This window comes from Inhella crocodyli, from assembly GCF_004004565.1.
Taxonomy (GTDB): domain Bacteria; phylum Pseudomonadota; class Gammaproteobacteria; order Burkholderiales; family Burkholderiaceae_C; genus Inhella; species Inhella crocodyli.
In genome coordinates, this window is sequence record NZ_SACM01000001.1 from 1,562,524 (window position 1) to 1,618,580 (window position 56,057).

Annotated in this window: 46 protein-coding genes and 1 riboswitch (2 of these 47 only partly in view); of the genes, 23 read left to right on the forward strand and 23 right to left on the reverse strand. The window is 70.6% G+C overall.

The window, feature by feature from the left end:
- Together EOD73_RS07305 and EOD73_RS07310 are read right to left on the reverse strand one after the other, a co-directional pair.
- Nucleotides 1–997, reverse strand: the 5' portion of a protein-coding gene (locus tag EOD73_RS07305; protein ID WP_127682221.1) for a PilT/PilU family type 4a pilus ATPase. It extends 140 nt beyond the left edge of the window; only the first 997 of its 1,137 coding nucleotides appear in the window; it begins with the start codon at nt 995–997; its stop codon lies off the left edge, out of view.
- 33 nt (nt 998–1,030) lie between these two features.
- Nucleotides 1,031–2,074 carry a type IV pilus twitching motility protein PilT gene (locus EOD73_RS07310; RefSeq protein WP_127682222.1) on the reverse strand — a complete coding sequence of 348 codons (1,044 nt, stop codon included), beginning with the start codon at nt 2,072–2,074 and terminating at the stop codon, nt 1,031–1,033.
- A gap of 35 nt (nt 2,075–2,109) precedes the next feature.
- Here EOD73_RS07310 and EOD73_RS07315 point away from each other — a divergent pair, with 35 nt between their 5' ends.
- Nucleotides 2,110–2,808, forward strand: coding sequence for a YggS family pyridoxal phosphate-dependent enzyme (locus EOD73_RS07315; protein WP_127682223.1), 699 nt, complete (start codon nt 2,110–2,112; stop codon nt 2,806–2,808).
- Between the two features lie 97 nt (nt 2,809–2,905).
- Here the strand turns inward: EOD73_RS07315 and EOD73_RS07320 are convergent, their stop codons facing one another.
- On the reverse strand, nt 2,906–6,259 hold the full coding sequence (locus EOD73_RS07320) for a TonB-dependent receptor (protein ID WP_127682224.1): 3,354 nt from the start codon (nt 6,257–6,259) through the stop codon (nt 2,906–2,908).
- A 275-nt stretch (nt 6,260–6,534) separates the two neighbouring features.
- On the reverse strand, nt 6,535–7,014 hold the full coding sequence (locus EOD73_RS07325; protein ID WP_127682225.1) for a protein phosphatase CheZ: 480 nt from the start codon (nt 7,012–7,014) through the stop codon (nt 6,535–6,537).
- Between the two features lie 167 nt (nt 7,015–7,181).
- Here EOD73_RS07325 and EOD73_RS07330 point away from each other — a divergent pair, with 167 nt between their 5' ends.
- Nucleotides 7,182–10,700, forward strand: coding sequence for an indolepyruvate ferredoxin oxidoreductase family protein (locus tag EOD73_RS07330; protein WP_127682226.1), 3,519 nt, complete (start codon nt 7,182–7,184; stop codon nt 10,698–10,700).
- Between the two features lie 5 nt (nt 10,701–10,705).
- Nucleotides 10,706–11,962, forward strand: coding sequence for an endonuclease/exonuclease/phosphatase family protein (locus EOD73_RS07335; protein ID WP_127682227.1), 1,257 nt, complete (start codon nt 10,706–10,708; stop codon nt 11,960–11,962).
- A gap of 694 nt (nt 11,963–12,656) precedes the next feature.
- Here the strand turns inward: EOD73_RS07335 and EOD73_RS07340 are convergent.
- Nucleotides 12,657–13,691, reverse strand: coding sequence for an NADP-dependent oxidoreductase (locus EOD73_RS07340; protein ID WP_127682228.1), 1,035 nt, complete (start codon nt 13,689–13,691; stop codon nt 12,657–12,659).
- A gap of 83 nt (nt 13,692–13,774) precedes the next feature.
- Between EOD73_RS07340 and ylqF the strand changes: the two genes are divergently transcribed.
- Entirely contained in the window at nt 13,775–14,782 is a 1,008-nt protein-coding gene (ylqF, locus tag EOD73_RS07345) for a ribosome biogenesis GTPase YlqF (RefSeq protein ID WP_127682229.1), read from the forward strand.
- A gap of 9 nt (nt 14,783–14,791) precedes the next feature.
- On the opposite strand, the gene EOD73_RS07350 is transcribed toward ylqF, so the two are convergent.
- Together EOD73_RS07350 and EOD73_RS07355 are read right to left on the reverse strand one after the other, a co-directional pair.
- The gene (locus EOD73_RS07350; RefSeq protein WP_127682230.1) at nt 14,792–17,584 is read right to left on the reverse strand and encodes a sensor domain-containing protein; all 2,793 of its coding nucleotides are present in this window, start codon (nt 17,582–17,584) and stop codon (nt 14,792–14,794) included.
- Between the two features lie 10 nt (nt 17,585–17,594).
- Nucleotides 17,595–17,954: a MerR family transcriptional regulator gene (locus EOD73_RS07355; protein WP_127682231.1), complete on the reverse strand. Its 360-nt coding sequence runs from the start codon at nt 17,952–17,954 to the stop codon at nt 17,595–17,597.
- Nucleotides 17,955–18,026: 72 nt separating this feature from the next.
- On the opposite strand from EOD73_RS07355, the gene EOD73_RS07360 reads away from it, so the two are divergent.
- A complete protein-coding gene (locus EOD73_RS07360; RefSeq protein WP_127682232.1) occupies nt 18,027–18,431 on the forward strand; it encodes a hypothetical protein in 405 nt (134 codons plus the stop codon).
- Here the strand turns inward: EOD73_RS07360 and EOD73_RS07365 are convergent, their stop codons facing one another.
- The 3 genes from EOD73_RS07365 to EOD73_RS07375 are packed head-to-tail and all read right to left on the reverse strand — an operon-like array spanning nt 18,432 to nt 22,127.
- Complete coding sequence (locus tag EOD73_RS07365; protein WP_127682233.1) at nt 18,432–19,106, reverse strand: Fe2+-dependent dioxygenase; 675 nt, start codon at nt 19,104–19,106, stop codon at nt 18,432–18,434.
- 2 nt (nt 19,107–19,108) lie between these two features.
- Complete coding sequence (locus EOD73_RS07370) at nt 19,109–21,334, reverse strand: TonB-dependent receptor (protein WP_127682234.1); 2,226 nt, start codon at nt 21,332–21,334, stop codon at nt 19,109–19,111.
- Between the two features lie 55 nt (nt 21,335–21,389).
- On the reverse strand, nt 21,390–22,127 hold the full coding sequence (locus EOD73_RS07375; RefSeq protein ID WP_127682235.1) for an energy transducer TonB: 738 nt from the start codon (nt 22,125–22,127) through the stop codon (nt 21,390–21,392).
- A gap of 151 nt (nt 22,128–22,278) precedes the next feature.
- Here EOD73_RS07375 and EOD73_RS07380 point away from each other — a divergent pair, with 151 nt between their 5' ends.
- Nucleotides 22,279–22,848, forward strand: a complete 570-nt coding sequence (locus EOD73_RS07380; protein ID WP_127682236.1) for a thymidine kinase — start codon at nt 22,279–22,281, stop codon at nt 22,846–22,848.
- A complete protein-coding gene (locus EOD73_RS07385; protein ID WP_127682237.1) occupies nt 22,845–23,216 on the forward strand; it encodes a DUF5329 family protein in 372 nt (123 codons plus the stop codon). Before EOD73_RS07380 ends, EOD73_RS07385 begins: the two co-directional genes overlap by 4 nt.
- A gap of 11 nt (nt 23,217–23,227) precedes the next feature.
- On the opposite strand, the gene EOD73_RS07390 is transcribed toward EOD73_RS07385, so the two are convergent.
- The 5 genes from EOD73_RS07390 to EOD73_RS07410 form a co-directional block, all read right to left on the reverse strand.
- The gene (locus EOD73_RS07390) at nt 23,228–23,998 is read right to left on the reverse strand and encodes an SDR family NAD(P)-dependent oxidoreductase (protein WP_127682238.1); all 771 of its coding nucleotides are present in this window, start codon (nt 23,996–23,998) and stop codon (nt 23,228–23,230) included.
- 93 nt (nt 23,999–24,091) lie between these two features.
- Nucleotides 24,092–25,708 (reverse strand): sulfatase-like hydrolase/transferase, encoded by a 1,617-nt coding sequence (locus EOD73_RS07395; protein WP_127682239.1) that lies wholly within the window; start codon nt 25,706–25,708, stop codon nt 24,092–24,094.
- Nucleotides 25,708–26,277, reverse strand: a complete 570-nt coding sequence (locus EOD73_RS07400) for a TMEM165/GDT1 family protein (protein WP_127682240.1) — start codon at nt 26,275–26,277, stop codon at nt 25,708–25,710. The genes EOD73_RS07395 and EOD73_RS07400 overlap by 1 nt, the downstream gene beginning before the upstream one ends.
- Before the next feature lie 60 nt (nt 26,278–26,337).
- Nucleotides 26,338–26,473: riboswitch (yybP-ykoY riboswitch) on the reverse strand.
- Nucleotides 26,474–26,479: 6 nt separating this feature from the next.
- Nucleotides 26,480–26,728: a VF530 family protein gene (locus tag EOD73_RS07405; protein WP_127682241.1), complete on the reverse strand. Its 249-nt coding sequence runs from the start codon at nt 26,726–26,728 to the stop codon at nt 26,480–26,482.
- Nucleotides 26,729–26,744: 16 nt separating this feature from the next.
- Nucleotides 26,745–27,392: an HAD hydrolase-like protein gene (locus tag EOD73_RS07410; protein ID WP_205702416.1), complete on the reverse strand. Its 648-nt coding sequence runs from the start codon at nt 27,390–27,392 to the stop codon at nt 26,745–26,747.
- 46 nt (nt 27,393–27,438) lie between these two features.
- Between EOD73_RS07410 and EOD73_RS07415 the strand changes: the two genes are divergently transcribed.
- Nucleotides 27,439–28,497 carry a GGDEF domain-containing protein gene (locus EOD73_RS07415; protein WP_127682243.1) on the forward strand — a complete coding sequence of 353 codons (1,059 nt, stop codon included), beginning with the start codon at nt 27,439–27,441 and terminating at the stop codon, nt 28,495–28,497.
- Entirely contained in the window at nt 28,494–28,643 is a 150-nt protein-coding gene (locus EOD73_RS17535) for a hypothetical protein (protein WP_164845974.1), read from the forward strand. Before EOD73_RS07415 ends, EOD73_RS17535 begins: the two co-directional genes overlap by 4 nt.
- Here EOD73_RS17535 and fusA read toward each other — a convergent pair whose 3' ends face one another.
- A complete protein-coding gene (fusA, locus tag EOD73_RS07420) occupies nt 28,644–30,674 on the reverse strand; it encodes an elongation factor G (RefSeq protein ID WP_127682244.1) in 2,031 nt (676 codons plus the stop codon).
- Between the two features lie 110 nt (nt 30,675–30,784).
- Here fusA and EOD73_RS07425 point away from each other — a divergent pair, with 110 nt between their 5' ends.
- The 5 genes from EOD73_RS07425 to yghU all read left to right on the forward strand — a co-directional run bounded on the left by EOD73_RS07425 (nt 30,785) and on the right by yghU (nt 36,776).
- On the forward strand, nt 30,785–32,989 hold the full coding sequence (locus tag EOD73_RS07425; protein WP_164845975.1) for a winged helix-turn-helix domain-containing protein: 2,205 nt from the start codon (nt 30,785–30,787) through the stop codon (nt 32,987–32,989).
- A gap of 187 nt (nt 32,990–33,176) precedes the next feature.
- The gene (locus tag EOD73_RS07430) at nt 33,177–34,202 is read left to right on the forward strand and encodes a Kelch repeat-containing protein (RefSeq protein WP_127682246.1); all 1,026 of its coding nucleotides are present in this window, start codon (nt 33,177–33,179) and stop codon (nt 34,200–34,202) included.
- Nucleotides 34,199–34,549: a hypothetical protein gene (locus EOD73_RS07435; protein ID WP_127682247.1), complete on the forward strand. Its 351-nt coding sequence runs from the start codon at nt 34,199–34,201 to the stop codon at nt 34,547–34,549. The genes EOD73_RS07430 and EOD73_RS07435 overlap by 4 nt, the downstream gene beginning before the upstream one ends.
- Nucleotides 34,546–35,799 carry a hypothetical protein gene (locus tag EOD73_RS07440; RefSeq protein ID WP_127682248.1) on the forward strand — a complete coding sequence of 418 codons (1,254 nt, stop codon included), beginning with the start codon at nt 34,546–34,548 and terminating at the stop codon, nt 35,797–35,799. Before EOD73_RS07435 ends, EOD73_RS07440 begins: the two co-directional genes overlap by 4 nt.
- A gap of 95 nt (nt 35,800–35,894) precedes the next feature.
- Complete coding sequence (yghU, locus tag EOD73_RS07445; RefSeq protein WP_127682249.1) at nt 35,895–36,776, forward strand: glutathione-dependent disulfide-bond oxidoreductase; 882 nt, start codon at nt 35,895–35,897, stop codon at nt 36,774–36,776.
- Here the strand turns inward: yghU and EOD73_RS07450 are convergent.
- Entirely contained in the window at nt 36,761–38,425 is a 1,665-nt protein-coding gene (locus EOD73_RS07450; protein WP_127682250.1) for a response regulator, read from the reverse strand. The genes yghU and EOD73_RS07450 overlap by 16 nt on opposite strands.
- Before the next feature lie 67 nt (nt 38,426–38,492).
- On the opposite strand from EOD73_RS07450, the gene EOD73_RS07455 reads away from it, so the two are divergent.
- Genes EOD73_RS07455 through EOD73_RS07465 form a run of 3 tightly spaced genes read left to right on the forward strand, consistent with a single transcriptional unit; the run spans nt 38,493 to nt 42,737 of the window.
- A complete protein-coding gene (locus tag EOD73_RS07455; protein WP_127682251.1) occupies nt 38,493–39,680 on the forward strand; it encodes a PQQ-dependent sugar dehydrogenase in 1,188 nt (395 codons plus the stop codon).
- A 49-nt stretch (nt 39,681–39,729) separates the two neighbouring features.
- Nucleotides 39,730–40,605 carry a caspase family protein gene (locus tag EOD73_RS07460; RefSeq protein ID WP_127682252.1) on the forward strand — a complete coding sequence of 292 codons (876 nt, stop codon included), beginning with the start codon at nt 39,730–39,732 and terminating at the stop codon, nt 40,603–40,605.
- Nucleotides 40,602–42,737: a CHAT domain-containing protein gene (locus tag EOD73_RS07465; RefSeq protein ID WP_127682253.1), complete on the forward strand. Its 2,136-nt coding sequence runs from the start codon at nt 40,602–40,604 to the stop codon at nt 42,735–42,737. The genes EOD73_RS07460 and EOD73_RS07465 overlap by 4 nt, the downstream gene beginning before the upstream one ends.
- On the opposite strand, the gene EOD73_RS07470 is transcribed toward EOD73_RS07465, so the two are convergent.
- On the reverse strand, nt 42,649–43,425 hold the full coding sequence (locus EOD73_RS07470) for a phosphatase PAP2 family protein (RefSeq protein WP_240660623.1): 777 nt from the start codon (nt 43,423–43,425) through the stop codon (nt 42,649–42,651). The genes EOD73_RS07465 and EOD73_RS07470 overlap by 89 nt on opposite strands.
- A complete protein-coding gene (locus EOD73_RS07475; protein ID WP_127682254.1) occupies nt 43,413–45,098 on the reverse strand; it encodes a phosphoethanolamine transferase in 1,686 nt (561 codons plus the stop codon). Before EOD73_RS07475 ends, EOD73_RS07470 begins: the two co-directional genes overlap by 13 nt.
- Before the next feature lie 75 nt (nt 45,099–45,173).
- Between EOD73_RS07475 and EOD73_RS07480 the strand changes: the two genes are divergently transcribed.
- The 3 genes from EOD73_RS07480 to EOD73_RS07490 are packed head-to-tail and all read left to right on the forward strand — an operon-like array spanning nt 45,174 to nt 47,472.
- Entirely contained in the window at nt 45,174–45,830 is a 657-nt protein-coding gene (locus EOD73_RS07480) for a response regulator transcription factor (RefSeq protein WP_127682255.1), read from the forward strand.
- Complete coding sequence (locus EOD73_RS07485; RefSeq protein ID WP_127682256.1) at nt 45,827–47,092, forward strand: sensor histidine kinase; 1,266 nt, start codon at nt 45,827–45,829, stop codon at nt 47,090–47,092. The genes EOD73_RS07480 and EOD73_RS07485 overlap by 4 nt, the downstream gene beginning before the upstream one ends.
- Nucleotides 47,089–47,472 carry a diacylglycerol kinase gene (locus EOD73_RS07490; protein WP_127682257.1) on the forward strand — a complete coding sequence of 128 codons (384 nt, stop codon included), beginning with the start codon at nt 47,089–47,091 and terminating at the stop codon, nt 47,470–47,472. The genes EOD73_RS07485 and EOD73_RS07490 overlap by 4 nt, the downstream gene beginning before the upstream one ends.
- A 6-nt stretch (nt 47,473–47,478) precedes the next feature.
- Here the strand turns inward: EOD73_RS07490 and EOD73_RS07495 are convergent, their stop codons facing one another.
- Nucleotides 47,479–48,264, reverse strand: coding sequence for a type 2 periplasmic-binding domain-containing protein (locus EOD73_RS07495; protein ID WP_127682258.1), 786 nt, complete (start codon nt 48,262–48,264; stop codon nt 47,479–47,481).
- A gap of 85 nt (nt 48,265–48,349) precedes the next feature.
- The gene (locus EOD73_RS07500) at nt 48,350–50,344 is read right to left on the reverse strand and encodes an SDR family oxidoreductase (protein WP_127682259.1); all 1,995 of its coding nucleotides are present in this window, start codon (nt 50,342–50,344) and stop codon (nt 48,350–48,352) included.
- 240 nt (nt 50,345–50,584) lie between these two features.
- On the opposite strand from EOD73_RS07500, the gene EOD73_RS07505 reads away from it, so the two are divergent.
- Nucleotides 50,585–51,328, forward strand: a complete 744-nt coding sequence (locus tag EOD73_RS07505; protein ID WP_127682260.1) for a phasin family protein — start codon at nt 50,585–50,587, stop codon at nt 51,326–51,328.
- A 144-nt stretch (nt 51,329–51,472) separates the two neighbouring features.
- Nucleotides 51,473–52,729, forward strand: coding sequence for a patatin-like phospholipase family protein (locus EOD73_RS07510; RefSeq protein WP_127682261.1), 1,257 nt, complete (start codon nt 51,473–51,475; stop codon nt 52,727–52,729).
- A gap of 18 nt (nt 52,730–52,747) precedes the next feature.
- Here the strand turns inward: EOD73_RS07510 and EOD73_RS07515 are convergent, their stop codons facing one another.
- Both EOD73_RS07515 and EOD73_RS07520 read right to left on the reverse strand, forming a co-directional pair.
- A complete protein-coding gene (locus EOD73_RS07515) occupies nt 52,748–53,749 on the reverse strand; it encodes an endonuclease/exonuclease/phosphatase family protein (RefSeq protein ID WP_205702417.1) in 1,002 nt (333 codons plus the stop codon).
- A 10-nt stretch (nt 53,750–53,759) separates the two neighbouring features.
- Complete coding sequence (locus EOD73_RS07520) at nt 53,760–55,394, reverse strand: hypothetical protein (protein ID WP_127682262.1); 1,635 nt, start codon at nt 55,392–55,394, stop codon at nt 53,760–53,762.
- A 91-nt stretch (nt 55,395–55,485) separates the two neighbouring features.
- Here EOD73_RS07520 and EOD73_RS07525 point away from each other — a divergent pair, with 91 nt between their 5' ends.
- On the forward strand, nt 55,486–56,057 hold the 5' portion of the coding sequence (locus EOD73_RS07525; protein WP_164845976.1) for a GGDEF domain-containing protein. It continues 586 nt past the right edge of the window; 572 of the gene's 1,158 nt are visible here — the first part of the coding sequence; the start codon lies at nt 55,486–55,488; its stop codon lies off the right edge, out of view.

The window sequence follows — 56,057 nt, forward strand, 5'->3', positions numbered from 1 at the left end:
CGTAGAGGTCGAACAGGGCCTGGTCGAAGGTCTGCATGCCCAGCTCGCGCGAGCGCTTCATCACTTCCTTGATCTCGCCGACCTCGCCCTTGAAGATCAGCTCTTGGATCAGGGGCGTGTTGATCAGGATCTCGACGGCGGCCACGCGGCCCTTGCCCTCGCGGCGCGGCAGCAGGCGCTGCGACACCAAGGCCTTCAGGTTCAGCGAGAGGTCCATCAGCAGCTGCTGGCGGCGCTCTTCGGGGAAGAAGTTGATGATCCGGTCCAGCGCCTGGTTGGCGCTGTTGGCGTGCAGGGTGGCCATGCACAGGTGACCGGTTTCGGCGAAGGCCACGGCGTGGTCCATGGTCTCGCGGTCGCGGATCTCGCCCATCAGGATCACGTCGGGCGCCTGACGCAGGGTGTTCTTCAGCGCCATGTCCCAGCCGTCGGTGTCGATGCCGACCTCGCGCTGCGTGACGATGCAGTTCTTGTGCGGGTGCACGAACTCCACCGGGTCCTCGATGGTGATGATGTGCCCGTAGGTGTTCTCGTTGCGGTGGTCGATCATGGCCGCCAGCGTCGTGCTCTTGCCCGAGCCGGTGCCGCCCACGAGGATGATCAGGCCGCGCTTGGTCTCCGACAGCGGCCGCAAGATCTGCGGCAGGTCCAGGCTGGCCACGGTGGGCAACTGCGCCGGGATGGTCCGCAGCACCAGGCCCACGTTGCCTTGCTGGATGAAGGCGTTGACGCGGAAGCGGCCGATGCCTTGGGGCGCGATGGCGAAGTTGCACTCCTTGGTCTTTTCGAACTCGGCCGTCTGCTTGTCGTTCATGATGGCCCGGGCCAACTGAATCGTGTGCTGACCGGTGAGCGGCTGCGGCGAGACCTTGGTGATCTTGCCATCGACCTTCACCGCGGGCGGGAAGTCGGAGGTCAAGAAGAGGTCCGAGCCCTTGCGCGAGACCATCAGGCGCAGCAGGTCGTTGATGAACTTGGATGCCTGGTCGCGTTCCATGCGCGCTCCCTTCGTGTCGAGGTCGGTGCCGGATTAACCGGGGAAGTTTTCCGGCGTCTTGGCGCGGCTGCGCGCCTCGGCGGCGCTGATGACGTTGCGCTTGACCAGTTCCATCAGGTTCTGGTCCAGGGTCTGCATGCCCTGGCCCTGACCGGTCTGGATGGCCGAGTACATCTGCGCGATCTTGTTTTCGCGGATCAGGTTCCGGATGGCGGAGTTGCCGATCATGATCTCGTGCGCCGCGGCCCGGCCGCTGCCGTCCTTGAGCTTGCACAGCGTTTGCGAGATCACGGCCACCAGCGACTCCGACAGCATGGCGCGCACCATGTCTTTTTCGGCCGCGGGGAACACGTCCACGATGCGGTCCACCGTCTTGGCCGCGCTGCTGGTGTGCAAGGTGCCGAACACCAAGTGGCCGGTTTCGGCGGCGGTCAGGGCGAGGCGGATGGTTTCCAGGTCGCGCATTTCGCCCACCAGGATGGCGTCCGGGTCTTCGCGCAGCGCGCTGCGCAAGGCGTTGGCGAAGCTCAGCGTGTGCGGCCCGACCTCGCGCTGGTTGATGAGGCACTTCTTGCTCTCGTGCACGAATTCGATCGGGTCTTCCACCGTCAGGATGTGGCCGTACTCGGTCTCGTTGAGGTGGTTGACCATCGCCGCCAAGGTCGTGCTTTTGCCCGAGCCGGTCGGGCCGGTCACCAGCACCAAACCGCGCGGCCGCAGCGCCAGATCGGCAAAGACCTTCGGGGCGTTGAGCTGCTCCAGGGTCAGGATCTTGCTCGGAATCGTCCGGAACACGGCGCCCGCGCCGCGGTTCTGGTTGAAGGCGTTGACGCGGAAGCGCGCCAGGCCTTGGATCTCGAAGGAGAAGTCCACCTCCAGCGTGTCTTCGTAGACCTTGCGCTGGCTGTCGTTCATGATGTCGTACACCATGTCGTGCACGCCGCGGTGGTCCAGCGGCTCGACGTTGATGCGACGCACGTCGCCGTGCACGCGAATCATGGGCGGCAGGCCGGCCGAGAGGTGCAAGTCGGAGGCCTTGTTCTTGACCGAAAACGCGAGCAGTTGCGTGATGTCCATGGTGGCGGCGCGAAGCGGGTAGTCTGCGAACCATTATGGCCACGCTCCACGACCGAATCACCGCCGTTCACACCCGGATCAACACCGCTTGCGCCCAGGCCGGGCGCTCTCCCTCGGAGGTGGGTCTGCTCTGCGTCAGCAAGACGCAGCCGGCCGCCGTGGTGCGCGACGCGCACGCCTGCGGCGAGCGCCACTTTGGCGAGAACTACGTCCAGGAGGCCCTGGACAAGATGGCCGCCTTGGCCGACCTGCGGTCCTCCCTGAGCTGGCACTTCATCGGCCCCCTGCAAAGCAACAAGAGCCGGGCGGTGGCCGAGCACTTCGACTGGGTGCACAGCGTCGACAGCCTGAAGCTCGCGCGCCGCCTGTCCGACCAGCGCCCTGCCCACCTGCCGCCGCTGCAGATTTGCGTCCAGGTCAACGTCGACGACGAGGCCAGCAAATCGGGCGTGCACCCCAACGAAACGCTGGGCTTGGTGGACGCCATCGCCACCCTGCCGCGCCTGCGCTTGCGCGGGCTGATGAGCATCCCGGCCCCCCAGTCCGACCCGACGCACCGCGGCGCGCACGACGCCTTGGCCGCCCTGCTGCACTCCCTGAACCGGGCGCGCAACCTGCCCCTGGACACCCTGAGCATGGGCATGAGCCACGACCTGGAAGCCGCCATCGCCGCCGGTGCCACCTGGGTGCGGGTGGGCACCGCCCTGTTCGGCGAGCGCCCGCCCAAGGCCTGACACGCCGCTTCGCCTGGCAAGCGCCGTTCAACCGTTCTGAAAGTGCAAGAAAAAAGGCCCGCTTGCGCGGGCCTTTGGGCGTTCGGGAACCCCGAGGTCAGAACGAGTAGCGCACGGTGACCTGCACGGCCCACTGCGACTCGCCGCGGTTCTGGCGCGTGGTGAAGTCCGTCGGGTCGTTCACCGAGTACACCATCTTGCCCGTGGCGGGGTCGATGCCGGCGAAGTTCACGAAGTTGCGCACGTTGCCCCCGGTGCCGAAACCGACTTCGTCGATGCGGCCCCAACGGCGGTTCAGCAGGTTGCCGAAGTTCTGCACGTCCAGGGTGACCGCGCCCTTGTGGCCGTCGAACAAGCCCGGGATTTCTTGGGTCAGGCGGACGTCGAAGCTGTTGGTGAACTTCGAGAAGGCCTTGTTGCGCCCCACCACGCCGCCCTTGGCGTCGCGCAGGGCTTGGTTGGCGTCCACGACGGCCCAGAACTTGGCCTCGGCGGCGGCGCCCGAGTTGGCAACCGTGTTGGTCGAGCCCGGCAGCTTGAACAGCACCTCGCCCGAACCCACGCCCGACGGCACGTACAGCAGGTCGTTGCCGGCCACGCCGTCGCCGTTCATGTCGTTGTTGAAGGTCCAGCTGTAGGGCTTGCCCGAACGGCCTTCGTAGGTCACGCCGAAGGTGGTCTTGTACTTGCCGAAGTAGGCCTTCGTCACGTTCAAGTTGGCGTTGAAGCGGTCGCGGATCAGGTAGGCCGAGTTCGCGGCCACTTCCTCGTTCGGGTTGTAGACCGCGCGGTTCAGCCAGTTCGAGTTGGCGGTCGACGAGGTCAGCGGGCTGACTTCGGTGGCGCTGGTGCGGGTGTAGGCCGCGGTCCAGGACACGCCAGGCATCGGACGCTGCGACAGCGACAGGGTCAGCTGGTTGCCGCTGCCCAGGCTGGTGTGCTCAACCAGGGTGACGTTGTTGAAGTTGACGTTGTTCAGCGCCTTGACCAGCGAACCGCAGCCCGTGGTCGGGGTCGAGCCGCCCGCGCCCCAGCAGGTGGTGGCGTTGCGACCGGCGGCGTTCCAGAACATCTGGCGGCCGTCCGGCGCGGTGGCGGTGACGGTGCCCAGGTTCAGGTACTGGTAGAAGATGCCGTCCTTGACCTGGCTGTGCAGCCACTCGGCGCCGAAGGTCAGGCCGTGCCAGGGCAGCTCGGTGTCAAACGCCAGGTTGGCCTTGATGACCGAGGGCTGCTTGACGCGCGACGAGATCACGTCGATGTTGGCCGCCGGCGGCGTGCCGGTGATGACCGGCTGACCGTCGGGGTTCGCAACGAACACCAGGCCCGGGGGGCAGACGGTGCCGCCGGTGCCCGAGCAGCTGAAGTTGGCCGTGGCGCTGCCGTTGTTCTGGAAGGGGTTGGTCATCCAGACGTTGGCTGCATTGCCTTGGAACAGGCCCATGCCGCCGCGCAGTTGCGACTTGCGCTTGTTGACGGGGTCGAAGGCGTAGTTGAAGCCCAAGCGCGGCTGCCACAGCTTGGTGCCGTCCATGGTGCGGGTGTTGTCGAACCCGAAGCCGCCGGTTTGGCGCAGGTTGGTGGCGGCATTGCCCGCCACCACCGGGCCCGAAGCCAGGGCGTTCGCGATCGGGCGATCGCCGGTGCTGAAGCTGTCCACGCGCAGGCCGCCCGTCAGGGTCAGCTTGTCGTTGACGGTCCAGGTGTCCTGCAGGAACAGGCCCAGGTTGTTCTGGGTCCAATTGGCAGCACCGTCGTTCAAGGTCTTACCGGCCAGCGGCAACTGCACGTTGTAGCTGGTGGGACGACCGGCCAACCACAGCGCGACCGGGTCGGCGCCTTGGAAGACGTACACGCCCTTGGTGTTCTGCAAGAAGGCGTTGTAGATGTCGTTCTTCTCGAGGTCGAAGCCGGCCTTCAGTTCATGGTCGCCCATGAAGTAGTTGGCGGCGAAGAAGGTGTTCAGCGTCTTCGTGGCCAGGTTGTTGAAGTGGCGGCTGTTCTCGGTGCCAAAACGCAGCGTGCGGTTGCCCGTGGCCGTGCCGGCCGGCGCCGGGTTGGTGAACACCAGGCTGACCATCGGCAGGTTGCTGTTGTTCAGCGGCGTGCTCTCGTAGTCGCGCTGCGAGATCTTCAACTCGGTCGAGAAGTCGTCGGTCCAGTTCGAGAAGACCTGGCCCACCAGCGTTTCCAAGGTCTTTTGCTGCACGTACCAGTGCGAGCTCATGGACAGGGTGGTGTTGCTGGTCGTGCTCGGGAAGATCGGGTTGGCTTCTTCCGACTTGGTGTAGCGCAGGTTGGCCTTGTGCTTCTCGCTGATGTTCCAGTCGAGCTTGAGCAGGCTGTCCTTGGCGACCAGTTCGACGCCGCTGACCGGGTTCAGGTTGCCGATGTCGATGCCATAGGTCTTGCCAGCGGCGATCGCGGCGTCAACCTGGGCTTGGGTGATGCCCACGGCCGGCAGGGTGCCGCCGATCGGGCCCCACTGCGGGCCGTTGCGGGTGCTGCGCAGGTCTTCGTAGCTGGCAAAGAAGAAGAGCTTGTCCTTGATGATCGGACCGCCGATCGTGATGCCCTTGGTGTCTTCCTTGAACGCCGGCGGGGTGAAGTAGGTGCCGTTGTTGCGGTTGAAGCGATCGCCCGCCATGTTGGCGTCGCGGTACACGTAGTACACGCTGCCCTTGAGCTCGTTCGTGCCCGACTTGGTCACGGCGTTGATGTTGGCGCCGGTGTAGCCCGTCTGGGTGACGTCGTAGTTGCTCAGGTTGACCTGCACCGCCTGGATCGCGTCGATCGAGATCGGCTGCTTCAGCATCGGCAGGTTGTTCGACTCCAGGCCGAAGGTGTCGTTGATGCGGACGCCGTCGACGGTGATGGAGTTGAAGCGGGTGTTCTGGCCGCCGGCCGAGATCTCACCGCGCTCCTTGTCGGTTTGCGACAGGCGCGGGTCGTTGCGGGCGTAGTCCTGCAGGTTGCGCTGGATGGACGAGTAGGCGTCCAGCTCGGCGCGGCCGATTTGGGTGCCCGAGCCCATGGTCGTGCTGGCGAACTTGTTGTTCACGGCCTGGCCGGTGACGACCACGCGCTCCAGCGACTGGGCGGCGGCGGTGCCGACTTGCAGGTCGACTTGCGTGGTTTCGGCCAGCACCAGGTACACGTCGTTGGTGACCGACTTGTCGGCGCCCTTGGTCACCGTCACGGTGTAGGGGCCGCCCACGCGCAGGCCGCGGGCGCTGTAGCGGCCGTCGGCGTCGGTGGTCAGGGTGTTCGAGGCGCCCGATTCCAGGTGCAGCACGACGACCGTGGCACCGGCCACGGGCTTGCCATCGGGGGTCAGGACGCGGCCACCAATGGCGGCGGAGGTGTTCTGGGCCAGGGCGGGGGCGGCGGCCACGATGGCGACCGCGGCGGCCAGGGCATGGCGGGTGAACAAAGAACCAAGGGGGTTCATGGGCAAAAACTCCTGGAAAACGAAGGAGAAGCCCGCTTTGGCGCCCAACGCCGCCGCGTCAAGCGGCGTGACAAAGGCTCACAAAGGGGCGCGAAAGTCGAAAAGCGTCGATTCTGGGGGGGGTCGGTGACGCTTGGGTGACAGCCCCTGCCGCGGAACGGTGTTCGTTCGCCGGGTTGGCACTTTTTCGCAACAGTGTGGCGTCCACGCCGCAGCGCGCTGGCGTCGCCATGCCCCGGCTTGGGGCGCAATGGGGCGCGCCGGTGGCCTTGGGTTCAGAAGCCGAGCGAGGCGAGCAGGTCGTCGACGTCGTCCTGCTGCAAGGCCTTGTCGGGGGTTTGGACGCCCACCAACTCGCCGTCGTTCAAGGGCATGGCCTCGGTCGCGCCGTCGCCGGCATGGTCCAACACCTGGTGCAGCGGGCGCTCCACGCTTTCCAAGAGCTTCACCACCTTGTTGATGACCTGGCCCGACAGGTCCTGGAACTCTTGGCTGAGCATCAACTCGGTGCTCAGCGCCTGCTGCCGGTCGGCCAGGGCACGCAAGGCTTCGGGGTTGGGCGTGGCCGCCAGGTCGCGCAGGGCCTGGGTGTCGGCCTGCAACTGGTCGATGAGGGCGAACACCTTGTTGGCGGCCTGCTCGGTCATCTGCTTGACGTACAGCAGGCGCTCGCAGGCGTCGGGCAACTCGTGCGCCGCCACCTGGATGGCGCCCAGTGCCTCCTGCGTCAACCCGTTTGTACGACTCTCTGCCATGCGAGCCTCCCGTGCGGTGAGCGATGCTAGCCGCCCCGAGCCCCCGCGGTCGACAGGGTCGACCCGGCACAATCTCACGACCGCGCCCCACTCCTTGGGGCCCCCGGCCCTGCTCACGAGGTGGGCGCCGGCGCACCCGCACCCAACCTCACCTGCGAGACCTCGCCATGAGCGACGCTTTGCCCCTGCGCAGCTACCAGCTGAGCGACAACCTGGCCGCCGACAGCGGCGCTGTTTTCCTGACCGGCACCCAAGCGCTGGTGCGCCTGCTGATCATGCAAAAGCGCGTGGACGAGCGCGCTGGCCTGAAGACCGCGGGTTTCGTCTCTGGCTACCGCGGCTCGCCGCTGGGCATGGTGGACCAGCAGCTGTGGAAGGCGAAGAAGTTCTTGGAGAAGGCGCAGGTCGAGTTCCTGCCCGCTATCAATGAGGACTTGGCCGCCACCGCCGTGCTGGGCACGCAGCGCGTGGCGCTGGACCCGCAGCGCCGCGTCGAGGGCGTGTACGCCATGTGGTACGGCAAGGGCCCGGGCGTGGACCGCAGCGGCGACGCGCTGAAGCACGGCAACGTCTATGGCTCGTCGTCGCAGGGCGGCGTGCTGGTGGTGGCGGGGGACGACCACGGCTGCGTGTCCTCGTCGATGCCGCACCAGAGCGACCTGGCCATGCAGGCCTGGTTCATGCCCGTGCTGCATCCGGGCAACGTGGCCGAGTACCTGGAGTTCGGCCTGTACGGCTGGGCGCTGAGCCGCTTCAGCGGCAACTGGGTCGGCTTCAAGGCCATCAGCGAGGTGGTCGAGTCGGGCATGACGGTGGACCTGGACGCGGTGCCGCTGGACTTCGAGCACCCGATCGACTTCACGCCCGCCACGAACCTGCACATCCGCCAGACCGACCTGCCCAGCCTGGACCTGGAAAGCCGCCTGGCGCACAAGCTGGCCGCGGTGAAGGCGTTCAGCAAGCTGAACTCGGTCGACAAGCACATCGTGTCCAGCCCGGCCGCCACCCTGGGCATCGTCACCGTGGGCAAGGCGCACTTCGACTTCATGGAGGTGCTGCGTCGCCTCGACCTGGACCCCAACGCCCTGGCCGCCGCCGGCGTGCGCGTCTACAAGGTCGGCCTGGTGTACCCGCTGGAGCCCACGCGCATCGAGGCCTTCACGCAGGGCCTGACCGACGTGCTGGTGATCGAGGAGAAGGCCCCGGTCGTCGAGCGGCAGATCAAAGAGATGCTGTTCCACCGCCCGGCCTTCCAGCGCCCGCGCGTGGTGGGCAAGTCCGACGAGCACGGCGCGCCGCTGCTCAGCGAGTTGGGCGAGCTGCGACCGAGCCGCATCATGGCCGTGGTGGCCGAATGGCTGGCCCGCCTGAACCCCGCGCTGGACCGCCGCCACCTCGTCGTGGACTTCACCGCGCCCTGCGTGCTGAGCAACGCCGCCGACGCCACGCGCCGCCTGCCCTACTTCTGCTCGGGCTGCCCGCACAACACCAGCACCAAGCTGCCCGAAGGCTCGCGCGCGCTGGCCGGCATCGGTTGCCACTTCATGGCCAACTGGATGGAGCGCAGCACCTCGGGCCTGGTGCAAATGGGCGCCGAGGGCGTGGACTGGGCGGCGATGAGCCGCTTCACCGACGCGCCGCACGTCTTCCAGAACCTGGGCGACGGCACCTACTACCACTCGGGCTACCTGGCCATCCGCCAGGCCATCGCCGCGCGCACCAACATCACCTACAAGATCCTCTACAACGACGCCGTGGCCATGACCGGCGGCCAGCCGGTGGATGGTCAGACCAGCGTGCCGCAGATCGCCCGCCAGGTGGAGGCCGAGGGCGTGAAGCGCCTGGCCATCGTGTCCGACGAGATCGAGAAGTACGACGCGCACCGCGCGCTGTTCCCGCCGGGCACCACGTTCCACGACCGCGGCGACATGGACGCCGTGCAGCGCGAGCTGCGCGAAGTCAAGGGCGTGAGCGTGCTGATCTACGACCAGACCTGTGCCGCCGAGAAACGCCGCCGCCGCAAAAAGAAGGAGTTTCCGGACCCGCCGCGCCGCATCTTCATCAACGAGCAGGTGTGCGAAGGCTGTGGCGACTGCGGCCAGGCCAGCAACTGCCTGAGCGTGGTGCCGGTGGAGACCGACTTCGGCCGCAAGCGCGCCATCGAGCAAACCAGCTGCAACAAGGACTTCAGCTGCGTCAATGGCTTCTGCCCCAGCTTTGTCAGCGTGGACGGCGCCGTGCTGAAGAAGAAGGTGGGCGCCAGCTTCACGCCGGCCGACGTGCAGCGCGAGCTGGCCGCCATCGGCGAGCCGCCAGCGTGGACCTGGACCGGCCCCTTTGACCTGCTGGTGACCGGCGTGGGCGGCACCGGCGTGGTGACCGTGGGCGCCCTGATCACCATGGCCGCGCACCTGGAGCGCAAGCAGGCCTCGGTGCTGGACTTCATGGGCTTCGCGCAAAAGGGCGGCAGCGTGCTGAGCTTCGTGCGCGTGGCCCCCACGGCCGACCTGCTGAACCAGGTGCGCATCGACACCCAGCAGGCCGACGTGCTGCTGGCCTGCGACCTGGTGGTGGGCGCCAGCCAGGACGCGCTGCAAACCGTGAAGCCCGGCCGCACCGTCATCCTGGCCAACACGCACGAGCTGCCCACGGCCGCCTTCGTGCGCAACCCCGACGCCAGCCTGCACGCGGGCGAGCTGCTCGAGAAGATGAAGTTCGCCGTCGGCCAGAACGGGGCTGAGGGCAAGCTGCAAACGCTCGACGCCCAAGGCATCGCGCAGCGCCTGCTCGGCGACACCATGCCCAGCAACATCGTCATGCTGGGGGCTTGCTGGCAGGCCGGCCTGGTGCCGGTGAGCCACGCCGCCCTGATGCGCGCCATCGAGCTGAACAACGTGGCGGTGGAGGCCAACAAAACGGCCTTTGCGCTGGGCCGCTTGGCCTACGCGGCGCCGGCGGCGATTGGCCGCCTGGGCGGCGAGCAAAAGGTGCTGCTGAACCTGAGCAGCGACAAGCTGGACGGCAACGAGGGCTTGATCGCCCGCCGCGTGCGCTTCCTGACCCAGTACCAAAACGCCGCCTACGCCGAGCGCTACCAAGCGCTCGTCGCCCAGGTTCGCGCCGCCGAAGCCCGGCTGGGCGAGGCCGGCAAGGCCGAGCGCCTGAGCAAGGCCGTGGCCCGCTACCTGGCCAAGCTCATGGCCATCAAGGACGAGTACGAGGTCGCGCGCCTGTACACCGACGGCCAGTTCGAAGCCTCGCTCAAGGCCCAGTTCGAGCGCTGGGACGGCCTGCGCTTCCACCTGGCGCCGCCCCTCCTGGCCAAGCCGGGCAGCGACGGCCGCGTCAAGAAGCTCACCTACGGCGGCTGGATGTGGAAGGCCTTTGGCGTGCTGGCGCGGTTCAAGGGCCTGCGCGGCACCGCGCTGGACGTCTTCGGCCACACCGCAGAGCGCCGCATGGAGCGCCAGCTGCTGGCCGACTACGAAGCCCTGGTGCGCGAGCTCGTCGCCGGTCTCACGCCCGAAAAGCTGGAGCTCGCGCTGCAACTGGCGCGCCTGCCCGAGCGCATCCGCGGCTACGGGCACGTCAAGCACGCCAACGTCACCGCCGTGCGGCAGCAGTGGGCCGACATGCTGGCCCGCTACCGCGCCGCGGCCCCCCAACCCGAAGCCCTCACCGCCTGAACCCCATGCGCCTTGCCTTTGCCCTGACCGCCGCCGCCCTGTCGGGGCTGCTCTCGCACACGGCCGCCGCCGCGCCCCTGAAGGTCGTCACCTGGAACCTGGGCTGGCACCTGAGCCAGGCCGAGACCCGCGACTGGATCGCCGCCTGCAGCGCCCCCTTCGCACTGGACAACGGCACCTGGAAGCCGGCCGCCAGCGCCACGGCCGACACCAAGCCCGGCTGGGAACTGCCTTGGGGCCGCAACGCCCCCGTGCAGTGGGACATCGGCGTGCTGCCGCCCTGCGACATCTACCAGGCCAACCGCGCCGTGGTGCCCATCACCGAAGCCGCCTACGCCACGCGCGTGGCGCGCATCGGCAGCATCGTGCGCGACCAGCTGAAGGCCGATGTGATCGCCTTCCAAGAGGTGAGCGGCGCGCCCGCCGTGCGCGAGCTGCTGGGCCAGGGCTACGACGTCTGCAGCTACGAGGGCCACAAGGTGCAGCGCCTGGCCATCGCCTGGAAGAAGAGCCTGGGCGCCGGCCGCTGCGCGGTCGAGTGGCCGCTGAGCCTGCCGCAGCGTGCGCTGCGCGACCAGGTGCGACCGGGCCTGTCGCTCGCCCTGAACGTGGATGGCAAGCCGCTGAAGGTGCTGACCGTGCACCTGAAGTCGTCCTGCGTCTCGCCCTTCGACGAGCGCGCCGCCGAGGGTCGCGGCCAATTGGACAGCGCCGAGCCGAATTGCGTGTCCTTGCAGCAGCAGCTGGCGCCGCTGGAAGCCTGGGTGGACCGCGAAGCGGCCGACGGCAGCGCGCTGGTGCTGCTGGGCGACTTCAACCGCAACCTGGCCCACGAGGCCAGCGAACCCGGCGACGCGGCGGTCCGCAGCGCCGGCGGCAGCGCCACCGATCCCCACGGCCCCGGCGTGAAGGTGCGCAGCCTGTGGCGCGAGCTGAACGACGGCCAGCCCTTGGCCCTGCGCCTGCTGGACAGCCAGTGCACGTCCGACGTGGACGCCCCGGGCCTGTGCAAGCTGGCCAAGTCGCGCAACCTGGAGCGCGAGCAGATGAACGCGCTGCGCAGCGGCGAGGCCCTGGGCTGCCGCAACCCGCTGGGCCTGGACCACATCGTGGTCGGCGGGCCGGTGCAGGCACCCGAAGGCGCCTTCAAGCACCCCTTGGGGCGTTTGGCCCTGACCCTTGCGGCCAAGGACGGGCGCGAGGCACAGTTGGGGGTGTCGGATCACTGTCCCTTGGGGGCGGTGGTGGAGGTGGGGCGCTAAGACCTCGCCGCTCGCGCTGAGGAGGCGACGCCCGACGATGGGCTCGCTGCTCGGTACAGCCCGCAGGCGCTATCCGCCCTGCACCCGGAGTTCCTTTTGTCTTGCCAAAAGGAACCAAAAGCGCCGCCCCGGCAGCCTCGGCCCCGCCGTTGGCGGGGGTTCCCTGCGCTGCTCGCCAAGCCCGGGTCGCCCTTAACTCGCTGCGTTCGCTTCGCTCGCTGCGCTCAAACAAGCGGGCGAAGTCAGAGCTTGAAGCGCGCTGACGCGCGCGCCGGACTCGGCTGTGCTGCTCGGCTCGTCAAACGGGGCGAACAGCCGAACAGCCAACCGCCGGGAAACGGCGCGACAGGTTGAAGTCCGGGCTGTTCGGCATTCGGCTGCTGGCTGTTCGGCTGTTGCCCCGTTCGGAGGCGCCGAGCAGCGCAGTGCAGGGGGGGCGCACGCGAAGCGTGCCTCGTGAACTGACCCGGGATTGCTGTTTGACCGAAGTGAGCGCAGCGAACGCAGGGAGTTCAATCCCGCAGCCCCCCGGAACGAGCAGCGCAGGGAATCCCTGGCGGAGCCAGGGGCGCTGGAGCCGGGGCCAGCGGTTTTGGTTCCTTTTGCCAAGACAAAAGGAACCCGGGTGCAGGGGGTGGAGCCCCCTGCGGGCTCTCACGAAACGCCGACCCAGCGCCCGCAAGCACCGGCGAAATCAATCCGCCAACTGCAACACCAGCTTGCCGAAGTTCTCGCCCTTGAACAGCTTGGGCAGGGTGGCGGGGAAGTCGGCCACCGTGCCGCGCACCACGTCTTCCTTGCTCTTCATGCGCCCGTCCTTCAGGTAGGCCGCCATCTCGGTGATGGCCTCCATGTAGCGCGGGGCGTAGTCGAAGACCACGATGCCTTCCATGCGGGCGCGGTTCACCAGCAGGCTGAGGTAGTTCTTCGGGCCCTGCACGGCCGTGGTGTTGTTGTACTGGCTGATGGCGCCGCAGATGATGATGCGGGCCTTGCGGTTGATGCGGGTCAGCACCGTGTCGAGGATCTCGCCGCCGACGTTGTCGAAGTAGACGTCGATGCCGTCGGGGCAGTGCTGCTTGAGGCCGTCTTTGACGGAGCCGTTCTTGTAGTCGATGCAAGCGTCGAAGCCGAGCTCCTTCACGACCCACTCGCACTTGGCCTCGCCGCCGGCGATGCCGACCACGCGGCAGCCCTTGATCTTGGCCAGTTGGCCCACCGTCTGGCCCACGGCCCCGGCCGCGCCCGACACCACCACGGTCTCGCCCGCCTTGGGCTGGCCCACGTCCATCAGGCCGAAGTAGCCGGTCATGCCCGGCATGCCCAGCACGTTGAGCCACTGCGTGACCGAGCCCAGGCGGGGGTCGATGCGGGCCAGGCCGGTGCGCTTGATTTGGTCGCCCGGCACCAGGAAGTAGTCCTGCACGCCCGGGCCACCGGTCACGAGCGCGCCCACCGGGAAGGCGGCGTTCTCGCTGGCGATCACGCGGCCGATGCCGCCGGCGCGCATCACGGCGCCGATCTCCACCGGCGGGATGTAGCTCTTGCCCTCGTTCATCCAGCCGCGCATGGCCGGGTCCAGGCTCAGGGCCAGGGTCTGGCACAGCACGCCCCCTTCTTGCGGGGCCGTCACGGCTTCCTCGGTGGCTTGCCAGCACTCGGGGCCGGGCAGGCCGACGGGGCGTTGGGCAAGGCGAATCTGGCGGTTCTTGAGGGTGCTGAGGTCCATGGGCGTCTCCGAGGGGGGCAGCGATCCTAATTCGGCGTCCCGGACAATGCTGTCCTCTCCCCGACACAACGAGCAGGCACCCCGTGGCGATTCAATGGTTCCCCGGCCACATGGCCTTGACGCGCAACGCGATCAAGGACCGGATGAAGGAAGGCATCGACGTCGTGATCGAGATGCTGGACGCCCGCTGCCCGGGCTCCAGCGCCAACCCTATGCTGGCCGAGCTGACGCAGGGCAAGCCGGCCTTGAAGGTGCTGAACAAGCAGGACCTGGCCGACCCGGCGCGCACCGAAGCCTGGCTGGTGCACTACAACGCCACGCCGGGCACGCGCGCCATCGCGATGGACACCAAGCAGATCACGCCGGCCAAGGCCCTGCTGGCCGCTTGCCGCGAACTGGCGCCCACGCGCACCAGCATGGTCAAGCCCCTGCGCCTGCTGATTTGCGGCATCCCCAACGTCGGCAAGAGCACCCTGATCAACGCCCTGATGGGCGGCAAGCGCGCGGCCAAGACGGGCGACGAACCGGGCATCACCAAGGTGGAGCAGAAATTGGTGCTGGCCAAGGACGTGTGGCTGTTCGACACCCCCGGCATGCTGTGGCCGCGCATCAGCATCGAGCAGGCCGGCTACCACCTGGCCGCCAGCGGCGCCGTGGGCCGCAACGCCTTGGACGAAGAAGACGTCGCGCTGGCCCTGATGGAGCGCCTGCGCGCCGACTACCCCGGCTTGGTGGCGGCGCGCTACGCGCTGGCCGACGTGGCGACCTCGACCGACGACGCGCTGCTGACCGCCATCGGCCGCAAGCGCGGCGCCATGCTGCCCGGCGGCCGCGTGAACCTGCAGAAGGCGGCCGAGGTGCTGCTGTACGAGTTCCGCCAGGGCGTGCTGGGGCGCATCACGCTGGAAACGCCCGAGCAGTTCGCAACCTGGGCGGCCGCGGCCGCCGAGCAAGACCGGGCGCGCGAGGCCAAGCGCGCCGAGCGGGCCAAGGCCCGCGCCAAGGGCCCGGCCACGCGGCAGGAGCGCGAGGCCCTGCGGGCCGCAGAGCAGGCCGAAGCCCCCGACCCCGACGAGCCCGGCCCCCGCTGAGGGCGCCGCTCAGGCGGGAACGGCGGCCACCCAGCTCGGGTCGGGCCGCCAGGCTTGGACCCAATCGACCAGGCGCTCGGCGGGCATCGGGCGGGCAATGCCGTAGCCCTGTGCCGCCTCGCAGCCCAGCGCCAGCAACTGGGCGCCGTGCGACACCGTTTCCACCCCTTCGGCGATGACGGCCATGCCAAAGGCCTCGGCCAGGCCCAGGATGCCGCGCAGGATGGCCTGGTCGCCGGCACTGCCCAGCATGTCGCGCACGAAACTCTGGTCGATCTTGATGCCGGCCACGTCCAACTGCCGCAAGTAGGTCAGCGACGAGTAGCCTGTGCCGAAGTCGTCCAGTTCGAAGGCCACGCCCAGGACCTTGCAGGCGTCGATGACCTGCGCGGCCTGTGCCAGGTCGCTCAAGGCGCTGGTTTCGAGGATCTCAAGCGTCAGGTGCGCCGGCCGCACCCGGGGCCGGTCGCGCAGCTGCTGCGCCAAACGCTCGGCGAAGTTCGGCTGCTGCAGGTGCAAGGCGCTGACGTTGACGCTGACGGGCAGGCACAGGCCCTCGTCCAACCAGCGCTCGTGCTGGGCCAGGGCGGTGCGCACGACCCAGTCGCCCAGGTCCACCGCCAAAGACTCGCCCTCCAGCTGGGGCAAGAAGGCGCCGGGGGGCAACAGGCCCCGCTCGGGGTGCCGCCAACGGATCAGGGCCTCGGCCCCCATGACTGCCCCGGTGCGCAGGTTCACCTTGGGCTGGAAGTGCAGCACGAACTCCTCGCGCTCGAGCGCCTCGCGCAGGCGCACCAAGGAGGCGTGGTGCTCGCGCGTGTTCGAGTCGTGCAGCGCGTCGAACACGGCGTGCCGGTTCTTGCCCGCCAACTTCGCTTGGTACATCGCCTGGTCGGCCTGGCGCAGCAGCTGGTCGGGCGCCACCGGCTCGGACTGGGGGAAGTGCGTGACGCCGATGCTGGCCGACACGTGCAGGCTCAGGCCGGCGATGGAAAACTCCTCGGCCGCCACCCGCAGCATGCGCCCCAGCAAGGGGTCGGCGGCGGCGGGGCTTTCGAGGTCGATGAGCACGGCCACGAACTCGTCGCCACCGATCCGGGCCAAGGTGTCGCCCTCGCGCAGCACGTCGTGCATGCGGTGGGCCAAGATCACCAGCAGCTTGTCACCCACGGCGTGGCCATGGCGGTCGTTGACGACCTTGAAGCCGTCGAGGTCGAGGTAGGCGATGGCCACCGACTTGCCCCGCCGCGCTGCCTGGGTGAGGGCCTGCTGAAGGCGGTCGGCCAGCAGCAGGCGGTTGGGCAGGCCGGTGAGGGCGTCGTAGTGGGCGATGTGCTCGAGCTCCGCCTGGTACTTCTTCAGTGCCGTGATGTCGGAGAACAGCGCGACGTAGTGCTGCAGGTGCCCCTGCGGGCTGTGCACGGCGCTGATGGTCAGCATCTCGGCGTACACCTCGCCGCTCTTGCGGCGGTTCCAGATCTCGCCGGACCAGGCCCCGCCCTCGCGCAGGCCGGCCCACATCGCGCGGTAGAAGTCGTCGCCTTGCCGGCCGGAGCTGAGAAAGCGCGGGTTGCGCCCCAGCGCTTCGTCCCGCGTGTAGCCGGTGATGCGGGTGAAGGCCTCGTTGACGTCGAGGATGTCCCCATGGGGATCGGTGACCATGATGGCCTCGCGCGCGTGCTGGAACACGCGGCCGGCCAATTGCAACTTTTCCTCGGCCTCGTGCCGCTCGGTCACGTCGCGGGCGATGAACACGAACCGCCGGTCGGCGGGATCGGGTGTGGCCATCGGTGCCACCGACAGCTCGAACCAGCGGCGCCCCTGGGGCAGGTCGAGCGCGTAGCGCTGGCCCACCGAATGTCCGTCCCGCGCCGCCTCTTCGATGGCCCGGTGGCACACCGCCGCCGGCTCGGGCGGCAGGACGTCGGCCAGGCGGCGCCCGAGAAACACCTCAGGGGGCGCGGCCAGCAAGTCCCCGCGAAACGAGTGGTAATGGTGAATGCGCCCGTCCACCCCGATCTCGAACAGCAAGTCAGGCAAGGCGTCCAGGGTGGCCTGAAGGCGTTGGCGGGAGGCCATGACCTCTTGCTCGGCCACCTTGCGCGCCGTCAGGTCTTGGAAGGTGCCACGCAGGAACTGGGCCTGCCCCGCCGCATCTCGCACGAACTCGCCGCGGGCTTCGATCCAGCGCCATTCGCCGTCCGTGGGACGCACGATGCGGTACGTCCAGCAAAACTGGTCGTCTTCGGCCACCGCCCGCTCGAAGTGGGCGTTCAGCGCGGGCCAGTCGTCGGGGTGCACCAGCGCTTGCCACTGCGCCAAGGTCAAAGGGCGGCCGCTGGGCACGCCGATCAGGTGCTCGGCGATGGGCGACACCGTCCAGTGCTGGGCCGCCACGTCCAGTTCGTAGTGCCCCAGGCCCGCGATCTCTTGCGCCTGCTCCAACTGCGCCTGGGTGGCGAGCAAGGCCGCCTCGTGCGCCTGCGCCGTTCGCAAGGAGGCATTGACCTCGTTCACCAGGCGACGGATCAAGCCGAACAGCAGCACCGAGGTCAGGCCCACGAAGAGCCAGCCCTTGACCATGCTGATGCGCGCCATGGCGTCGGCGTCGCTGATCAACCAGGCCAAGAGGCTGTCCGAGCCCCCGATCCACAAGCCGGCGAAGCCGGCGTACAGCAGCACGATGCGCCACACCTCGCGGGAGGCCACCGTCGACCACGGCGTGGCAGGGGGCTGCGGGGATTCCCAGGCCTTCATCGCCTGGCCTTCGTGGTCCATCGCGGTGGCTTGCTGGGTTGGCATCGGCCCCTCCTCACACCGCCCGGACGCCCATGGGGCAGTCTTGGTCCAGGCGCTCTGACAAGCCCTGGCGCAAGGCCTGCAGCGCCACGATGCGCTGGTCGATCTCGGCGAGCTTGGCGCGCAGCACGCGCTGCAGGGCCGGTGCGGGGTCGGGGTGCTGCCACACCGCCGGCAGTTCCTGGGCGATGTCCCGCAGACTGAAGCCGAGCTGCTGGGCCGCCCGGATGTAACCCACCAGCAGCGCCGTTTCGGGCGCGTAATGCCGGTAGCCGTTGGGCCGCCGCTGGGCGCGGATCAGGCCACGCCGCTCGTAGAAGCGCAGGGCGTCGCACGACACCCCGCTGGCTTTCGCCAACTCGCCGATTTGCATCGCTGTCTCCCTTGACCTTGGAGCGTACTCCAGGCTTGAGACTGCCGGCCATCGTCGTTTTCGGAGCCCTCCATGCCCCTCGCCGTGTACCTGAAATGGGTGCGCGCCAGCGCCTTGTACGACCTGCTGGTGACCTGGCCCTTTGCCCTGCCCTGGACCTTCGCCTGGGTCTACGCCCAGTTGCATGCGCTGGACCTGGCCTGGGGCCTGCCGGGCGCCATGCCCCCGCTGGACCCCTTGCACCTGCTCTTGGCCAACCTGCTCGGTTCCGTGGTGGTGGTCTGGTCGCTGGCGCGCTGGACCGCGCCCTCGCTGCGCCTGGGTCGGCTGGACGCCGCAGCGCGCTTGATGTTTGCAAGCTGGCAGGTGCACGCCGTGCTGCAGGGCGCCAGCGCCATCGTGCTGGGCTTCACCGCCTTCGAGCTGGCCTTTGGGGGGGTGCAACTGCAGCGCGTGCGCGCTGAGAACGACGCTTGATCAGGTGTCGGCCCACATCCTCAGCAGGTGGTGGTAAGTGCCCATCAGGGCCACCGCCTCGGCGCTCTCACCGTCGCGCTCGCGCAGCGCCGTGAGGGCGCGGTCGAGGTTGAACAGCAGCTCGCGCTGCTCGGGCGCGCGCACCAGGCTTTCGACCCAGAAGAAGCTCGCCAGGCGCTCGCCGCGCGTGACTGGCTCCACCCGGTGCACGGTGTGACCCAGGTACAGCACGGCGTCGCCGGCGCGGCCTTTGACGCGGAAGGTTTGGCCGCCCAGTTCGGTGACCAGCTCGCCGCCCTCGTAGTCCTCGGGCTCGCTGAAGAACAGGGTGCAGCTGAGGTCGGAGCGCAAGCGCAGGCCCTCGCGGCTGCGGATGCCCTGGTCCACGTGGTCGCCGTAGGTTTGCCCGCCGACGTAGCGGTTGAAGGCCGGTGGCCAGATCTTCTTGGGCAGCGCCGCGCTGAAGAACAGCAGGTGCCGCTCCATCGCGGCCAGCACCAGCCGTTGCAGATGCTGCGTGAGCGGGTGCGCCGGGTCGAGCTGGGCGTTGTCCTTGACCTGGGCCGACTGGCGGCCGGCGGTGTGCCGGCCCCCCGTCCAAGCGCCGGCGGCCAGCCACGCGCGGGCCTGCCCCAGCTCGTCGGGCGTCAAGACATGGGGCAGGGTGATCAGCATGGTCAGAAGGTGTAGCTGCCGGTGACTTGGAACAGGCGCCCGGCCCCGGGGATGTAGTGGCCGGCGTACAGCGCGTCGGCGTACAACTTGTTGGTGAAGTTGCTCAGGTTGGCCTTGAACACCAGGGGCGCGCCGCTGACTTTGTACTCCGCCATCAGGTCGCCCGTCACCCAGCCCTTGGCGTAGTAGCCAGGGTTGCGGATGGGCTGCATGCCGCTGCGGGCGGTGAGGCCGCCGCCCACCCGCCACTGCGGCGTGAGCTGGTAGGTCGTCCAGACCGAGCCGCTGTGCTGCGGGGTGAGCGAGGGGCGATCGCCCGCGATCTCACCGCCGGTGGCGCTGCTGACGTCGATCTTGGCCACCGGCAGCCAGCTGTACGAGGCAAAGGCGTCCCAGGCGGGCGACAGCTTGCCGGCCAACTCGATCTCGAAGCCGGCCACGTGGCGCTTGCCGGAGAGGGTCACGATGTTGAGCAGCGGGTCGGTGTTGCGTTCGTGCAGCTTGGTGGCGCGGAACACGGCGGTACGCACGCTGAAGCGGCCGTCGGCCGAGTCCCACTTGGCGCCGGCCTCGACGTTCAGGGCCTCTTCGGGCGGGATGTTGACGTTGGCGGCCGACAGCGAGTAGGCGTCGCCCGAGGTGTTGAACGAGGTCGCGGCCGACAGGTGGAAGCTCCATTGCGGGTCCGGCTGGAACAGCAGGCCGGTGCGGTAGCTCCATTCGCCGATCTTCATCCGGTAGCGGGTGGTCGTCACCGGCGAGCTGGCGTTGGTCGGCACGGTGAAGGCGTCGTAGTCGCCCTTCAAGCTGTCGTAGCGCAGGCCCAGCAGCAGCTTGGTCGTCGGGGTGATCGACACCAGGTCTTGCAGGTACGCGCCCCAACCGGTGGACACATAAGCGTTGCCCACGCGGAAGGTGCGCAAGCTCTCGTCGATGCTGGCGCCATCGTTCGGGGCGCCCAGGGTGGTGGTGGGTTTGACGGGCACCACGCCGCCCTGCGCCGCACTGATAGCGGCGTAGACCTTCTTTTCTTCGCGGGCCACATCAAAGCCCGCTTGCACTTGGTGCTTCATGCCGGCAACCTGGAAGCTGCCGTTGAAGTCGCTTTGCACGAACAGGTTGTCCATGTCCTGGACCTTGAGCTGCGTGCCGCGGTTGATGACCGAGTTGGCATTGAGCGTGGCCAGGGTCACGGTCTGGCGGTCGGGCTGCAAGGCGGCCGCGGCGAAACGCACGGTTCCGGCGCGCTGGTCGCGCTCGTACGCGCCCTTGCGGATCTTGGTCACCCATTCAGCCTGTGGGCTGAAGCGATGCGTGTGTGCCAAGGTCAAGGTGCTGGCGCTGCCGGCGTTGCGGTCGCTGGCCAGGCCGTAATAGGTGCTGGGGTCCACCGGCAGCAAGGTCGTGGCGGCCACGGGCGCGCTGGCCGTTGGGCGGATGAAGGGCATGCCGTAGTTCATGCCGTTGTCGTTGTCCAGGTGGTAGGCCGTGACCTGGAACTCGTCCCGCTCGCCGATGCCGGTGCGCCAGCTGGCGGCCACGCCGCGCTTGCTCAGCGACGAGCCGGCGCCGTTGTTGTCGGCCTCGGTGACCATGGTGCCAATGCGCACGGCGCTGCTCTCGCCCACGCGCAGGTTGAAATCCCCCACGGCACGGACGTGGCCGTGGCTGCCCACGGTCACGTCCACGGTGCTGCGGTCGAGCAGGCGCGGCGCCTTGTTCACCTGGTTCACGGCGCCACCGGTGGAGCCGCGGCCGAACAGCATCGAGGCCGAGCCGCGCAGCACCTCCATGCGCTCGTAGTTGAAGGTGTCGCGCTCGTAGAAGGCCGGGTCGCGCATGCCGTCGACGAACACGTCGCCCGTGGCCTGCAGCGGGAAGCCGCGCAGGCGGATGTCCTCTTCACCGCCCTCGGCCGCCAGGAAGCTGATGCCCGCGGTTTGCTTGAGCGCGTCTTTCAGGGTGTCGAGGTTGCGGTCGTCGATCAGGCGCTCGGTCACCACGCTGATGGACTGGGGGAGGTCGCGCAGCTCTTGCTTGCCCTTGCCGATTTGCGTTTCCGTGGCCTGGACGCTGTCTTTGCTTTCGGGCTCTTTGGCGGCCTTGGCCTTGACGGTGGGCAGGGCCTTGTCGGTGGCATTGGGCAGCGGTGCGGTCTGCGCCAAAGCGCCCAGGCTCAGGCCAAAGCCGGCGGCCAGCGCGCCGAGGGGGAGGGTCGGTTTCTTCATGGGGAGCGGGGGAACAGGGAAATAGGGATCGAGGGAGAAAAGGGGCGGCGCCGGCTCACTCGAGCTCGTACTCGAGCGTGGCCTGGGCCACGACCTCGATGGCGCGACCGTCTTCGAGGTAGGGCGCGATGCGCGCGGCCTGCATGGCCTCGCGGGCTTGGGCGTCCAGGCGGGCAAAGCCCGAGCTGCGAAGCAGTTGGATGTCGCGCGGGCGGCCCTCGGTGTCGAAGACCACGCGCAGCAGCACGCGGCCGTGCTCGCCGGCGCGGCGCGACAGGCGGGGCACCTCGACGGCCGGCTCCACGCGGTAGCGCAGGCTGCCGGCCGCCACCGGCTTGGGGCCGGGCGGCGGGGCCGCCACGGCGCGGATGGGTGCGGCCTCGGTCGCCGCCACCGCAGCGGCGGGCGGCGGGGGCGAGGCATTCGTCTCGCGCGTTGCGGCCGCCGGGGTGAACTCGGGCAGGGGCGGCACGGGCGCCGGGCTCACGGGCAGGGAGGGCAGCTCGGTGCGCGGCATGGCGGGACGGGGCGCGGCCGCAGGGGGGGCGTCGGCCGGGAGCAGGCTCACCGCCAGGGCCGGGGTTTGGATCTTGGCCACCACGTGGCGACCGGCCTGCCACAGCAGGGCCAGGGCCAGCAGGTGCAAGGCCAACACCAGCAAGGCGGCGCCGCGCCGGGCCGGCGCCGGCGCCCAACGCGCGCTCGGCACGAAGGGCGCCGCGGCGGCCGTGACAACGCTGGCCGAACCGCGGGGCGGTGGAGGCAATGGCAGGGACAGGTGGGCGGCGGTCATGGCAGGCGGACGCGGTGGCGGTCGGGAGCGTCAGTGTATCGGTAATGCGAACGATTCGCATTTGTCTTCTTCTTGCCGTTGCCGCGCCGCGACGGCGCCAAGCGCCCTGGACAATCGCGCCCTTTCTCCAACGCCTCCCCTTTCTCCAACGATGGCCAAACTCTTCTGGCGCTACGGCGCCATGGCCGCCGGCAAGACCCTGGCCTTGCTGGGCGTGGCCCACAACTACGAGCGCCTGGGGCGCAGCGTGGTCATCTACACCGCCGCCATCGACGACCGCTACGGCGAGGGCACGGTCGGCACGCGCCTGGGCCTGCAGCGCCCGGCGCGCACCTTCGCGCCCGACACGGTGTTCGCGGCCGACGACATCCCGGCCGGCACCGCCTGCGTGCTGATCGACGAGGCCCAGTTCTTGACGACCGAGCAGGTGCGGCAGTTGCACCGCATCGCCGTGCTGCACGGCGTGCCCGTGATCGGCTACGGCCTGCGCACCGACTTTTTGGGCAACGGATTCGAAGGCGCTGCCGCCCTCGGCCTGCTGGCCGACCAGGTGGAAGAGTTGAAAACCGTGTGCGCCTGCGGCCGCAAGGCCAGCTTCAACATGCGGGTGGACGGCAACGGCCGCCGCGTGAACGAGGGCGAGCAGGTGTCGATCGGTGGCGACGCGTCTTACATCGCCGTGTGCCCGTTCCGCTTCTACACGGACGCTTGCAAGCCATGACGCGCCGGGCGCTGCTCTTGCCCGCCCTGCTCCTGACCACCGCCGCTGGGGCCGGGCCGACGCCGGCCCCGGTCCGCGCCGAGATCGACGGCCTGATGGCCGAGTTGCGCGCCGGGGCCTGCCGCTTCCAGCGCAACGGCAGTTGGCACGGGCTGGACGAAGCCCAGAAGGTGCTGGCCTACAAGCTGCAAAAGCTCGAGGACCAAACCACCCTGACCCGCACCGAAGACTTCATCGACCAAGCGGCCACGCGCAGCAGCAGCACCGGGCAGGCTTACCAGGTGCAGTGCGGCCAGGGGCCGATCGAGCCCGCCGGGGCCTGGCTGCATGCCGCGCTCAAACGCCTGCGGGCCGCGCGCGCCCGCTGACGCCTTGGGGCCTAGCGCGCCGTGAAGCCCCCGTCGACGACGAACTCCGCGCCCGTGACGAACTTGGACTCCTCGCTGGCCAGGTAAACGGCGCACCAGGCGATGTCGTCGGGCTCGCCCATGCGACCCAGCGGGTGCGCCGCGCCCGCGGCCGCCTTGGCGGCTTCCAGGTCCGGGCTCACGGCCTTCAGGTGGTTTTCCACCATCGGCGTCCAGATGTAGCCCGGGTGGATGGAGTTCACGCGGATCTGCTCGGGCGCGTACTGCATCGCGTCGTTCTTCGTCATCAGGCGCACGGCGCCCTTGGACGCGTGGTACGGCGGCACCGAGGCCAGCCCCACCAGCCCGGCGATGGACGACAGGTTGACGATGCTGCCGCGGCCGGCGCGCCGCAGGTGCGGAATGGCGTGCTTGGTGCCGAAGAACACGCCCTTGACGTTGACCGCCTGCACCCGGTCCCACTCGGCCTCGGTGGTTTCGTGCGTCGGTTTGCTGAGCCCCGCGATGCCGGCGTTGTTGACGAGCACGTGCAGGCCGCCGAAGTGCGCGGCCGCCGCGTCCAACGCGGCCTGCACCTGGGTTTCGATGGCCACGTCGCAGTGCCAGTAAGCCGCGCGGCGCCCCTGCGACTGCAAACGCTGCACCAGGGCTTGGCCCTCGGCGTCCAGCACGTCGAGCACGGCCACGGCCGCGCCCTCGTCGCTGAAGCGCTGCACGCACGCAGCGCCGATGCCCAACGCGCCGCCCGTGATGGCGGCCACCTTGCCTTGCAGTCGATCCATGCCCGTCTCCTCGTCCACCCAGGGAGGGTGGCGTGAGTTCAGACTAGGGGCTTCGGCGGACGCCCGTCTTGACGCGGCGCAAGGCCGCTGAGGTCAGGGGCCGACGGCGACTTGGCAGGCGGGCGTCCAAGGCGATGGCGCGGTGCGCGCCCAATCGTCCCACTTCGGCGGTGGCTGCCAGAGGTAATCCGCGCTGAGCAGGCTCTGCGCCCCGACGCGACCGCGCCAGGCCAGGCCCAGCACATCGGCCATCAAGGGGGCCCACCAATCGGAGCGAAACGGCCGCTCGCCCAGCCCATTTGGCCATGGCCCCTGGTCGGCGCTGCGCCACAGCAGCAAGGGGATGCGGTACCCCGAGGCCGTTCCCGGGCTGTGGCCGGCGTGGTTCGTGGTGTGCCCCACCTCCTGGCCGTGGTCCGACACGTACAGCCAAGTGGCACGGCCCGACGCGCCAGCCGCCCGCGCGGTCGCTTCCAAGCTGGCCGCCACCACGCCCTCGTGAAAGCGCACGGCCGCGTCGTAGTCGTCGCGCTGCGCACGCAGCCACGCCGGTCGGCGCCAGGCACGAAGCTGGCAGTTCACCGCGTCGTCGGATTCATCGAACAGGCCTTGGCCCACCGGGAAGCGCAGGTGGTAATGCTGGTGCGCGCCCAGCAGGTGCAGCACCACCAGCTTGCGCGGCGACGGGTCGGCCAGGGCGGCGTCCAAGGCGGGCAGAACCACGTCGTCCAAGGCGCGGGTGCTGCGGCCGGGCACGCGGTTCAACAGCCGCAGTTCATCGGCCATGCGGCCGTGCTGGTTCTTCACGGCCAGGTCGTCGTGGTTGCTGACCCACCAGACCTTGTAGCCGGCAGCGCGTGCCAAGGCCAGCAGGTGCTGCTCGCCTTGGGAGCCTGTGCGCCACATGGCCTCCAGGGCCGGCACCGTGCTGGCCTCGGTGGACCAAGCCTCCTGCACCCGCGCCCATTGCGCGCCCCACCGCACCTGCTGCGCCAGCAGGGTGGGCGTGGTGGCACGGGGGTAACCGTAGAGCTGCAAGTTGTCGCGGTTGACGCTGTCGGTCAGCACCACCACCACGGTGGCGGGGCCGTCGCGCGTCACCTGAACCGTGGACAGCGCGTGACGGTGCCAAGCCTCCCGCGCGCCCTCCAAACGCTGCCAGTCGCCCTGCAGGCCCGCCACCTCGGCGGCCCAATGCGCCCAAAAGACCGTGGGCAGCCAACGGCGAGATGGCTTGAGGGTCACCGGCAGCAGGGCCAGCACCAGCAAGGCCACCAGCCAAGTGCGCGACTGAGGGGCGACGGGCGGCGTCCCGCGCAAGCCCAGCACCACGGCCGCCACCGACCCCAGAGCGCCGAGCAGCCACGGCCCTGCCTGCCAAGCGTGGGCGCGCAGGTACTCGGCCGTCTCCTCGCCCGTGGCGTTGGCCACCGCCGTCAGCACGACGCTGCTGTCGGGCGCGGCGCCGTAGAAGCGCAGCAGGTAAGCGCGCAACCAGGCATCCAGCACGAAGCTGCTCAACCACAGGCCCACGGCCCAGGCGCGGAGCCCGCGGCCCCGCGACAGGGGCCAGCACCACAGCACCCACGCGGGCGACAGCAGCCACGCCATCTGCACCGCGCGCCAGGGCGCGTGGCCCAGTGCCAAGGCGGCCAAAGGCACACCGAACACCAGCAGGGCCGGCAGCCACCGCGCCCGCGTGGCCCCCATCACCACGGCAAGCCGCCCACCAGCGTGACCCCGCCCACCACCGCAAAGATGCCCGCGGCGATGGCGTGCACCAGCTTCATCGACAACTTGCGCGCGATGGCCTCGCCCATGAAGACGGCCGGCACGTTGGCGAGCATCATGCCCAGGGTGGTGCCCGCCACCACGGCCCACCACTCGGGGTAACGGGCCGCCAGTGCCACGGTGGCGATCTGCGTCTTGTCGCCCATCTCGGCCAGGAAGAACGCCAGCACGGTGGTGAAGAACACGCCCCAATGGCGGTCGCTGCCGGGCACCTCGTCGTCGACCTGGTCGGGCACCAGCATCCACACGGCCATGGCCAAGAAGGAGCCGCCCAGCACCCAGCGCAGCAGCTCGGGCCCGAGGGCGTGGGCCACCCAGGCACCCACGGCACCGGCCAGCGCGTGGTTCAACACGGTGGCCAGCAAGATGCCGGCCACGATGGGCCAGGGCTTGCGGTACTTGGCGGCCAGCACGATGGCCAGCAGTTGGGTTTTGTCCCCCATTTCACCCAGGGCCACGACCCCGGTGGAGACAAGAAAAGCTTCCATGACCGAACACTCCAAGGACCTGCGGACGCAATGACCACGCGCCGCCCGGTCCTCACCGGCGGCATGTGGTCAAAGGTCTTGCCAGGCCAGGGCTTCCACCCCGAGCTGCCTGCGCCAGGGTCTGCGGACCCAGTGTGTTGGCGAAGACCCCGGTGCGCATCGCGCGGCCGGGCGGCTACTCCCCAATGACTCGGCGCGCAGTTTAGTCGCGGGCCTGCTGGCGCCGGGACTCGCGCAGCGTGAACAAGTAAAGGCTTTCCACCTTGGCGCGCGCCCAAGGCGTCTTGCGCAGCATCTTGAGGCTGGAGTTGATGCTGGGATCGACGGCGAAGCACCGCAGCGCGATGCGCTCGGCCAGGCCGTCCCAGCCGTAGTAATCCACCAAGTCCTCCAGCATGCGGGCCAAGGTCAGGCCATGCAGCGGGTCTTTGGAGGCGGCGGGGGTCGTCATCGGGCGATTGTCCGGCTCAGGCCAAGCCCATCAGGTCCGCGGGTGCGGCCAGCAGGCGCTGCGCCCCCGCAGACACCAGCTCGTCCTGCGAGCCGTGGCCCCACAGCACGCCCACCGAGGCCAGGCCATGGGCCTGCGCGGCGACCACGTCCACGGCGCGGTCGCCGATCATGGTGGCGCGGCCATCGATCGCGCCCTGGGCCAGCAACTCGCCCAACTGCTGGGCCTTGGGAATGCCCACGTCGCCGCCGCTGACGAATTCGAAGTGCTGGCGCAGGCCGAACAGCGCCAAGATCATTTCGCAAAAGTCCACCCGCTTGGAGCTGCACACCCCCAAGCGCCGGCCGGCCGCGCGCAGGCCCGCCAAGGCCTCGGGGATGCCGGGGTAGACCACGTTCTCGGCGTAACCCACCGCCTTGTAGCGCTCGCGGTAGGCGGCGACGAGCTCGGCGATGTGGGCGGCCTCGTCGATGCCGGTCAGGGCGCGGAAGGACACGTCCAGCGGCGGGCCGATGACGAACGAGCGCTGGTCCGGCCGCAGTGGCGGGTGCCCGTGGCGCGCCAAGGCGAAATCGAAGCTCTTGCCGATGCCCTCGGCCGGGTCGCTCAGGGTGCCATCGAGGTCGAACACCAAGACCGGCGGGCGTGTTTCCATGGGGTGCATGGCTGCCATTGTTTCGCGGCCGCGCCGACGGCCCTAAGCTGAGCGCATGGCGCCGACCCCGCCCACCCCGTCCACCGCCGCGTCCGCCCCTGCCGACCCCCTGGCCGAGTCGCGCGAGCGCACCCAGCCGCTGCTCTTCCGTTGCGGCTTGGCCTTTCTGTTGCCGCTGGTGGCCCTGAACCTGTGGGAAGGGCGCGTGCTGCAGGCGTCGATCGTGGCCGTGCTGTGCGCCTGCCTGGGCCTGAACCTGTGGGCGGTGGGGCGTGGCCGGCCGGCGCCGGTGTCCTTTGCTCTGCTGCTACTGCCAGGCCTGGCCGCGATGTGGCTGGTGGTGGAAAAGCGCGGACCGACCGGTCTGTTTTGGGCCTTCCCCGCAGCGCTGTTTTTCTACTTCAGCTTGCGGCGCAGCGTGGCCAATGCGTGCGTCGGCTTGATGCTGGCGGTGGGCGTCTGGCGCGCCTGGGACTTGATTGGCGGCGACGTGGCCCTGCGCTTCGCGCTCACGCTGGGCGCCTTGGTCGGGGTGATGAACCTGATCCTGTCGGCGCTGGCCCGCCTGCAAGAGCGCCTGGCCTTCGAGGCCACGCGCGACGCCCTGACCGGCGCCTACAACCGCCGCGAGATGACGACGCAGTTGGCCGCCGCCGTGGACCGGCAGCGCCGCCACGCCCACCCCGCGACCCTGCTGGTGCTGGACCTGGACCATTTCAAGACCGTCAACGACACCCTGGGCCACGACGCCGGCGACCGTGTGCTGCAAGGCCTGGTGGGCCTGGTGCAGGCGCGCATGCGCCGCACCGACACCCTGTTCCGCACCGGCGGCGAGGAGTTCGTGCTCTTGATGCCCGACACGCCCGTGCCCGAGGCCCTGACCTTGGCCGAGGCCCTGCGCGCCCAGATCGCCGCCGCCGCGTGGCTGCCCGACCGCCCGGTGACGGCCAGCGTGGGCGCCGCCCCCCTGCAACCGGGCCAGGACGTGAACGCCTGGCTGCGCGCCGCCGACCAGGCGCTCTACGCCGCCAAGGCAGGCGGGAGAAACCGGGTGGTGCTGTCCCCCAGTGCCACGCATACTGGCCCCACAGTCAACGCCGGGACCTCCCCATGACGATTTGCCCCATTGCCGTGGTCGCCGGTTGCGCCAAGTGCCCTGCCTTCAAGGTCTGCCCGCTCAAGAGCGTGCTCGGCGACCAGCCGCCCAAGGGCGAGGCCGCGCCGCCTGCGCCGGCGGCCAAGGGCAAGAAGAAGAGCTGATCAGTCCTCGTCCTGCACCTGGTAGGCCGCGGCCAGCGCGGCCTGGGTGTTGGGCGGCACGGGGTCGTGGTGGCTCAGGCTCAGCGTGTAGCGGGCCTGCCCGCTGGTCATCGCGTTGAGCCGCGTTTGGAAGTTCGCCAGCTCGGCCAGCGGGGCCAGGCCCTGCACCACCAACTGCCCCGGCACCGCGGTGCGCGTGCCCGTCACCTGCCCGCGGTGGCTGGCCAGGTCGCCACTCACGTCGCCCACGGCGCCCTCGGGCGTCAGCACCTCCACCTGCACGATGGGCTCCAGCACCACGGCACGCGCCTCGCGCACCGCCGCCTGCAGCGCCTTCTTGGCGGCGGTCACGAAGGCGATCTCCTTGCTGTCCACGCTGTGGTGCTTGCCGTCGAACACGGTCACCTTCAGGTCCACCAGCGGGTAGCCGGCGATCACGCCCTGCGCGCAGGCCTCGCGCACGCCCTTCTCGACCGCGGGGATGAAGGCCGTGGGGATGACACCGCCCTTCACGGCGTCGACAAACTCGACCCCAGCGCCACGGGGCAGCGGGTCGATCTTGAGCCACACTTCGCCGAACTGCCCGGCCCCGCCCGACTGCTTCTTGTGCCGGTGGTGCCCCTCGGCGTGCGTGCTGATGGTCTCGCGGTAGGCGATGCGCGGCGGGCTGGTTTTGACCTCGAACTTGAAGTTCTCCTTCAGGCGCTCCAGCAGCATGCGCAGGTGCAGCTCGCCCAAGCCGTACACCAGGGTCTCGTGGGTCTGGGCGTCTTGCTCCAGCTTGAGGCAGGGGTCTTCTTCCACCAGGCGGTGCATCACGTCCCACAGGCGCTGTTCGTCGCCATGGCGCGTGGGCGCCAAGGCCAGGCCGTGCACCGGCGTGGGCACGGCCAGTGGAGCCAGGTGCAGGTGCTCGTCCTCGGCCAGGTCGTGCAGCACGGCGTCGGGGTGCAGCTCGTCCAGTTTGGCCACGGCGCACAGGTCGCCGGGCAGGGCTTGGTCCAGCGGCACTTGGGCTTTGCCTTGCAGCAAGAACAGGTGACCGACGCGCACCGGCTTGCGGCCGTGGCCCACGTAGAGCGTCATGTTCTTGCGCAGCGTGCCCTGGTGCACCCGCACGAAGCCCATCTTGCCGAGGAAGGGGTCGGCCCGCACCTGAAACACATGGGCCAGCACGTGCTGGGTCGGGTCGATCTGCACCGTCACGGGCTGCGCCTCGGCGCCCTCGCCGCGCAGGAAGGCCGGCGGGTTGGCCTCCAGGGGGTTGGGCAGCAGCTTGTCGATGACGGTCAACAGCTCGGCCACGCCCACCCCGGCCTTGGCCGCGGTGAACAGCACGGGCACCAGGTGCCCCTCGCGCAGCGCCTGTTCCAGCGGCGCGTGCAACTCGGTGGCCGGCACGTCGCCGTCGTTCAGGTACCGGTCGACGAAGGCGGCGTCCACCTCCACCACCTGCTCCACAAGCGCGCGGTGCGCCGCCTCCACGCTGCCAAAGTCGCTGCCACCGCTGCTGGCAAAAAAGCAGTCTTGAACGCCCCCCGCGTGCGGCAGGTTCAGCGGCAGGCATTCCTTGCCGAACTGCGCTTGCAACTGCGCCAGCAGGGCGGGCAAGTCCACGCCAGGGGCGTCGATCTTGTTGACCACGATCACGCGGTCGCGGCCGCGCGCGGCCGCCGCGTCCATGGCCCGCTGCACCATGGGGTCGATGCCGCGCTGGGCGTCGACGAGCACGACGGCGGTCTCCACCGCTTCCAAAGCCGGCAGGGCTTGCCCAACGAAGTCGGGGCTGCCAGGGGTGTCGATCAGGTGCACGCGCAGCCCAGCGTGCTCGAAGTGCAAGAGGCTGCTCTGCAAAGAGTGCTGCGCGCGGCGCTCCAAGGGGTCGTGGTCGCTGACGGTGTTGCCCTTCTCGACACTGCCCGCCTGGGCAATCGCCCCCGCGGCCTGCAGCAGCGCCTCCGCCAAGGTGGTTTTGCCGGCGCCCGCCGGCCCCAACAGGGCCAGGGTGCGGATCTGGGTCAGCTCCTTCATGGGCGCTCCTCGCGGCGTGGTTGGAGCCAGCGTATGCCGCTTGGCCCCGGTCGGCAAGCGCCATGGCACCGCTAGGATCTTCAGCCCTTCGCCTCTCAAGCCCACGCCCCTTGCCGCCCCCGCCCCACCCCTCCCAGGACCCCTGGCAAGACGGCTTCCAACTGGGCGACTGGTGGGTCGATGTCAGTGGCAACCGCTTGGTGCGCGACGCCGAGGTGCGCCCCTTGCGCCACAAGGCCATGGCCTTGCTGGTGATGCTGGCGCGGCACGAAGGTCGCACCGTGGCACGCGAAGACATCGTCAACGAGGTCTGGGACGGCAACCAGTTCGTCGCCCCGAAGGCCATCAACACCGCGGTATGGACGATCCGCCAGGCCTTGGGCGACGACCCCGACACCCCGCGCTATTTGGAGACGATCGCCAAGAAGGGCTACCGCCTCGTGGCGCCGGTGTCCCACCCCATCGCGCGCGAGCCAACGCACGATGCACCGGCCGGTGGGCCGCGCAGCCCGTCCACAGACCTGGGCGTCGACGCAGCCCATGTTTCGGGTTCGCCCGACTCACCGCGGCGCTCGCGATGGATCGCCACCGGCCTGGGTGGCGCCTTGTTGCTGGCCGCTGCCGCATGGTGGGCCGGATCGCGACCCAGCGCTGCGCCTGATGGGCCACGCTCGGTGTCGCCTTTGAGCGCGCCGGAGGCGCTGTCCCAAGAGGAAGGCGTCGAGTACCTGGCCGCCCAGTCGCCCGACGGTCGGCACCTGGCTTTCGCCTGGTGGCGGGGACAAGGCGTCGGCGAGTTGCACTTGCGCGACCTCGCGTCGGGTGGGCGCCCTGCCTCGCCGCCCCGCCCGGTGTCGCACGGTGCGGGCGACGTGCACGGCTTGGCGTGGGCACCCGATGGCCACGCCCTGGCCTTCGCGGCCATGCAAGCCGATGGCAGTTGCGCCCTGTGGCGCCAGGACCTGGGCACCGACGGTCGCGCCACGAAGGAGCGCCAGCGCCTTGGCCGTTGCGCCCCCCTGTACACCGCCACGCTCGCGTGGTCGCCCGATGGACGCTGGCTGGTTTACAGCGGCGAACAGGACGGCGCCGGCGGGCTGTTTTTGATGTCGCCGCAGGGCGGCACGCCCCGCCGATTGACCACTGCCGCGCCGGGAGCCATGGCCGACCACCAGCCCAGTTGGTCGCCCGACGGTCGCCACATTGCGTTCGTGCGCCAAGACCCCGCCGATGGCACGCGCGACGTGTACGAAACCACGCTGGAGGGTGAACCACGCCGCCTCACCCAGCTCCGGCTGCACCACGTGCACGGCCTGGCCCATGCGCCCGATGGGCAGGACCTGGTGCTGTCCACCACCGTGCAAGACCTGCGGGTGCTGCAACGCTGGCAGCGACACGACGGCCGCGTCGTGCCGCTGGGCCTGGAGGGCAGTGCGCCCTCCCGGGCCAGCGACGGCAGCTTGGTCTACGCGCTGATGCGCAGCCACGTCAGCCTGGCCCAAGGCCGGTTTGACGCCTTGCCACGTCGCGCCATGCAGTCGATCGCCTCCGACCGTTGGCCGCGTCCGGACCCGCGCGGCGAGCGCGTGGCCTTCGTGTCGCGGCGCAGCGGCAGCCTGGCCTTGTGGGTGGCCCACGCCGACGGCAGCCAGGCCCGTGCCCTTGCCGACCTGGGAGGACAGTCGGAGGCCCCGGCCTGGTCGCCCGACGGCCGTCAACTGGCGTTTGTGGGCGCTTGCGGCCCGGGCCGGCGGGTGGGGCTGTGCCGCATCGGTGCCGACGGGCAAGGCCTGGCACCGGTGGCGGCCGACGCCGCCGGCTATGGCAGCCCGCAGTGGCACCCGACCCGCCCAGAGCTGTGGACCGTCAGCGACCGCGGCGGCCGCTGGCAGTTGTGGCGCTTCCCGGCCAAGGGCGGTGCCGGGCAGCCCGAGCCCACCGAGCACGAGCCTGGACGGGCGCTGCAATGGGCCGCCGACAGCAGCGGTTTCGTGTACCAAACCCGCGGGAGCGACCGACTGCGCTGGCGCAGTGCCACCGGCCCGCAGGCGGGTCAAGAGCGGGAACTGGTCCCCGCGCGCCACGGCGAGAGCCTGCTGGACTGGCAATGGAGCCCTCGCGGGGTGGTGGCCTTGGTGCGCGGCGACCGCGAGCGCTGGCGCTTGCTGCCTTGGGACGGCAGCGCCAGCCATGCGCTGGGCGACCACCCTGTCGGCACCTTCCCGGAGCGCGCCCGCTTCGCGATCGCCACCGACGGCACGCTCTGGGTCGAGCTCGCCGACACCAACGTGGCCGACATTTTTCGCGTTCGCTGACGCCGCCAGAGGCGCGCCAAGTCCTTGTCACCATTGGTGAATCTTTTTTAGATCGGGCTTGGATCGGAATCGGAGCGCCCGCCTCTTGCCGCCGCGGTGCAGCGACCGTCCACTGCGGCCGCCAAGCCCTCCAGGCGACGCCGGCCCCACCCCGGGCGCTGGGCCGGAGGGCGCCTCAGGAGGCCCCATGACGACCCGACGCCAATCCCTGCTGACCCTGTCTTCTGCCCTTTCTTCCGCCTTGTTGGTTGCCTGCGGCGGTGGGGGGGGCGGCGCGCTGGCCGAGACCGTGCCGCCCGCGCCGCCGCCGCCCGTCCCGCCGCCCGCGCCCCCCGCGGGCTGGACCCGGCTGGCCGACCTGCCTGCCGGCCGCGCCAAGTTCGGGGCCGGCGCCATCGCCGGCAAGGTGGTCGCTGCGGGGGGCTACGACACCCTGCGGTCGGTGCTCGTTTACGACGTCGCCAGCAACGCCTGGAGCAACGGCCCCAGCCTGATCTCCGGCACCGACAACGTCGCCGTGCTCGCGGTGGGCGGGCGGGTGCACGCCATCGGTGGCGAGGCCCGCACCGCGCACCAAGTGCTGGACGCGGCGCTGGGTGCCTGGGCCTCCGCCCCCGCCTCGCCCGCCATTCGCTTCGCGTCCGCCGCAGCGGTGCTCAACGGCCGCCTGCATTTGGTGGGCGGCTGGAACTACAGCAACACCGCCAGCAACTCCGTCGACACGCACGACGTGTACGACCCGGCCACCAGCACGTGGTCCGCGGCGGCGCCCCTGGCCACGCGCCGCAACGCCGCCGCGGCCGCGGTGGTCGATGGCAAGCTGTACGTCATCGGGGGCCGCGCCCCCGGCATCCGCGCCAGTGACCAAACCAGCCTGGCCAGCGTGGAGGTTTACGACCCCGCCACCAACACCTGGCGCGCAGGCCCCGACCTGCCCCAGGCCCGATCCGGCGCCGCGGCCGTGGCGCTGGGCGGCAAGGTTTACGTGCTCGGGGGCGAAAGCACGCCTGGCGGCGTTCGCAACGCCGTCAGCCGCCTCGACCCCGCCACCGACTCCTGGACCGAGCTCGCCGGCATGCCGTTCAGCGCACATGGGTTGGCGGCCGTCGTCGTGGACGAGGCCATCGTGGTGATGGGGGGCTTCACCAGCGCATCGGACGCCGTGGGCACCGAGTCGGCCCAGTGCTGGCGCTTCGCCCCGGGGGCCGCATGAGGTCGCCGCGCACCGTTCGGGCCGTCGTCAAGGCCTTGTGCTGCCTGGCCGCAGCGGCTTTCATGGGCGGCGTCGCCATCGGCGCTGGGGCGCCGGCTGTCGAGTCCGGCCACCTGCCGCCGGCCTGCCAGGCCGAACTCGACGCTCGGCTGGTCCGGCTGGAACGCGAGTTGATGGCACGCCGCAAGGCGCTGCCGCCCCTGCCGCCCGGGCCCAAGTCGTCCGACGCCCAATGGGCGCGCGACCAGGCCCTCATGAAGGAGGCCCACACCCGGCTGGAACAAATCGGGAAAGAGATCGACGCCTGCGTCCAGCGCGTGCGCCAGCAGCATCGCCAGCCGCAATGAAGCACCTGACCCGACCCCTGCTCGTGCTCCTGGCGGCAATGGCGCTGCAGAGCGCGGGCGCTGCCGGCCTGCCAGAGCCGCCCAGCCCCCCCACGGCGGCGCCAGGGACACCGCCTGCGGCCTTGCTCGAAGCCCTCGTGGCCCACTCGCGCCTGGCCCTCCTCATGGAGGGAGGCCGTGTGCAGGGACCCGGCGCCGAGCGCTGGCGGCAACTGGCTGGCGCCGCCCAGCACGTGCTGCTGGGCGAGCAGCACGGCAACGCGGGCATCGCCCGGCTGGCCCAAGCCCTGTGGGCCGACCTGGCGACGCAGGGCTACACCCATGCCGCCCTCGAAACCGACCCCTGGGTGAGCGCGGCGCTGGCGTCCTCGCTGCGCCGAGGCGGGATGCCGGCCTGGCGCGCCTTTCTGGTGCCGCGCGGGGGCGCGCAAGCGGTGCCTTTCGTGGGTTGGCAAGAAGAGGCGGCGCTGGCCGAGGCGGTGTTGCGCACGGGCTCGCTGTGGGGCCTGGACCAGGTCTTCATCGGGAGCGCGCCGTGGTTGCTGCGCGACCTGTTGGTCCAGCCGCGTGCCGGGCTGCATCCCACAAGCCGCGCGACGCTGGTGCATTGGGTGCGCGAGGCCGAGGCCGACCCGCAATGGCTGGGCCGCGTGCCGCTGGCCGCGATGCAGACCGAGGCCGCCCGCAGCGCGCCGCGCTCTGCCGCCCGCGCGCTGCTCAGCGCCCTGGCGGAGTCCCGCGCCATTTACGGCCCATTCACCGGCGACGAGGGCGAACCCTGGACCGCCAACCAGCAGCGCGAGCAGGCCATGAAGCAGCGCTTCGTCGCGCTGCTTCGACAGGCCGAGGCCCAGCGACAGCGTGCCCCCAAGGTCATGCTCAAAGTGGGGGCGTACCACGGCTTCCGCGGCGCCAGCCCCACCGGCGTGCAAAGCCTGGGCGGCTTCGTCACGGAGATGGCCGCCGCACGCGAGCAAGCCGTGCTGACCGTGCTGCTCCTGTGCGGGCCGGGCAGCCAAGGCGCCGTGCACGGCGGCAGTCCCCAGCCTTGCGACGGCTGGCTGCAAGAAGGCGACTGGCGCTTTCTGGCGCCGTGGGTGGACGCGCAACAACCGACGCTGTTCGATTTGCGCACCTGGCGCTTGCGCCCCAAGCGCTGGGCGCACCTGCCCGCCGAGGTGCAACGTGTGATCGGCAGCTACGACCTGCTCGTGTTCGTGCCCAACACGCCCGCCGCCACGCCCTTGTGACGGGGCAGCCAGGCGCCAGGTGTTCGAGGCCCCTTGCCCCCAGGGGGCAGCGCGCAAGGGCTAACGTGCGGGTTTTGCATCCTTGCCGACCCTGCATGTCCGACACCCCGCCCTACACCCCACCCAAGGTCTGGACCTGGGACCAAGCCAGCGGCGGCCAGTTCGCCAACATCAACCGCCCCACCGCCGGCGCCACGCACGAACAGGCACTGCCGGTGGGGCAGCACCCGCTGCAGCTGTACTCGCTGGCCACGCCCAACGGCGTGAAGGTCACGGTGATGCTGGAAGAGCTGCTGGCCCTGGGCCACGCCGGCGCCGAGTACGACGCCTGGCCCATCCGCATCGGCCAGGGCGAGCAGTTCGGCAGCGGCTTCGTGGCCGCCAACCCCAACTCCAAGATCCCGGCGCTGGTGGACCGCAGCGGCCCCGAGCCCGTGCGCGTGTTCGAGTCGGGCGCCATCCTGGTCTACCTGGCCGAAAAGTTCGGCAATGCCTTCCTGCCCACCGAGGGCGCGGCGCGCGCGGAGACCTTGAGCTGGCTCTTTTGGCAAATGGGCAGCGCGCCCTTCCTGGGTGGCGGCTTCGGGCACTTCTACGCCTACGCGCCCACCAAGCAGGAGTACCCGATTAACCGCTACGCGATGGAGGTCAAGCGCCAGCTCGACGTGCTCAACCGCCTGCTGGCCGAGCGCCCCTACCTGGCAGGCGAGGCCTACACCGTGGCCGACATGGCCACCTGGCCTTGGTACGGCCAGCTGGTGCAGGGCCTGCTTTACGGTGCGGGCGAGTTCCTGAGCGTGCACGAGTACGCGCACGTGCGGCGCTGGGCCGAGGCCATCGCCCAGCGCCCGGCGGTGCAGCGCGGGCGCAAGGTCAACCGCCTCTTCGGCGAGCCCGCCGACCAGTTGCACGAGCGGCACGACGCCAGCGACTTCGCGCTGCGCACGCAAGACAAGCTGGCTCAGCCCGCAGGCTGATCGGCCGCTTCCGGCGGCGCCAGCGAGGGCCCGCGCGTGGTCTGCGGCACCGTCACCGGCTGACCGGCGGCAGCCCGGCCGCGGGCGCCGTTGATGGGCCAGACCCAGGTTTCTTGCAGCGCCTGCACCTGCGCGGCCAAGGCCTCCGGGCCGTCGATGCGCTTCGCGTGCCGCTCCAACACCGAGCCGGCCATGTCGATGAGCTTGGCGTTGCGCGTGGCCTGGCCGCGCTCGGCCAGCAGGCGCACCGCCTCGGTCGGCTGGTGCTTGAGCGACAAGGTCAACGCCTGCTCGGCGATGCGGAACACCTCCTCGTGCGCGCGCCGCACCAAGGCCACGGCGGGCTCGTCGGCCTCGGCCATGGCCACCAGCACCTCGGTGCTGGCCTTGTTGACGCAGTAGCGCAACGCCAGGCGGTGAAGGCAGGCGTCGTCGTCGGGCAAGCGCAGGCCCACGCGCAGGAGCCGCTGGCGCACGGCGATGAACAGGCAGGCCGCCTCCAGGTCGGCGTCGGGCAGGTCCAGGGCCTGGGCCAGGCGGGCCGCATCGGCCTGCGCCTCGGCGCCCTGTCCGGCCAGCCCGGCCACGAGGGCGCGCACCGCCAGGTGCAGGCGCTGCACCCGGGCCGACTGGGCCTGCTGCGCCTGCCAGCCCTCGAAGCGCACCAGCACCTGCTGCAAGGGTTCGCGCAGGCCGGCGTCGAAGTGCAAAAAGGCCAGCAGCACCAGGCTGTAGTAATCGAACAAGCGCGAGTCCAACCCGCTTTCGGCCGCCCAGCCGAGCAGGCGCAGCGCCTCGTCGCGCTGGCCCACGTAGAACGCCAGGGTGCCGGCCCGCTGCGCGCGCAGCAAGCAGGTGGGCGTCAAGGCCATGGCCTGTTGGTAGGTGGCCAGGGCCTGCTCGAGCTGCCCCTCTTCCAGGTGGACCCGCCCCAGCACGTCCCAGCCATCGGCGTACTTGGGCATCTCGCCCACCAAGGTCTGCAGGCTTTGCTTGGCGTTCTGGGCGCGGCCCGCGGCGTACTCGGCGCAGGCCACGCCGAGCTTGGCCCAGGGCACGGTCTTGGCCTCGATGATGGCCGTGTACAGCGCCCGCGCCTCGCTGGCGCGCTGCAGGCGCAACAGCAGCTCGGCCCCGATGCGCGCGGCGTGCAGCCAGCAGTCCTCACGCGCCTGGAATCGGGCCAAGCACAGCCGCGCCGCCTCCTCGTGCTGGCCGGCGGCCATGGCGTCGAACACCGGCTTGAGCACCTGCTTGCGGCGGCGGGCGCTTTGCAAGCGCTCGGCGAAGGCGTCGAAGGTGTAGGGCTTGATCAGGTAGACGTCCAGCGCCGCCTCGGCCGCACCGGCCACGGCCGCGTAGCTGCGGTCGGTGGTGACCATGACGAAGACGGTGGACGGCGGCAGGATCTGCTCGCGCCGCAACTCGTCCAGCAGCTGTTGCCCGCTGTCTTGGGCGTTGCCGAAGTCGTTGTCGCTGACCACGATGTCGAAGGCCATCGCCTCCAGCGCCAGGCGCGCATCCCGCGTCTTGGTCACGGCGCGCACCGTGCCCACCCCCAGCTCTTTGAGGTGCGACACGACGAGCATGCGGGCGTTGGTGTTCGCGTCGATCACCAGCGCCTTGGCGTGTTCCAAGCGGTCCAGCATGGGGGCCGACTATGGCGGAAACCAGTGCTCACAAGGCGGCGGCGGGAGATTGCCTAGCATCGCCGCCATGCCACTCCGCAGTCCCCACGCCGCTTGGATCGCGGCCGTCGCAGCGCTGCTCCTGGCCGCCTGTGGCGGCGGGGGCGGCGCGCCCCCGGCGGCCCCTGCCCCACCCCCGCCCCCGGCGCCCACCCCGCCGCCGGCGCCTGCCCCCACCCCCACCGTCACCACGCTGCGCAGCGACCTGGCCAACCCCTGGGCCCTGGCTCGGCTGCCCGACGGCCGCTGGCTGCTGACCGAGCGCGCGGGTCGCTTGTGGGTCTTGAGCGCCGACGCCCGCAGCAAGACCGAAGTGACGGGCCTGCCCGCCGTGGCCAGCGCAGGCCAAGGCGGGCTGCTGGACGTGGCGGTCGACCCCGACTTCGCGCAAGCGGGTGGCAACCACATCTACTGGAGCTACGCCGAGCCCGGCAGCGGCGGCAACGCCGGCACCGCCGTGGCCCGGGCCCTGCTGAGTGGCAACACCCTGGGCCCGGTGCAGGTGATCTTTCGGCAATCGCCCAAGGTCGGGGGCAGCGGCCATTTCGGGTCGCGGCTGGTGTTCGCGCGCGACAAGACCTTGTTCGTCACCCTGGGTGAGCGCCAGTTGGGCAACCCAGCGCAGGACCTGCAGCAGACCCTGGGCAAGGTGGTGCGTTTGCAGCGCGACGGCAGCCTGCCCGGCGACAACCCGCGCTGGACCCTGCCCGCGCTGCCGGGCGTTTGGAGTCTGGGGCACCGCAACCCGCAAGGGGCGGCCCTGCACCCCGACACGGGCGAGCTCTGGGTCAGCGAACACGGCCCCCAAGGCGGCGACGAACTCAACATCGCCCGCGCCGGCGCCAACTTCGGCTGGCCACTGCGCAGCTACGGCTGCAACTACGGCGACCCCGTCGGCGAGGCCTGCCGCATCGGCGGCGGCGTGCACGCGCCGGGCTACGTCGAACCCCTCACCCACTGGGTGCCCACCTCCATCGCGCCCAGCAACCTGATCTTCCACAGCGGCACCATGTTTCCCGAATGGCGCGGCCAGGTCCTGATGGGGTCCTTGGCCGGCTCCGCCCTGTGGCGCTTGGTGCTCAGCGGCAACACCGTGGTGGCGCGTGAACGCCTGCTGGGGGAGCTGGGCGAGCGCATCCGCGACGTCGACGAAGCCCCCGACGGCGCGATCTGGCTACTGACCGACAGCGGCAAGCTGTTGCGTTACGGGCGTTGACGGATTGGGGGATGGTTGGACGCCCAGACCCCCACCACAATCGCCGACCATGAGTTCCAAGCCTCCGCCCCGTGGCGCCTCGCTGCACCTGGGCCTCAACCGCGTCGACCCGAAGCACTACGCAGGCTGGTCGGGGGCGCTGGGGGCCTGCGAGGCCGACGCCCGCGACATGGCTGCCTTGTGCCAGGCGCAGGGCCTGAACCCAAAGGTCCTGCTCAGCGCGCAGGCCACGCGCGCGGCGCTGGCCGAGGCCTTGGCCACGGCGGCGCGGGCCTTGCGGCGGGGCGACCTGTTCGTGCTGACCTTTTCCGGGCATGGCGGGCAGGTGCCCGACGCCTCCAAGGACGAACCCGACGGCCAGGACGAAACCTGGTGCCTGTTCGACGGCCAACTGCTCGACGAAGAGCTGTATGCCGCGCTGGCCACATTCGCCGCCGGGGTGCGGGTGCTGGTGCTCAGCGACAGCTGCCACAGCGGCACCGTGGTGCGCGCCGCCCCGCCGCTGACGGCCGATGCGCGCCAGCGGGCCCGCCACCTGCCGCCCGAGGTGGCCCGGCGCACCTACGCCGAGCACGCGGCCTTCTACGACGGCCTGCAGCGCCAAGCCCCGGGCCGCGATGTCGACCCCGATGCTGCCTTGGCCCGGGTGACGAAGCCGGGCCGCGTGGCGGCGGTGGTCAAGCGATTCAGGCCCAGCGTGGTGCTCATCGCCGGCTGCCAGGACAACCAAACCAGCCTGGACGGCGAGCGCAACGGCGCCTTCACCGCCGCGCTGCTGGCCACCTGGAACCAAGGCGCCTTCCGCGGCAACCACACCCAATTCCACGCCCGCATCCGCGCCCGCATGCCCGCCACCCAAAGCCCCAACCTGTTCACCTTGGGCCCCGCGACCGCCTTCTTGGCGCAGTCGCCCTTCACGCTGTGACGCTGCGCCTGCGCTTGGTGCACGGCGACGCGCGCTTCGCGCGCTGGCCCGTGCTCTTGGGGCACTACGAGGGCGACACCTTGGTCAGCGCCGAGGCCCGGCTGGACGACTGCCTGCGCGCGCCCGACGCCCGCGAAGGCCCGCTGCGCCAGCTGCACCGCCTGGGCCTGTACCCGGGCGCCATGGGCACGCAACGCGCCCTGGCGGCCCCCACCGGGGCCACGCCCCCGGGCCTGGTCGCGATCGGCCTGGGCGAGGTCGGTGCGCTCACGCCCAGCGGCCTGCGCGACGCGGCGCAGCGCGGTTGGCTGGACGCCGTCCGGCAAGGCCTGCTCGGCGACGGCCGGGTGGCGGCCTTGATGGTGGGCACAGGCGATGGGCAGCTGCGCGTGAGCGAGTCCATCGACGCGTTGGTGCAGGCCGCGCTGGGCGCCAACGCCACGCTGGCCCGCGCCGGCCAGCCCGAGCGCCTGCAAGAGCTGGTCCTGCTGGAGCTGTTCGAAGACGCCGCGCTGAGCGCCGCCCAGGCCTTGCACGGCCTGCTGCGCCAGGCCCCGTGGGCGCGCCAAGTGCGCTGGCCCGATCGCGCGATCGAAGCGGGCGAAGGCCGGCGCAAGCGCCGTCGCATCCAGGGCGACCCGGCCTGGTGGCAGCGTTGGGTGGTCGAGCAGGTGCACGACCTGGGCGAAGACCGGCTGCGCTTCGTGGCCCTGGGCGAGCGGGCCCGCGCCGAGCTCAGCCAAGCCAGCGGCCAGCTGGACCTGGTGGACGAGTTCGTGGCGCGCAACGCCGCCCAGGTCCGCCACGACCCGGCTTTGACCCACACCCTGGCCGAGCTGCTGCTGCCCCTGCGCCTGCGCGAGGCGCCCCCCGAGCCGCGCGACCGCCTGCTGCTGCTGGACGCCGCGGCCGCCCGTTTCCCCTGGGAGATGCTGCCCGGGCAGGGCGGCACGCCCTGGGCCGTGGAGCGCCCGCTGATGCGCCAGCTGCGCACCGCGCAGTTCCGCGCCCAGCCCCAGCACGCGCCCGACGACGCCCTGCTGGTCGTCGGCCACCCCGACCTGGGCGAACGCAGCCCCTTGCCCGGGCTGCCCGGGGCCCGCGCCGAGGCCCAGGCCGTGGCGGCGCTGGCCCGGCGCGCCAAGCTGCCGCACACGACCGCCATCGACGCCCCGGCCGTGGAGGTCTTGCAAGCCCTGCACGCGCGGCCCTGGCGCCTGCTGCACCTGAGCGGTCACGGGCTCAGCGCGCCCCGTGCGGGGCTGGCCTTGGGCCCGCGGCGGGTGCTGTCGGCCGGCGACGTGGCGCAGCTGCGCTGCGTGCCCGAGTTCGTGTTCGTCAACGCCTGCCACCAGGGCTGCCTGGCGCCCGAGGGCGCGCCCCAACGCGCCGCGGGCCTGGGGCAGGCCTTCATCGAGATGGGCGCGCGCGTCGTGGTGTGCGCCGGCTGGGCGGTGGACGACGCGGCCGCCACCACCTTCGCCCGCGCGCTGTACCGCGCGCTCTTTGCCGGCCAAAGCGCGGCCGAGGCGGTGCACGCGGCACGCCGTGCCTGCTGGCAGCGCCACCCGGGCACCCTCACCTGGGGCGCCTACCAGGCCTATGGCGACCCGGGCTGGCGCCTGGACCGCGCGGTCTCGACGGGCTCGACGGGCTCGACGGGCTCAGCGGCAACGCCCACGCAAGCCCTGCCCTTCTTCCTGCCGCAGGAACTGCGCACCGAGCTGGAAAACCTCGCCGAGGCCACCCGCGTGCGGACCGCGCGGGGCCAAGACCCGGGGCTGCGCCGTCGCCTGCGCGGCCTGCTGGGCCGCGCACCCCGCGCGTGGCGCGGCCGCGGCGACCTGTGCGCCGCGCTGGGCGCGGCTTACCTGGCCGCGGGCGTGGCGCCCAAGGCCTTGTTGTGGCTGGCGCGGGCCCTGGCCGCGGCCGATGGCGACGCCCCGCTGCGCACCGCCGAGCAGGCGGCAACCTTGGTGCTGCAGGCCGCGCTTCGCGGTCGGCGCTTCAGCGCCACCACGCGGGCCGAGGCGGTGGCCACGCTCAAGGCGTGGCAGCGTCGCTCGCCCACGCCCGAACGGGCGCGCCTGCTGGCGGCGGTGGCGCGGCGCGGTCGGTCGATGCGGCGCTGAGCCCCCCGGCGGCCGCGCGCCGCTGGCGCCAACGCGCGCCAAGCGCCTGCCAAGCCGCCGTGAGCGCAGCACAGGCCAGCGCCGCCCACAGGCTGTGGCTCACGAAATGCGCCCCACGGGCCCATTGGGCCAGCGAACCGAGCAAGCCCGCCGCCAGCACCGCGAGCAGGATGCGGCGCTGCACCTGGGGCACCCCGCGCCACAACCACACCAGGCCAAAGAAGGCGAAGCTGCCGACCGCATGGCCCGAGGGGAAGCAGTGCCCTGGCCCCCCGTCGTTGCGCCCCCAATCCCAGTGCGACATCCAGGCGGCCACGCCGCCAAACTCCGACAAGCTCCAAGGGCAACTGGTGGTGCTTTGCGACTTCAAGGCGGGCACGACCAGCAAGGCCAAGACCGTCCCGGCCAGCGCCCAAGCGCGCTCGCCCCGGGTCGGGCCGTCGTGCGGGCGCAGGGGACGCCAAAGGTCGAACAGCATCCACACGACGGCCGCCCCCGACAGCCACCGCAGGCCGTTGTGCAGCAACTGCTCGGACCAAAAGGCGTTGCGCGCGGCAAAACCGCCAGCGTCCCCGAACAGGCGAGCCACGACCAAGTCGCCGGAGGTCGCATCCCAGGCCAGCACCAGGGCCAAGGCCCAGGCCCAAGCGCGCCAGCCGGTGGGCCAGACCGCCTTCATCGTTGGCATGGGCGCATCAGGTCCCATTGGGGGTCGTAAAGCGCCGTCTTCACGTCCAGCAAGGTCAGCAGGGTGTGGAACAGGTGGTCGTGCTGCGGATCGGGGGTCTTGGCCGGCAGGCCCTTCACGCAGTCCAGCGTCCAGCCCCGCGCCTTGGCAAAGCCCTCGCTCAGGCCCAGCAGCATCGGCACCTCGGTTTGCTCGCGCGGCGCCACGGCGTAGGGCAGGCCGTGCAGGTAGATGCCGCGCTCGCCCAGGCTCTCCCCGTGGTCGGGGATGAAGAGCATGGCCGTGTCCACACCGGGGGCGGCCTGAAGGCGGCGCCACAGGGTGTCGAGCAAGGCATCGGTGTGGCGCAGGGCGTTGTCGTAGGCGTTGACGATCTCCTGACGGCTGCAACGGCCCAGGTCGTCCTTGGCGCAGAAGGGCTGGAAGGGCGTGGCCCCGGCCGGCACACGGCGGTGGTAGGCCGGGCCGTGGTTGCCCAGCATGTGCAGCACCCAAATTTGCGTGCCTTTGCCGGTGGCCGCCTTCGCCAGGTCGGCCTCCAGGCCGTGCAGCAAGGCATCGTCCAGGCAGGTGCCGTTCTTGCACAAGCTGGGGTCGACGCCCAGGTCGCCGACCATCTCTTGGCCCAGGCCGTCGCACACGCCCTTGCAACCGCTTTGGTTGTCGCGCCAGCGCACCGTGACGCCAGCGCGCTGCAGCACGTGCAGCAGCGATTGCTGGCCGCGGATGCGGTCTTCGTCGTAGTCGCGGCGGCCCACCGGCGCGAACATGCAGGGCAGCGAGCTTTCGGTGTGCGTGCCACAGGTGCGCACCAGGGGGAAGAGGGCCAACTCAGGCAAGGCACCCGTCAGCGGCGCGGTGTTGCGCAGGGTGCCGTCCAGGGTGGTGTGCGGGCCCCAGTTGGCGGCGCGCACGGTCTCGCCGACCACCAGCACCAGCACGCGGGGCCGCTCGGCCTGCGCCCAGCTCGGCCCGGCCTGGGCATCCAGGCCGATGGGCTGGCGCACGCGGCGGGCTTCTTTGGCTTCGTTGAACAGGCTGCGCGGCGCCGACCACAGCGGCGCGGCGGGCACGATTTGGTAGCGCAGCGCCTTGTGGTTGCGCATCAGGCTGGACAGCGGCTGGTAGATGCTGAACAGCAGCACCAAGAAGGCCAGCAGGGCGGCGCCCCACCACAGCAGGCGCCGCCCGGCGGCGCGGGCCCAGCCGCCGGTGCGCGGCGCGATGCGCGCTTGGCTCAGGAACCACCAGGCGGGCACGGCCTGGACCAGGGTGTGCAGCAGCAGCGAGGGCGTGAACAGCTCGCGCGCTTCGGTCCATTGGGTGCGCATGGCGTTGCGCAGCATGTCGGGGTCCAAGGCAGCGCCCAGGGCCAACACGAAGTGGCTGGCGATGGCCGCCACCCCGACCAGCACGGCCAGCAGGCCACGGCCCCAGGCCCGGCCCATGAAGGGCGCCACCAGCAAGAAGTGCAACAAGGCCAGCAGGCCCACCAGGGCCACCAGCACGGTGCCTTGGTCGGCCCCCAGCGCAGCGCGCGCATTGACGAGGAAAGCGCGGTTGGCGGTGAGCGCCCAGTACACGCAGAGCACGGCCACCATGGCCTCGCTCGACAGCGTGATGGGCGACCAACCGCCGCGGCGCAGCAGCGGGGAGGGTGCAGGGGTCGACATGGCGTCGGATTGTTCCCAGCGAGCCTGAAGCGACCCTGAAGCCACCCTGAAGCCGGCCAAGGCATCATGATGGCCATGCGCGTGCTGCTCCTCGAAGACGACCCCTTGCTGGGCGAAGGCCTGCGCGATTTCCTGCGCGCCGAAGGCCAGGTCGTGGACTGGTGCACGCACCTGGGCCAGGCCCAGGCGGCCATCCAAGGTGAACCCTTCGACGCCTGGCTGGTGGACTGGCAGCTGCCCGATGGCTCGGGCCTGCAATGGCTGGGCCGCCAGCGCGCGGCCGGCGCGACCACGCCGGCCATCATGATGACGGCGCGCGAAACCGTGGCCGACCGCATCCGCGGCCTGGAAGGCGGCGCCGACGACTACCTCGTCAAGCCCTTCGCCCCCGAGGAGCTGGTGGCGCGCCTGCGCGCCTGCGTTCGCCGGCACCAGCCCCGGGTGATGGCCTTGGCCGGCGGCGTGAGCCTGGACTGGGGCGCCCGCGAAACCTTGCTCGACGGGGAGCGCGTGAGCCTGACGGCGCGCGAGTGGACCGTGCTGGAGGCCCTGGCGCAACGGGCGGGCCGCTGGGTCAGCAAGGCCGACCTCGAGCGCTTGGTGCTGGGCTTCGACGCCAACGCCGCCAGCAGCAACGCCTTGGAGGTCCACGTCTCCAACCTGCGGCGCAAGCTCGGTCGCGAATGGATCGAATCGCAGCGCGGCCTGGGTTACCGGGTGGTGCCGGCATGAAGTTGCGCAGCATCGTCGGCGAGCTGGGCTGGATCGTCGGCCTGGGCGCCCTGCTGGGTGCCTTCGCCGTGGCCACGGCGGCGGTGATCGCCGTGTTCGACGAGGTCGACGAGCTGCTCGACGACACTTTGGAGGCCACCGCCCAAGGCCTGGCCCCGGTGCTGGCCGCCCTGCCCCCCCCACCCCACGATGCACCGCCCACCACGCACCAGGCCGGGCATTTCGCTTGGGTGCTGCTGGATGCCCAGGGCGCGGTGCGCCAGCGCTCCGCCGGCGCCGACGCGGCCCCCCTGTTGGCCCAGGCGCCTCGGGTGGGCTTTCACGACGTCGCCCAGTGGCGCGTGTACGGCAAGGCCGTGGGCACGGACGGCAATTTGCTCTTGGTGGCCCAAACCCGCGACGAGCGCAGAGAAGCCCACACCGAGGTGGCGCTGCACGCCGGTTTGACCGCGCTGGGCGTGGCCCTGCTGCTGCTGCCCCTGCTGCTGGTGCGCACGCGCCGGGCGCTGTTGCCCCTGGACGCCCTGTCCGAGCGCCTGGCCAGCAGCGAAGCCGAGCCCCTGCACCTGGGCCGCGACCTCGGGCCGCCCGAGCGCCGCGAGCTGGCCCCCATCCACGAGGCCCTGGGGGCCTTGGGCCAGCGCCTGGGCCAGCGCCTGCAGTTCGAGCGGGCCTTTGCCGCGCAAGCGGCCCACCTGCTGCGCACGCCGCTGGCGGGCATGGACGCGCAACTGGCCATCGCCGTGCGCGAGCACCCCGAACTGCCCCGCCTGGCGCAGGTGCGGGCCGCCACCACCCGGCTGCAGCGCCTGGTGCTGGCGCTGCTGCGCCTGTTCCGCAGCGCGCCCGAGCTGCAACGGCAGGCCCTGGACGCGCGCAGCCTGCTGGGCGAGCTGATGCTGCAAGGCCTCACGCTGAGCGAGGGCCCGCCCGTGCCGCTGAAGGCCGACGCCGAGCTGCTCGCCGCCGCCCTGCTGAACCTGCTGGACAACGCGCAACGCCACGGCGCGCGCAGCGTGCGCCTCAGCGCCCATGGCGCCAATGGCCTGTGCCTGCAAGACGACGGCCCCGGCGTGACCGAGGCCGAACGCCTGGCCATCCTGGCCGCGCTGGACAGCAACACCGACCACGACCACCGCCTGGGCTTGCGCCTGGCCGACCTCGTCGCCCGCGCCCACGGCGGGCGCCTGAACCTGCCCGCCACGCCCGAGGGCGCGGGCTTCACCGTGCACCTGGACTTCGCCTCCGCCCCCGCCCCATGAGCCTTCACGCCCCCCAGAAAAGCCGCGGCGGCATCGCCCGCGTGTTCAAAGCCTTCCGGTACTCGCGCCAGGGCTTGCAGCAGGCCGTGGCCCACGAGGCCGCCTTCCGCCAGGAGCTGGCTCTGTGCGCGCTGCTCTTGGTCGCCGTGCCCTTCGTGGCCACGAGCGCATGGCAGGCCCTGGCCCTCGTGGCCGTGATGCTGCTGGTGCTGGTGGTGGAGCTGATCAACTCCGCCGTCGAGGCCCTGGCCGATGCCTTGAGCACCGAGATGCACCCCTTGCTCGGCCGCGCGAAGGATTTGGGGAGCGCGGCCGTGCTGCTCAGCCTGACGCTGGCCGGGGCCACCTGGGCTGTGGCCCTGTGGGAGCGCCTGCGCTGAGACCGTTCAGGGCCGCCACCACAGGGCCGAGCGGTCCAGGGGCGTGCCCAGCGGCAGCAGCGGGTTGCGCAAGCGCAGCACCCGCCGGCGCCCCAGGTCGGCGCGCGCCAGCAAAGGCGCGAAGTGCGACTCGAACAGGTGCTGCAACTGCCCGTTGTCGACCAAGGCCTCCATGCCCTGGCGCAGGCGGGCCAGCAGCGCCGGCCGGTTGCGGTTGACGAAAAAGTAGAGGGCCGTGGGGTAGTGCAGCGCCCATTGCGACTCGACCGCCAGGCCCGGGTGCGTTTCGGCCTCCACGTAGGCCTCGACCACCGCCCGCGGAAAGGCGTCCACCCGGCCCTGGCGCAACCAATCCAACATGGTCTCGTAGCGGTCCGGGCCGCTGACCTTCAGGCCGTTGGCCCGCAGGATGTCGGTGTCGGGCCAGTCGCGCCCCTGCACCAGGCTCAACTGCCGCCAGTCTTGCGCCCCGCGCAGCGCGCTGAAGCGCGCCTGCTGGCCCTGGGCCACCAGCAGCAGGCGCCAGCCGAACAGGCCCCGGTACATGGGCACGCGCACCGCGTTCAAGCGCCGCTCTCGGTCGGCACTGGTCATGAACCAACAGACGTCGTAGCCGGGCGTGCCCCGGGCCATCTCGCGCGCCCACACGCCCTGCTGCAGGTCCTCGCCGGGGCGGTGCGGGTGCTCGCGCATGGCGCCCCGCCAGCCGCCGGCCTTCAAGGCCAGGTCCAGCAGGGCCAGGCTGTAGCGGTAGATCAGGCTGCTCTGCGCGCCCTGGTGGGGCACCTCCACGGTGGTGGGCTCGGCGGCCCAGGCGCGCCCGGACGGCGCCGCCAGGGCCAGGCCCCAGGGCAGCGCGCCGCGCCGGGTCAGGCCCTCAGAAATGGATGCCCCGCATCATCTGTTGCAAGGCCACGGCCTCGGCGCTGAGCTGTGGCTTGCCGGCCTTGTCGCCCTTGGCGGCGTCGCTGTCGGGGAACATGCGGAAGCTGGTGTTCATCACCACCTGGGCGATGCGCGGCGCCACCGCGTGCAGCACCTGGCCGGTCAGGCCCAGGCGCGTGGCGATGCGCACCGGCTTGGCGATGCAGGCCTGCGCCACCATGTCGGCCGCCTCTTCGGGGCTCAGCGTGGGCACGTTGTTGTAGATCTTGGTGGGCGCGATCATGGGCGTGCGCACCAGGGGCATGTTGATGGTGGTGAAGGTCACGCCGGTGTCGGCGTACTCGCTGGCGGCGCAGCGCGTCCAGGCGTCCAGCGCCGCCTTGCTGGCCACGTAGGCGCTGAAGCGGGGCGCGTTGGTCAGCACGCCGATGGAGCTGATGTTCACCACGTGCCCCTTGCGCTTGGCGGCCATGCCCGGCAGCAGGCCGAGCGTGACGCGCAGGCAGCCGAAGTAGTTCAGCTGCATCGTGCGCTCGAAGTCGTGGAAGCGGTCGTAGCTGTTCTCGATGGCGCGGCGGATGGAGCGGCCGGCGTTGTTGATCAGGAAGTCCACGCCGCCGAAATCGGCCTCCAGCCAAGCCACCAATTCGGCGCAGCTGTCGGGGTCGGCGATGTCGGCGCTCTTGGCGTGCACCTGGGCCTCCGCTCCGGCGAACTCGCGGATCTCGGCCACCGCCTCGGCCAGCTTGGCCTCGTCCCGCGCGCAAATCACCGTGATGGCCCCGGCCTCGGCGAATTTCTTGGCCGCGGCCAGGCCGATGCCCGAACTGCCACCGGTGACCAGCACCACCTTGCCGCCGCAAGCCCCGCGCAGCGAGCGGTCGATGTGCAGGTCGGGGTCGAGGTGGCGCTCCCAGTAGTCCCAAATGCGCCAGGCGTAATCGTGCAAATCTGGGCAGGCGATGCCGCTGCCCTTGAGCATGGCCGTCGTTTCGCGGCAATCGAAGCGCGTGGGGTAGTTGATGAACTGCAGCAGGTCTTCGGGAACGCCGATGTCCTTCATGATGGCGTTCTTCACCCGACGCACCGGCGCGAGCGCCATCAGGCCCTTGGTCACGCTCTTGGGGATGAAGCCCAGCAGCGCGGCGTTGATGAACACGTTCATCTTCGGCCCGTGTGCGGCGCGGCCGAAGATGTCGAGCACGTCGCCCACGCGGTAGCCCTTGGGGTCGACGAGGTGGAAACAGCCGCCGCCCTTCTCGACCCGGTGCGCGATGTGGTCGAGCGCGTCCACCACGAAGTCCACGGGCACGATGTTCACGCGCCCGCCCTCCAGGCCCACGGCCGGGAACCAGGGCGGCAGGATCTGGCGCAGGCGCTGCAGCGGTTTGAAGAAGTAGTAGGGGCCGTCGGCCTTGTCGGTCTCGCCGGTCTGCGAGTCGCCCACCACCATCGCGGGGCGGTACACCGTCCAGGGCCGCTTGCACTCTTTGCGCACGATCTTCTCGGACTCGTGCTTGGTCATGAAGTACGCGTGGTCGAGGTTCTCGGCCTCGTCGAACATGTCCTCGCGGAACACGCCTTCGTACAGGCCGGCTGCGGCGATGGACGAGACGTGGTGCACGTGCCCGACCTGCAGGGCCTGGCACACCGCCACGAAGTGCCGCGTGCCGTCGATGTTGGCCGCGATCTGGCTCTCCTCGTCGGCCTCCAGGTCGTACACCGCCGCGAGGTGGAAGGCGTGGTCGATCTGGCCCTTGAGCGCTTTCAAGTCAGTCGCCGACAGGCCCAGCTTCGGGGCGTTCAAGTCGCCCCAGACGGGGATGGCGCGCTTGGGGCTCGCCCCCCAGTACTCGAGCAAGGCCGGCAGCTTGTCCTGGCTGGCCTCGCGCATCAAAAAGTAGACCGTGCTGCCGCGCCGCGCCAGCAACTTCTTGACCAAGCGCTTGCCGATGAAGCCCGTGGCGCCCGTGACGAAGTACTGCATGACTTGCTCCTGTTGACGGGCCGCCGCCCGGGGGGGTGCGGTCGATTCTTCTGCATCCCCACCCCCCCTCGATGCCGCACTAACCCGCAGTGACGGGGCCCGTCCCACCCCAGGCGAAACCCCTGTTTTTCATAGAGGCGAACCACTAGGAATCGGCGTGCACGCCGACAGGGCCCGGCCTACAGTGCCGTCCAGCGTCGCAGGGGTCTGCGGCGATCCAACCCCTGCCAGGAGAACCCCATGGTCAAGAAGCTGCAAAAGATGGCCTCGAAGAAGGCCGCGCCGGCCGCCGGTTTCAACCCCGCTGCGTTGCTGGACAACCAAGTCGCCGCCAACGTGCGCGACCAAGCCCAACAAATCTGGGCCGCTGGCCTGGGCGCTTTCAGCAAGGCCCAGGGCGAAGGCACCAAGGTCTTCGACACCCTCGTGAAAGAAGGCATGAGCCTGCAAAAGAAAACCCAATCCATCGCCGAGCAAAAGTTCGGTGCGGTGGCCACCAAGATGACCGGCATGGCCGGTGAAGTCGGCGCCAAGGCCGGCCAGCAGTGGGACAAGCTGGAGTCGATCTTCGAAGAGCGCGTGGCCCGCGCCCTGAAGAGCCTGGGCGTGCCCAGCGGCACCGACATCAGCAGCCTGATCGCCCGCATCGACAGCCTGGCCGCCTCCATCGGCTTCGCCCCCAAGAAGAAGGCCGCGCCGGTCGCCAAGGCCAAGACCGCCGTGAAGAAGGTCGCTGCCAAGGCGACCAAGACCGCGACCAAGGTCGTGGCCAAGGCCGAGAAGGCTGCCGCCCCCGCCAAGAAGGCCGTCGCCAAGAAGGCCGTGGCCGTGAAGAAGGCCGTGGCGCCCGTGGCCAAGAAGGCCGCTGCCCCGGTGAAGAAGGCGGCCGCGCCCGTCAAGAAGGCCGCTGCGCCCGTGGCCAAGAAGGCCGCCGCCGCTGCCGACAAGGCCGTGGAAGCCGTGAAGGAAGCCGTTCAGGCTTGAGGCCCTGGGGTCACCCGTTGACCCCGCCTCCCGTCAACGCCGTGACCGTCGTCGCCCCGCGACCGACGCCACGGCGTTGACCGTTTCACGGGGGTAAATCCGGCCCAGACCGGGGCCCCCGACTGCCTACAGTCCCGCCCGCCCATGCCCGCACGCCGCTCCCGCCCCGCCGCCCCGTCCCGCCCCCGCATCGGCCTCGCCTTGGCCGGAGGTGGCCCGCTGGGTGCGATCTACGAGGTCGGCGCCCTGTGCGCCCTGGAAGAGAGCATCGACGGGCTGGACATCACGCAGTGCGACGGCTTCATCGGCGTGAGCGCCGGCGGCATCATCGCGGCCTGCTTGGCCAACGGCCTGAGCCCGCGCGAGCTGGTGGCCGGCTTCATCGAGAACAGCGCGCCCCCGCCCGACCACTTCGACCCGCGGGTGCTGCTGCACCCGAACTGGCGCGAGATCCGCAGCCGCCTGCGCCGCCTGCCCAAGCTGGTGGGCGAGGCCGCCTGGCGCGTGCTGGTGGAGCGCCGCTCGCTGCTGGGCGCGCTGGAGCTGCTGGGCCAGGCCCTGCCGGCCGGATTGCTGAGCAGCGATCCGCTGGCCGCGCAGCTCAAGGCCATGTTCAGCCTGCCCGGGCGCAGCGACGACTTCCGCCAACTGCAGCGTCGCCTGCTCCTGGTCGCCTCCGACCTGGACAGCGGCGAGGCCGTGGCCTTCGGCACGCCGGGCTGGGACCACGTGCCCATCAGCCGCGCCGTGCAAGCCAGCGCCGCGCTGCCGGGCCTGTACCCCCCGGTTTTGATCGACGGCCGCTACCTGGTGGACGGCGCGCTGAAAAAGACCATGCACGGCAGCCTGCTGCTCGACCAGGGCATCGACCTGCTGTTCATGCTGAACCCGCTGGTGCCCTACGAGGTCAGCCCCAAGGACAAGCAGCTGCGCGCCAAGCCCGGCATCCCCAAGCTGGTGGACGGCGGCCTGCCCGTCGTGCTGAGCCAGATGCTGCGCAGCCTGATCCATTCCCGCCTGGAGCTGGGCATGCGCAACTACACGCGCAGCCACCCGGACACCGACATCGTCTTCTTCGAGCCCGACCACCGCGACGCCGAGCTGTTCCTGGCCAACACCTTCAGCTACCGGCACCGCCGCGAGCTGGCCGAGCACGCCTTCCAAAGCACCCGGGCCGACCTGCTGCGCCGCGCGCCCGACCTGGCGCCCAAGCTGGCCAAGCATGGCCTGCACCTGGACATGGACCGCCTGCTGGACCCCACGCGCCGCCTGCTGACGGTGTGGGACACCCCCAGCCGCACCCCGGCGGAACGCGCCCTGCTGCAGTTGGACGAAATCCTGACCCTGCTCGAAGCCCGCGCCAAGCAGGCCGCCCAGGCGCTGGAGGCCGAAGCCGCCTGAGCCCCCGCCCGCCGGGGTTCAGGCGCCCCGGAACTGCAGCAGCACGCGCAAGAAGCCGTGGTCGCTGCGGCTGCCGTCCCGGCCCTCCAGCAGGTGGTCGTTGAAGACCTCCACGCGCCGCACCTCGCCCACCGCAAAGCGGCTGCGCGGGTCGAATTCCTCGCTCACCCACACCTGGTCCAGCAACTCCGGCCAGCCCTGGTGCACGTGGCTGTAGGGCCGGTCGTGCCGCAGCCCGGGCTCGGTTTGCAGGTCCACGGCGTGGAAGAGCGCGGTGTCGCGCGCCTCTCGGTCATAGGCCACCGCCTGCGTGGCGGCCACCAACTGGCTGGTGACCGACAGCGGGCCGTCGTTGAAGTCGCCCGCCACCACCAAGGGCCGCTGCCGCCCACGTGCCAAGGTGACGACAAAGCGGCGCAGCGCGGCGGCCTCCGCCGCGCGCATCAGCAGGCTGCGCAAGGTGGCGCGCGCCTGCACGCTGGGATCGTCGCGGTCTTCGAGCGGGTTACCCTCGGCGTCCAGCAAGAACTTCGGCCGCTTGCTCTTCAGGTGCACGCCCAGCAAGGTCAGCTCCTGGTCTTGCGGGCCGCGGAGTTCGGCCATCAGCACCGGGCGCTCAAAGCGCGTTTGCAGCCCCAGTTCTGGCACGGGCACCTGGTCGGCGGGGTCGAAGTCGGACAGGGTCTGCAAGCGCTCCACCTGCCAACGGCTGACCAGCCCCAGGCGCGGCGTGCCTTGGGCGCCGGCTTCGGCCCCCGGCACGACCACGGTGGGGTAGCGCAGCTTGCTGGCGGCCACCGCCTCGCGCAGCGCTTGCTCGTCCCAGACCTCCGGGCACAGGAGCACGTCGGCGCTCAAGCGGTGAAACTGCTGACCGACCCAAGCCACTTTGCGCCGGTACGCGGCCTCGCTGTAGCCGTCCTGGTTGGGGTAGTAGCGCCGCCCGGGCAAGGCCAGGTTTTGCAGGTTGGCCACGGCCACCCACATCGGGTGCCACACGGTGGTGGGCAGGCGGTTCATCGGCGCTGGCTCAACGCCGCCACACGGCGGCCAAGGACTTCAGCTTGTCGAGCGAGGACAGGCGCTCGTCCGACAAGGCGTCGAGGAAGTCGGACAGGCGCTTGCTCTTCACGATGGTCACCACGGTGATGGCGCAGGTGACCAGCAAGGTGAGCCCAAACACGGCGAGCCGATGCGCCATCGGCGCCTCGCTCTCCGACAGCAGGTTCATGCCCAAGAAGCCGGTGGTGATGGTGCCCACCAAGCCGAAGATCGTCACCACGGTGAGGCGCACCACGGTGTTGGCCTGGCGGCGGATGCTGTCGGTCTCCAGGTACTGCGCCATGTCGCCGATGCGGGTTTTGACCTCGCCGTACAGCGCTTGCACCTGAAGGTGCTGGTGCAGCAGCCCGTACAGCGCGCGGGCCTGGGCCTGCTCGCTCACCTCGTGGAACCAGTAGCGGTGCGTGAAGCGCAAGAAGCCCTCGAAGGCCGAGCGGATCTCGCGCTTGAAGGCGCGCACGTTGTCGGGGTCGGCGATGTTCAGGCGGCGCAGGGCCTCGACCAGGCGGTCGGAGTAAAGCAGCAGCGCAGCCTTCTGGAAGTGCACCAGCAGGAAGAGCAAGAAGTGCTGGTGGCGGAACTGCGCCAGCACGCCGCGGTCGCGGCAACCGAAGAAGGCAGCATCGGCCCGCCCCACGACGACCAGGGCGTGGCCGCAGCACAGGTAGCGCGTGTGCGGCGCCGCCCCTTGCGCGCACCAAAACCGGTCCCAGCAGTAGCGCTGCTCGAAGTCGGCGAGGTGGGCCTCCCCGTAGGGCAGGTCCTGGGAGCCCGGCGCCGCGGCGCCGGTGACCAGGCCCAGGCGCACGAAGTCGGCGCGAGAGAGGCGGGTCGGGTCGTCGACGGCCAGGAAGGCCATCACCGGCATGCGGTAGTACTCGATCTGCCGGTACCGCAAGGGCGCCGCGCTGTCGTCGTCCATGTCGGGCACCAAGGGCTGCAGCAGGTAGGCCCAATGCGCTGCCACGCGGGGCGCACGGCGCTGCTGCACGTGCTGGATGAAGCGCTCGCGCTCGCGCGCGTCGCTGCGCGCCAACTCGCGCCCTTCGGCGTCCAACCACGCGCAGTCCCACAGGCTGTGCAGCGGGTGGCCCTGGTCGTCCCACCCCGCCGGGTAGGCGCGGCCCAGGCGGTACAGCAGCTCTTGCACCTGCGGCAGGGCCAGGCCGGTGCCCGTCAGCTCCACGTTGAGCAGCGCGCAGTCGATGTCGTAGAAGAAGACCAGGTCGATGTGCACGACCTGCAAGGTGATCGGCGCGGCCTCGGCGTGGGTCTGCACCCGCACCGCCGCCACGTCCGTGCGGCGGAAGGTCTTCATGCCCGACTCACCGAGGCTGTCGGCCGCCTGCCCGGGGCGCCGCCCTTCGCCGAACAGCACCCGCTGCACGTAGGGCAGGAAGGTCAGGAACTCTTGGTAATGGCGCTCGTGGAAGGCGTCGGCCTGGCCGGTGTACTCGTCGGCCTGCTCGCGCCAAGGATGGCCGGGCAGGGCCTGCAGCGCCTCCCAGGGCCGGCGCAGGCGCTGCGCGGCGCCCGAGCGCAGCAGGCGCAGCGGCCACAGCAGGGACTGGTGCAGGCGTTCGACACGGACCGGTTCGCTCATGACCCGATGGTGCCTTGGGGGTCGCCACCTGCCGATGCTGGCAATCCCTGGCTATGCTGGGCCGTCGCCCCTGGCCCAGGCCCTTTTGCCGATGACGCTCGACCCTCCCACCCTGTCCGCCGTGCTGCTGGTGCAGCTTGTGGTGTTGGCCACGGCCCTGCCGCTGATGACCGGCCTGCGCCGCGGCGCTCCCGTCGTGTGGGCCACGGCCGCCTTGTGGGTGCAAGCCGGCTCCTGGCTGGCCGTGCTGGCCACGGGCTGGGCCGGCGAGGCCGCGGCGGCGTTGAGCTACGCGCTCGGCTCGCTCAGCTTCGTCCTCACCCTGCGGGCCGTCGAGGGTTGGCTCGGGCCGCGCCCGCTGATGCGCTGGGCCTGGGGCCTGCCGCTGGCCCTGGTCGTGGTGTTCGCGATCGGCCACGACGTGCCCTGGCTGCGGCGCGGCGTCAGCAACCTGCTGATGGCCACCAGCCTGGCGGTGCTGGTGCTGGGCCTGCTCGCGCCGGCCCCCACGGCCCCGGCGGCCAGCCGCCGCTGGCGCTGGGTGCTGGCCACGCCCATGGCCCTGCTCGGCCTGCTGACCCTGGCGCGCGGCGTGCTGGGCCTGGACGCCTCGGCCGACTACCCCTCGCTGCGTGGGGGCCACCCCATCGCCTTGGGCGTGCT

What these genes read in the sequence shown, in the direction of transcription:
- EOD73_RS07310 (WP_127682222.1), bottom strand. Translation starts at nt 2,074, where the DNA reads ATGGACATCACGCAACTGCTCGCGTTTTCGGTCAAGAACAAGGCCTCC.
- EOD73_RS07315 (WP_127682223.1), top strand. Translation starts at nt 2,110, where the DNA reads ATGGCCACGCTCCACGACCGAATCACCGCCGTTCACACCCGGATCAAC.
- EOD73_RS07320 (WP_127682224.1), bottom strand. Translation starts at nt 6,259, where the DNA reads ATGAACCCCCTTGGTTCTTTGTTCACCCGCCATGCCCTGGCCGCCGCG.
- EOD73_RS07325 (WP_127682225.1), bottom strand. Translation starts at nt 7,014, where the DNA reads ATGGCAGAGAGTCGTACAAACGGGTTGACGCAGGAGGCACTGGGCGCC.
- EOD73_RS07330 (WP_127682226.1), top strand. Translation starts at nt 7,182, where the DNA reads ATGAGCGACGCTTTGCCCCTGCGCAGCTACCAGCTGAGCGACAACCTG.
- EOD73_RS07335 (WP_127682227.1), top strand. Translation starts at nt 10,706, where the DNA reads ATGCGCCTTGCCTTTGCCCTGACCGCCGCCGCCCTGTCGGGGCTGCTC.
- EOD73_RS07340 (WP_127682228.1), bottom strand. Translation starts at nt 13,691, where the DNA reads ATGGACCTCAGCACCCTCAAGAACCGCCAGATTCGCCTTGCCCAACGC.
- EOD73_RS07350 (WP_127682230.1), bottom strand. Translation starts at nt 17,584, where the DNA reads ATGCCAACCCAGCAAGCCACCGCGATGGACCACGAAGGCCAGGCGATG.
- EOD73_RS07355 (WP_127682231.1), bottom strand. Translation starts at nt 17,954, where the DNA reads ATGCAAATCGGCGAGTTGGCGAAAGCCAGCGGGGTGTCGTGCGACGCC.
- EOD73_RS07360 (WP_127682232.1), top strand. Translation starts at nt 18,027, where the DNA reads ATGCCCCTCGCCGTGTACCTGAAATGGGTGCGCGCCAGCGCCTTGTAC.
- EOD73_RS07365 (WP_127682233.1), bottom strand. Translation starts at nt 19,106, where the DNA reads ATGCTGATCACCCTGCCCCATGTCTTGACGCCCGACGAGCTGGGGCAG.
- EOD73_RS07370 (WP_127682234.1), bottom strand. Translation starts at nt 21,334, where the DNA reads ATGAAGAAACCGACCCTCCCCCTCGGCGCGCTGGCCGCCGGCTTTGGC.
- EOD73_RS07375 (WP_127682235.1), bottom strand. Translation starts at nt 22,127, where the DNA reads ATGACCGCCGCCCACCTGTCCCTGCCATTGCCTCCACCGCCCCGCGGT.
- EOD73_RS07380 (WP_127682236.1), top strand. Translation starts at nt 22,279, where the DNA reads ATGGCCAAACTCTTCTGGCGCTACGGCGCCATGGCCGCCGGCAAGACC.
- EOD73_RS07385 (WP_127682237.1), top strand. Translation starts at nt 22,845, where the DNA reads ATGACGCGCCGGGCGCTGCTCTTGCCCGCCCTGCTCCTGACCACCGCC.
- EOD73_RS07390 (WP_127682238.1), bottom strand. Translation starts at nt 23,998, where the DNA reads ATGGATCGACTGCAAGGCAAGGTGGCCGCCATCACGGGCGGCGCGTTG.
- EOD73_RS07395 (WP_127682239.1), bottom strand. Translation starts at nt 25,708, where the DNA reads ATGGGGGCCACGCGGGCGCGGTGGCTGCCGGCCCTGCTGGTGTTCGGT.
- EOD73_RS07400 (WP_127682240.1), bottom strand. Translation starts at nt 26,277, where the DNA reads ATGGAAGCTTTTCTTGTCTCCACCGGGGTCGTGGCCCTGGGTGAAATG.
- EOD73_RS07405 (WP_127682241.1), bottom strand. Translation starts at nt 26,728, where the DNA reads ATGACGACCCCCGCCGCCTCCAAAGACCCGCTGCATGGCCTGACCTTG.
- EOD73_RS07410 (WP_205702416.1), bottom strand. Translation starts at nt 27,392, where the DNA reads ATGCACCCCATGGAAACACGCCCGCCGGTCTTGGTGTTCGACCTCGAT.
- EOD73_RS07415 (WP_127682243.1), top strand. Translation starts at nt 27,439, where the DNA reads ATGGCGCCGACCCCGCCCACCCCGTCCACCGCCGCGTCCGCCCCTGCC.
- EOD73_RS17535 (WP_164845974.1), top strand. Translation starts at nt 28,494, where the DNA reads ATGACGATTTGCCCCATTGCCGTGGTCGCCGGTTGCGCCAAGTGCCCT.
- fusA (WP_127682244.1), bottom strand. Translation starts at nt 30,674, where the DNA reads ATGAAGGAGCTGACCCAGATCCGCACCCTGGCCCTGTTGGGGCCGGCG.
- EOD73_RS07430 (WP_127682246.1), top strand. Translation starts at nt 33,177, where the DNA reads ATGACGACCCGACGCCAATCCCTGCTGACCCTGTCTTCTGCCCTTTCT.
- EOD73_RS07435 (WP_127682247.1), top strand. Translation starts at nt 34,199, where the DNA reads ATGAGGTCGCCGCGCACCGTTCGGGCCGTCGTCAAGGCCTTGTGCTGC.
- EOD73_RS07440 (WP_127682248.1), top strand. Translation starts at nt 34,546, where the DNA reads ATGAAGCACCTGACCCGACCCCTGCTCGTGCTCCTGGCGGCAATGGCG.
- yghU (WP_127682249.1), top strand. Translation starts at nt 35,895, where the DNA reads ATGTCCGACACCCCGCCCTACACCCCACCCAAGGTCTGGACCTGGGAC.
- EOD73_RS07450 (WP_127682250.1), bottom strand. Translation starts at nt 38,425, where the DNA reads ATGCTGGACCGCTTGGAACACGCCAAGGCGCTGGTGATCGACGCGAAC.
- EOD73_RS07455 (WP_127682251.1), top strand. Translation starts at nt 38,493, where the DNA reads ATGCCACTCCGCAGTCCCCACGCCGCTTGGATCGCGGCCGTCGCAGCG.
- EOD73_RS07460 (WP_127682252.1), top strand. Translation starts at nt 39,730, where the DNA reads ATGAGTTCCAAGCCTCCGCCCCGTGGCGCCTCGCTGCACCTGGGCCTC.
- EOD73_RS07470 (WP_240660623.1), bottom strand. Translation starts at nt 43,425, where the DNA reads ATGCCAACGATGAAGGCGGTCTGGCCCACCGGCTGGCGCGCTTGGGCC.
- EOD73_RS07475 (WP_127682254.1), bottom strand. Translation starts at nt 45,098, where the DNA reads ATGTCGACCCCTGCACCCTCCCCGCTGCTGCGCCGCGGCGGTTGGTCG.
- EOD73_RS07480 (WP_127682255.1), top strand. Translation starts at nt 45,174, where the DNA reads ATGCGCGTGCTGCTCCTCGAAGACGACCCCTTGCTGGGCGAAGGCCTG.
- EOD73_RS07485 (WP_127682256.1), top strand. Translation starts at nt 45,827, where the DNA reads ATGAAGTTGCGCAGCATCGTCGGCGAGCTGGGCTGGATCGTCGGCCTG.
- EOD73_RS07490 (WP_127682257.1), top strand. Translation starts at nt 47,089, where the DNA reads ATGAGCCTTCACGCCCCCCAGAAAAGCCGCGGCGGCATCGCCCGCGTG.
- EOD73_RS07500 (WP_127682259.1), bottom strand. Translation starts at nt 50,344, where the DNA reads ATGCAGTACTTCGTCACGGGCGCCACGGGCTTCATCGGCAAGCGCTTG.
- EOD73_RS07505 (WP_127682260.1), top strand. Translation starts at nt 50,585, where the DNA reads ATGGTCAAGAAGCTGCAAAAGATGGCCTCGAAGAAGGCCGCGCCGGCC.
- EOD73_RS07510 (WP_127682261.1), top strand. Translation starts at nt 51,473, where the DNA reads ATGCCCGCACGCCGCTCCCGCCCCGCCGCCCCGTCCCGCCCCCGCATC.
- EOD73_RS07515 (WP_205702417.1), bottom strand. Translation starts at nt 53,749, where the DNA reads ATGAACCGCCTGCCCACCACCGTGTGGCACCCGATGTGGGTGGCCGTG.
- EOD73_RS07520 (WP_127682262.1), bottom strand. Translation starts at nt 55,394, where the DNA reads ATGAGCGAACCGGTCCGTGTCGAACGCCTGCACCAGTCCCTGCTGTGG.